This window comes from Flammeovirga sp. EKP202, assembly GCF_014534745.1.
GTDB lineage: Bacteria > Bacteroidota > Bacteroidia > Cytophagales > Flammeovirgaceae > Flammeovirga.
The window spans coordinates 57,672-115,342 of record NZ_JACVVP010000008.1 but is presented as its reverse complement, the minus strand read 5'-3'; the positions used below and the strand labels follow the sequence as shown (position 1 = coordinate 115,342).

Here is a 57,671-nt window from a genome sequence, read left to right as displayed (position 1 = left end):
TGTAGATTGGTGGACAATCAACCCATAGTCCTCTTCAACCTTAGAGGAAAAATCTTTGGCGTAAATCGCTTCCGGGAAATTTTTGATTACTTGACCTAATTCATTTTGAAACTCCTCTACATCTTCACCTGACAGTGCATGCCTTCTTTGAATAAACTCTGCTGAAGTATAAGCCAATGTCACTTCTTGAGTATCAGGCTCCGAATACAACAAAACTTTGAAGGGTAGGTCTACGCCAATTAATTGATCTCTTTGTAGTAATTGCGCATTAATTTTTTTATCTGAAAAAATGGTCACAACAGAGGGTGGTGTATAGACACCTGCATCTTTCGCTAATCGTGAATGATCGATTTGAGTAATACTATTAAAAGGATGAATAAAATTTTTTAATTGTTCTACTTTATCATCTACCTTCCGACGAACATCCAAGGCTGTATAATCTGTAAGTTTTTCATGGGAACAACTAAAAAAAATGGTTAGTAATGAGATATAAAAATAGGATTTCATTTTCATTGCAAACGGGTTGAGACAATAGCTAATTCGAAAGTACTTGTATTAATTTAGAACGAATAAAGAAAGATCTCAAAAAAAATAACGACACAATAATCGTTTATTAAAATTATCCTATGATATACATCTAATAATCTATTTGGGCATTAAACAAAAAAGTATTCCAATTATTGAATTAGAATACTTTGTATAAATCAAAAGTCTGATAGGTGATTTTTAATTTTCACCTTCTCATAACAACTTTAAAAATGATAATCTCTATGCTTTACTAAGTAGTGCAAAATACCGTCTTTTAAACCTACCCCTGGCACAATAATATTTTCAGCTCCTACGATTTCCATACAAGTCATGTATATATTAGAAGCAGGAATAATCACATCGGCCCTATCTTCATTCAACCTCAATTTACTTACCCTTTCTTCATAAGTGAACTCCTGCAACCAATTGTTGATTTTTTTCAACTCTGCCAAAAAAGTAGTTTTATCATCACTTTTCTTTTGCTTAGAGAGATTAAACAATTTATTGATATTACCACCTGTACCAATTGCCACAACCTCTTCGCCTTCTCTGATATAAGGAGAGGATTCTTGTTTGTACCAGTGTCTAATTTGATCAAACATTGCTTCCAAATCTTCTCCACTTAATCTTCTGACACTACCCATTCGGAAAGACCTAGAAGCTACTTTCGTTTTATGACGATAGATGTTCAATTCAGTACTTCCTCCCCCAACATCAATGTGTACTACATTGCCCATAGGAATATAAGGATCCAAAGTCAAAGCAATCATTTCTGCTTCTGTAGTTCCTCTTATGATATCGATTTTAAGACCTTCCTTGTAATATATTCTATCTACGATCTCCTTACCATTTTCTGCTTCTCGCATTGCAGAAGTGGCACATGCGATGTAGTCTTTGACGTCATACAAATCAAGCAAAGTAGAAAAAACCTTCATGAGTTTTACTAATTTCTCTTCGGTTGGTCGTAATATTTTTCCACTTTTAAATACATCCTTCCCAAGTCTAAGGGGAAAACGCATATATTCTATTTTCTTGAAAGCAACTTCATCTGCTTTATCAATGTGTGTTGTTACAATCTGGAATCGTATGGCGTTAGAGCCAATATCTATAGAAGCTAGTCTCAACGTATAAAAAATTAATGTGAACAGTAATCATCTCATGTACTTGGTACATAGATGTAAAAAAATATATAAGTATTGTTAGAAGTTAAAAATATAAAAAAAAGAGGTATTACATGACGCAATACCTCTTTTTCTTCCCTAAGGATATATTTTTTTATTACATAGAGTCGAAAGATTTCTCTCCGTGATATGACTCATCAAGTCCTTCTGACTCAGTATGAGCATCAATTCTACCACCTGCAGTCAGTAAAGTACTTAACTTGAAAAGGATTGCTGAAGCTACACCTGCAAATACAATAGTAACAACAACGGCTTTCAATTGAACTAAAACCTGACCAGGATTACCGTATAATAAACCTGCTGCTCCGTTTACTTCAGGATTTGCAAATACACCTGTTAAAACAGCACCAACAATACCCACTAAACCGTGAATACCAAATACGTCAAGCGTATCATCATATCCTAAAGCTTTCTTTAATTTCACTACACCATAAAAACCAACTACACCTGAAATCAAACCGATGGCTAAAGCACCTGATACATCTACAAAACCTGATGCTGGAGTAATACCCACTAAACCAGAAATCACACCTGATGCAGAACCTAATAACGTAGGCTTTCTTTCTTCAGTCATCCACTCGATTAATAACCAAGCCATACCGCCTGCTGCTGCTGCTACGTTTGTTACTAACATTGCATTAGCCGCCACAAAATCTGCTGCTAATTGGCTACCACCGTTGAAACCGAACCAACCGAACCATAATAAAGCACTACCTAGTACCATTAATTTGATAGATGAAGGTTTTTCTGATTGCTCTTCACCATGACCGATTCTGTTACCAAGCATTAAAGCTAAAACTAAACCTGAAATACCGGCGTTAATATGGATTACTGTACCCCCTGCAAAATCTAATTCACCATCGTTGCTTAGGAAACCACCGCCCCAAACCCAGTGGGCAATTGGAGAGTAAACTAATGCAACCCATAATGCTGAGAAGATCATCCAAGTAGAATATTTTACACGTTCAATGATTGATCCACTTACGAGTGCAACTGCAATGGCTGCAAATGTACCTTGGAACATAATAAATAAGATTCTTGGAATTGTTCCTGCCACGTCAGTGATTTTGACGTCGGCCAATAAGAAAGAAGTAAAATCACCAATGTAAGCGTTTCCTTCTCCGAATGCTAAACTATAGCCAATGATTACCCATACTAGCGTACCAGTACAGAATGCAGTGTAACTCATACCAATAGTATTCAATACTGTTTTGCGTTGAGCTAAACCACCGTAGAATAAAGTTAGACCTGCAGGAGTCATCAACATTACTAATGCTGTAGCGACAAGCATCCATGCCGTATCTCCTGAATTGATTGTTGCTTCCTGAGCAAATGTTAGTGAAGGCACTAAAAATGCGGACAGTAATAAACCTAGACCTTTAAGGCCTACCTTTTTAATAGAAATCATAATAAATATAGGTGAGTGTGAGTATTTTTTTATTTCCGATGGTGCAAATTTATATAATTCATAATGATTAATACAAATCTTTACGACATTTTTTATACAATTAAGCATTAAAATAACACCTAATTATCTGCTTTTAATCATATTTTTCACACACATAGATAAAATAAAACCCTTAAAACCTAAATAAAAACACATTTATCATTTATTTGGTTCATTTTTAAACTTAATGATTGATATTTTATGTTTTAGCAATAAAAAAGGCTTAACCACAACATGTGATTAAGCCTTTTTGAATTATTTATGAAGAAAAAACTAAGGTGCAAGTCTATTTCTACCCCAGTTTCCTTGATCATCTTTCAAATATTCGATTCTATCGTGCAATCTTGAAGGTCTTCCTTGCCAAAACTCTATTCTTGTTGGAGTAATAGCAAATCCACCCCAATGTGGTGGACGAGGAACTTTTGTGATAAATTTCGCTGCATATTTAGCAAATCGAGTAACTATTACATTTTTGGAAGAGATGACACTACTCTGTTCAGATGCCCAAGCACCTACTTTACTTTTATAAGGTCGGCTTTCAAAATAAGTATCAGAAGTTTCTTCACTCACTTTTTCTACAGTACCTTCTATACAAACCTGTCTTTCCAATTCAGGCCAGAAAAAGTTTAATGCTGCTCTTTTAGACGCTTGAAGAGATTGTCCTTTATTACTTTCGTAATTTGTATAGAAAACAAAGGCGTTCTCCTCCACTCCTTTTAATAAAACAATTCTTGAAGAAATTCGACCTTCCTTATTCACTGAAGCGACATTCATAGCCGTAGGCTCATGTACTTCAGCATTGATGGCCTCTTCTAACCAAATCTCAAATTGTTGGATTGGATTATCTAAAACGTCTTTTTCATCTAAATCTTTTTGGGAATAGTCCTTACGGATATCTGCAATTTTAGATTTCATCTATTTTTATTTTAATGATGCGTCTTTTACGCCACAATATAATTCTGCTATTCTATTGGCACATAGTTCTCCATCCATAGCTGCTGATGCAATACCTCCTGCATATCCTGCTCCTTCTCCACATGGGAAAAGTCTCTTTAATGCCACGTGCTCACATGATTCTTTCTCCCTTGGAATTCTCACCGGTGAAGAAGTTCTACTTTCCACCCCAACAATTTGGGCTTCGTTGGTCATATACCCCTTCATCTTTTTACCAAAATCTTTGAAACCAAATTTCAATCGGTGAGCAATCGCTTCCGGTAAGACTTCTTTCATGTCAACTGATAACAAACCAGGTTGGTAAGATGTTTCATTAAGGCTTGAAGAAATTTTACCATGTACAAAATCAGAAACACGTTGAGCCGGTGCAACTTGAGTACCTCCAGCTACCTCACAAGCTCTCTTTTCTACCGCTGCTTGAAATTCCATAGCTGCAAGGTTACCATATTTCTGAATGTAATCTGAGAAATCTTCATCATCTACACTTACTACAATGCCTGAATTCGAAAATTTAGAATCTCTTCGAGAAGGAGACATACCATTCACTACTACTTCACCCTCGGCTGTTGCAGAAGGTACAATAAAACCACCTGGACACATACAAAAAGAGAAAACTCCTTTCTTCTGTCCTTTATATCCAACTTGCGAAACCAATGAATACGCTGCCGCAGGCAAATATTCACCTCTATCTCGATCATTCAAGTGATATTGAATTTTATCGATTAAACCTTGTGGATGCTCAATTCGAACGCCTAAGGCAAAAGGCTTACGCTCAATTTCAATTTCCTTTTGATCTAGCAGTCTAAAAATATCACGAGCGGAATGACCCGTCGCTAATAATACTGCTTCACCCGTAATTTGATTCCCACTTTGTGTCACTACACCTTTGATTTCATCTCTTTCAAGGATAAAATCTTCCACACGAGTTTCAAAGTGTACTTCCCCTCCTGCATTCAAGATACTTTCTCTCATTTCTTGAATTACTTTCGGTAATTTATTTGTACCAATGTGCGGATGAGCATCTACAAGAATTTTTTCAGAAGCGGAGTGAGCGACAAAAATCTCGCAAATTCTCCTGAAATCTCCTCTTTTTTTAGAACGCGTATATAATTTACCATCAGAATAAGTACCTGCTCCACCTTCACCGAAACAGTAATTAGAATCAGCATTGACTATATTCTTCTTATTGATATTTGCCAGGTCCTTTCTGCGTTTCTGCACATCATTTCCTCTTTCAATGACAACTGGCTTGACCCCTAATTCAATCAATCGTAATGCTGCAAATAACCCAGCTGGTCCTGCTCCCACAATCACTACTCTTTTGGCATCTGCCACATTAGGGTATTCTTTTTTGTAAGTGATATTTAATGTAGGCTTCTCATCCACAAAAATTTCAGCCTCTACATTTACCTTCACCTTCTTTTTTCGAGCATCAATAGATCGTCTTGTCATCCGAACCACTACATTTTCTGCATCATTTAGTCCTTCTTTTTTGGTGATAAACGCCTTAAAATTCTCATCATCGAAAGCAACGTTCGGAGAGACAACATATTGAGATACTTTTTTCATTTAATGTCTGTTCTTTATTTTTAAGAAAAAGATTTCGCAAAATTAAGGAATGCAATCTTATGAAACAGCATGCACAACTTCATTAACAAAAAAAAGCAGGCAACTTTCGCTACCTGCTTTCTCTTATTATTTCTTTCAGTACTGAATTAGTCAATTTTCTCAGACAATTCTTGTACTTTATCATATGCATCCTTACGACCTGCCTCAAAAGATTTTTTATACAACTCTAATGCCTCAGCATAAGTTGCTTTCTTTTTCTTAGGAGCCAATTTTGTTCTTTTAGCAGCTTCTTCTAAAGCTTCAGCTTGAGCATAAAATGCATCAGCTTCAGTCTTTTTCGCTTGAACCATCAATTCTTGAATTCTATTTTCAAGTAAAGACAATTCTTCTTTTTTCTTTTGAATTTGAATCTCTTTATCAGAAAGCTCTTTTGCCTGAAGGTCAACTGTCTTAATTAACGCTTTATTTTCTGTTCTGTATTTATCAACCTGCTGTTTTAAATCAGAAATTTCTTGTGTTTTCTGATCTAATTGCTGTCTTAACTTTCTAATCGTATTCGCGTAAGCACTATTTTTAGTATTTGCTTTAGCTAAGCTCGCTTCCATTTGCTCCATACGATTTTCAGATTCTTTCATGTAAGCATCAATCGCACGAATTTTTTCTTCATATGTTTTACCAGAGATACCTCTTTCCATATCAACATACAAAAGGTTTCTTGACACATCAATAGAGTCAATCAATGCACCTACTTCGTCTAATGTCTGAGCTGCTGCTTCAGCTCTAGCCAAATCTTCCTGAAGTTTTGCATTTGTAGCTTTTAGTTGATCATTTTCTTCTTGCATGCCACAAGACACAAAAAACAATGCAATAGCACCGGAGAAAAAGAATGAAAATGATTTTGTAATGTTATTTGTCATTTTTACGATCTATTTTAAATAGCTAAAAAGCATTAAGTACCTCACCAAAAGTAATATCTCTATTTTCATACAATTTTCTATGAGGCATGCTAGTGTAAACTTACAAATAGTTTTCTCATCTTAAAAATTTACATTAATGCACACAAAAAATTCCCTCAATAAATAGAAATAGATTAACTTTGACCCAGTACTCGGCAAAAGTATATGCTTTTTGAAATGTATCAAAGCAAGATTGCACTTTTCATTTTTCTAAAACTAAAAAAGACAAGCTTTAATTCTTGATTTTCACATTTTTTGGAATTTTTATACATATATTTGTGCGATGATTATTAAAAGTTTAAAGTTTTCACTCTGTTTTATTAGGTAATCACCTACAACATTCCTAGAGTCCCATTTCTTTTTTTAACACTTTAAGTAGCTTATCTTTCATTTCATTGATGAAAAAAACAAAAATTCTTAGAATAATTGCTAGACTTAATGTCGGCGGCCCTGCGATTCACACTGTTTTACTCACTGATCAATTACAAAACGAAGAATTCGAATCGAAATTATATGCTGGCCCCGTACCTAGCAATGAAGGAGATATGTCTTACTTGGCTTCTGAAAGAGGAGTTGACGTAAATTACATACATGAATTGCAACGAGAATTATCGTTAAAAAATGATCTCAAGGCACTTTTCCAGATTTTAAAGGTCATGTTGAAGTACAAACCTGATATTGTACACACACATACCGCAAAAGCAGGATTTATAGGCAGAGGAGCTGCATTGCTATATAACATTATTTCCAATTCAAAAACCAAAACGGTTCATACATTTCATGGGCATGTTTTCCATGGATATTTTTCTCCTCTAAAGACAAAACTATTTCTTTTTATAGAACGAAGCCTTGCTAAGAGTACGGATAGAATTGTCACTATAACAAACAAGCAACAAGAGGAGATTTTAGGATTTGGAATAGGAAAAAAAGAACAACATAGTATGATTCCTTTAGGTCTTGACTTGAAGAAATTCTATGTTAATAAAAATAAAGATTTTTTACATGAAACTTATTCAATACCAAAAAACAAGAAACTTATTGGTATTGTTGCACGTTTTACACAAATAAAGAATCTCGAAATGTTCATTAGAGTCGCTTCATTAATCCATGAAAAAGACACTAATACTCACTTCTTTATGGTAGGCGACGGAGAGGACAGAACTCACCTCGAATCTTACTGTAAAGTGAATAATGCTTCAAATTTTATCACTTTCACCGGCTTTTTGAAGAATTTACCGGATATTTATGCGAGTTTGGATTTAGTTTTGCTAACTTCAAATAATGAAGGATCACCTGTTTCAATTATTGAAGCCATGACAAGTGGCACATCTGTTGTTTCAACTGCAGTCGGCGGAGTACCTGATTTATTTACAGATTTTGGTCAAAATTATCTTGTTCGCACTAACGATGATGAAGCGATGGCTTCAGCATCACTTGATATTTTACATTCCGAAGACAATAACCATCGTTTTGTTACAGAACATCAAGACAAAACTTACAAGAAGTATAGTTTTGATCGATTAGTACAAGACCTAACCGAAACGTACAAAGAGTTAACTTATGAATCAATTAACATTATTGCTTAGCCTAGTATTAGGTGCAGTTATATCTTTTTTAATCACTAGGGCGCTTATTAAACAAGCTGTAAAGTTTAATATAGTTGATAAACCTAGAGCTGATCGTTTCCACACCAAGACTACTGCTTTAATGGGAGGCATAGGCATTATGATCTCCTTTATTATTGTCTCTACTATTATAGAGATCTTACCAATATGGTGGTCAGCACCTGTTACAATTGGTATTCTTTTAAGCGTTAGTTTTCTATTCAGAGACAAAATCAAAATTTCATATGTATCTAGTACACTTACCGTTATTACAGCTATAGGTAGTATTTTTTACATGTATGGAATGGAGGCTTTTGAACAAAAAGCCTTGTGGTTATATTCAGGTTCTTTGATTATCTTCTTTACAGGAGCTTATGATGATAAATCAAAAGCTATGGAACCAAAAGTGAAATTATTTTTCCAATTATTAGCATCTTCGATCGCTATCTTCATTGTTGGATCAGTATCTTTCTTACCACCTGTAGTGAGTCACCTATTCACTTTCTTTTGGATTATTGGCGTAATCAATGCCTTGAACCTCGTAGATAACATGAATGGCTTATCCCCAGGATCAGCTGCCATCGCTGCACTATCATTTGGTGTATTATCAATTATCTATTTCCACAACGAAGAAGTAGCGTTAATCAGTTTAGTGTTAGCCGCTGTATTGTTCGGGTTCTTACCCAATAATTACCCTAATGCTAAGATTTTCATGGGAGATTCAGGAAGTATGTTTTTAGGGTATATGCTTTCTATGATCGGAGTGATGCAATCTTGGACTGCTACTACCACTATTGATATTAGTATCATAACTCCTATTTTACTTTTGGCTTACCCTATTTTTGATGTCACATTTGTAACAATAAATAGAATTAGATCTGGGAGACCTATTTATGTAGGTGGAAAAGACCACTCTTCGCATTTACTTGTGAAATTTGGTTTATCACCAGCAAAAGCAGTACTCTTTTTCTACTGCCTATCAATTATCACTGCAGTAATCTCTTATTATATTAACACCTTAGACTTAGGTTATGCAGGATCAGCTTGTGCAATCATACTTTCAACATTCTGTTTATTAGGATATACCTTAACAAAGTTACATGACAAAGAGTATATGCCTTCAACTAAAAATGGAGAACAAGAAGATACAAATGATAATGTGGAAGTAATCACTGTTCCATCTCAACGCAAACCTTACAAGAAAGCGAGATAGATCACAAAAAATATTCAAATAGATAAAGTGGCTGAGATTCTGTGTAATCTCAGCCTCTTTTTTTATAAAAAATAGCGACAAACAACACTTAACAAAGTACAATACATTATCATTAAATTATGCTTCTCAAATAACAAAAAAAAGGGGACACCTATGATAGGTATCCCCTTAATTTATTTCACAAAAAGCCCTAATTACTTAGCAGCTTCTTCGTTTCTCTTTGTCAAGAACTCTTCGAATTGTTTCAAGTCTACTTCTTCAGCAGTTAAAGCAACTTTTTCTTTTAGTGCTCCAAATACTTTCTCGTTGTAAACTTGCTCATAAGTTTGCTCGAAATACTTACCGTTTTCAGCTTGTAAGTAGTTTTGAACGAATCCAGCCATTTGCTCTTCGTCCTCACCCATGAAGCTACCAAACTGAGCTTTGATTGCAGTTAAAGCAGCAGCTTCAACATCCTCTTTCTCAACTTTGATATCGTTATCAGTGAATACTTTATCAGAAATTGCTCTCCACTTTACAGCTTCTTCGAATTTCGGAAGGCTCTCACCTAACTCTTCTTCTTTTGCTTGAGGATTGTTCTGTAAGTAAACTTTCTTCACTAATTCTGCAGGCAATGAGATTGAAGTTCCTTCAACAACTGCATTTCTTACGTTGTCGTTAGTTACGTTGTCAATTGCTTGAGTATTTACTTCAGCAATAGTATTCTTCAATTCAGCTCTGAATTCTTCTTCGTTTGATACTTTATCTGGACCGATTACCATATCAAAGAATTCTTGATTTAATTCAGGCTCCTCAGAACGAGTGATTTTAGTGATTTCGATTGTGAAGTCACCTTTATAAGCTTCCGCTTCATCTTTATCTCCACCTAAGAATAAACGAAGACGGTTGTTATCTTCATACATTGTCTCAATGTCTAAAGTCACAACGTCACCTACTTTCTTTCCAGAGAATTTTCTTACGTTACCTGTGATTAATTTGTCGTCAAGATCAAATGCTGCACCTTCTTTTTCGAAATCACCTTCTACTGATTTGAAAGTTGCAGTAATCAAGTCACCTTTTAAAGCTTTCTCTACGTCTACTTTCTTAGGGTAAGACTCTTTTAACTTAGCGATTGTGTTTTCAACATCTGCATCAGTTACAGTTAAGTTGAAAGTTTCAGCTTTTAAAGCCTCTAAGTTTAAATCAAACTCAGGAAGTAATAATTCGAATTCAACAGTTTGTTCTGCTCCAAGTTGCTCAGGAGTAATAAAATCTCCTTTGTACATTGGTTGGAAAAGAGGTTTGATACCATTGTCATTCAAGTAAGTGTCAACAGCTTTTCCTACAGACTCGTTGAAAGTCTCCATTTTCAACTGCTTACCGTACATCTTTTGTACCATTGACATTGGCACTTTACCCTTACGGAAACCTTTCATATTTGCATTTTTAGCATATTGCTTCAATCTGCTCTTATATTCTGGCATGTAATCCGCTTCAGCAACAACTACTGAAAGTAAACCGTATGAGTTCTCTTGTTTATCTAATTTGAATTCCAAAGTTCTATGATTTTTGGTGTAACAAAACTCTAAATAAAAATAATTTCTTGTGTAGAAATCATATAATTTGTGTGTTGAACTAAAAAATCATTGATTATAAATTCAACAACCTCCTACCCTCCACAAGACTAGATTTCAAGACAAGCAAAATCACTAAAACACTGAAAAACAAAATGTAAAATAGCAATTTAGCTCTCTCCATCTACTTAAAATGAATCATAAAAACACATATCCTCATTTTAAGCGATGCAAAGGTAATCAACTCATTATTAAAATCATCGCACTTTGCCTAAAAAAATGCAAACAACTGTTATAAACAAACCTATTAATAGTAAGGAAATTGAGTGAAAAACAAGCAGTAAAATTCCTGTTTTTTAAAAGGAAAACACCTCCAAAATTACCCTATATTTATCCTAGTTTTAAAACAGTATTAACTAAAATAACCATAGCACCAATTTTTAGGATTCTTGGAGATTAGTTCTTAAAAACAAGGGAAGAAAAGCACTTTCTTAGTATTATGTAGGTATTATTGCTTTTTTTTTGCAACTTAAATTTTCAAGTAAAAATAGTACTATACTATTATTACTTACAACTGAGATTGAATCTAAAAATTGTTGGGAGACTTGAAGATGAATATCGATCTAGAAAAGGAAAGAAGGGAACTATTATCAATGTACGCAAATCTTTTGCGCAAGGCACGTCCTTTCTTGAACGATAGTGACGATGTAAAAAACATTAAGAAAGCATTTTTGTTTGCTACAGACGCTCATAAGGAAATGAGAAGAAAGTCTGGCGAACCTTTTATATATCACCCTGTTGCAGTAGCTACTATTGCTACTGAAGAAATTGGTTTAGGGACTACTTCCATTATGGCAGCACTACTACATGATGTAGTGGAAGATACCGATCATACCATAGAAGAAATTGACGAACATTTTGGGCCTAAAGTAGCACTAATTGTCAATGGCTTAACAAAAATTTCAGGAGCAGGTAAAAAAGGAGGCTCGTTACAAGCAGAGAACTTCAGAAAGATGTTATTGACAATTTCTGAAGATGTAAGAGTGGTATTAATTAAAATTGCCGACCGATTGCACAACATGAGAACGCTCATGTCAATGCCTAAGGACAAGCAATTGAAGGTAAAAGCCGAAACTGAATATATCTATGCCCCTTTAGCACACAGATTAGGCCTTTATAATATCAAATCTGAATTAGAGGATCTTAGTTTAAAGTATTCTGACGGACCTTTATATGATGAAATCACGAAAAAACTGAAGGAATCAGAATCGGCAAGGGTTCATTTTACAGATGAATTCAAGACCCCTCTTACAGAAACTTTAGACAAACAAGGTTATAAGTATACGATTAAGTCAAGAACCAAATCAATCACCTCTATTGCTAATAAAATGAAAAAGCAAAAGGTGCCATTTGAAGAAGTTTTTGATTTATTTGCCATCCGTATCATTTTTGAAAGTCCAAGAGAAACTGAAAAATCTACTTGTTGGCACATTTACTCCATTGTTACCGACTATTACACACCAAATGTTAGTCGATTAAGGGATTGGATCAGTATGCCGAAGTCCAATGGTTATGAATCATTACATACCACTGTAATGGGACATAATGGCCATTGGGTTGAAGTTCAGGTTCGCTCTAAAAGGATGGATGAAATTGCCGAAAAAGGATACGCTGCACACTGGAAATATAAAGAGCAAGGCCAAGCCAGTTCAGAAAAAGGTATTGAACAATGGCTAAATGAGGTGCGTTCTTTGATGGAAAATGACAAGGTGAACGCTGTTGAATTCCTCGATGATTTCAGAACAAACCTTTTCAATAAAGAAGTTTTTGTGTTTACACCAAATGGAGATTTAAAGGTTTTCCCTTTTGGTGCGACTGTACTAGACTTTGCATTTGATATACACACTGAAGTTGGAGCCAAATGCCTTGGAGCAAAAATCAACGGAAAACTTGTTCCATTGAGCTATCAACTGAACAATGGTGACCAAATAGAAATTCTAACTGCAAATCAATCAAAAGCCAATGAAGGTTGGTTAAAAATTGTTAGAACTTCAAGAGCTAGAGCAAAAATAAAATCTCACTTAAAAGATGATCGAAAACGAATCGGTATGATTGGTCGTGAGATTATTGATAGAAAGTTCAAGCAACTGAAAATAAAATATGATGATAGAGTAGCACAACAACTCAGAGACTTCTTTAATCTAAGCAGTGAAAGTGATCTTTATTATCAAGTGGGTGAAGGAATTATCCAACACAAGGAAATCAAGAAGTTCAAAGAGCATCTTGACCACACCAACAGTGTAAAGAAGAAGAAAATTGTTCCTGATTCTGCCAAAGAATTTAAAACCAAAATCAAGGAAGTTCGCAAGAGCAATGATGATGATGAATTGGTGATTGGTGAAGACATGGACAATGTACACTATTCTATTGCCAACTGTTGTAATCCAATTCAAGGTGATGACATCTTTGGTTTCATTACTATTAATAATGGTATTAAGATCCACCGAACAAGCTGTCCTAACTCCGTGGCTATGATGGCTAACTACGGTTACAGGATCATCAAAGCACGTTGGGCAAGTGAAAAAGAGGCTTCATTTATCTCAAAAATCGCAATAGAAGGCACTGACCGTATAGGATTAGTGAATGATGTTACGAGAATTATTACCAGTAGAATGAAAGTTAATATTCGCTCTATTTCTATTGAATCAAATGACGGCATCTTCAGAGGAAACATAGAGATTTCAGTGAAAAACTTGAATGAATTTGAAAAAGTAATTAAGGAAATATCTGATATTGACGGTATTATAAAAGTTACTAGAAAGGACGATTAAATTCCTTTTTGCATAAAAATATTCAACAAATCATCTTAGCGATAGTATCATCAGGTACTATCGCTTTTCATTTTATAACGTTAATAAACTGTACCTAAAGGTGAAAAATTAGTACTTTGGAGATAAATTTATTAAATTTAAGCCGGTGTAATACAGTTACATTCAATTTGTTGCCCACTTCAATTAGAAGCTCGAACAATTGTCTACACTAGAAACTTTTTGAGGTTACCTTATTTTTTCATTTGTCTATGAAAACAGGATATTTAGATCAAGCATTAACAATATACCAAGACCTTTCTAAAGAACTCACTTTAAGCGGGTTATGCAGAAAAGTAATTGAATTAACCAAGTCCAAGACTATAGCAGAGAAAGTTTGCATCATTATCAATGATGATGATAATTTCATATTGAAAGCTAGTGGTTTAAGAAGTAATGACGAAGTATCATTTATTGAAAGTGATCACTACGCCTATGCTGATCAATTGCCATTGACGGTATTAAAACAGTTAATTTCTAGCAAAAACCCTGTTGCAGTAGACCTTAGCAAAGTTGGAGAGAAGGTAAAAGAAGATCCATATCTTAAAAAAGCTTCTCCATCTTTCTTAGATTTCATTCCTTTAAGAATAGATGAAAAACTCATTGGTTTCTTAATGCTTGAGCAGACGCAAGAAGTAAACGTTACGGCAGAAAGCCTTAAGTTTATTCAGGTTATTGCACCTCAAATTGCCATTTTGATCCAAAATTTAGCTCAAAATGTACCTTCTAAACCTGTTTCTAGCACACCAAGCAAAAACAACACTTCTAACAAAGACGGAATTCTTTCGAAGGATGACCTTATCACTCTAGGTGAAATTGGACAAGTGATTGCAACTACCTCTTCTATTGAAGAAATGGTGGAAACGGTTTACAATAAAATCAACACCATCGTTGATGCCCAATTTCTTGATATTGGGGTTTTAAATGAAAAAGAACAAAGATTAGAATTCCCTGGCTCGTTTGAAGATGGAGAAAGATTACCTTTCAACTTCTGTAGTTTAAAGGAAGAAAATAGATTAGCTACCCTTTGTTACAATACACGAAGAACAGTATTTATTAATGACTTTGACAAAGAGATAAAGGATTACATCCCTAACTATGTCAATACCGCACCAAGAATTGGTAAGAAGGTAAAGTCAATCATCTATGCTCCTATTATGGATGAAAAAAATGTAATAGGAGTAATGACTGTTCAAAGTTCGAAAAGCAATGCTTATACAGAATCAGATGTTTATCTGATTAGAAGTTTAAGTTCATACCTTGCTATTGCAATTGACAATTTACAATTATCAAAGCAATCTAAAGTAAAGGATGAAACACACCTTATCACTACTAAAAAGCAAGAAGAACAACTTTCAAAAGCCTATACAACTTTAAAGAGTTTAGGTGAGATTGGTCAGGATATTACCTCCAACTTATCCATTGAAAGAATTGCCTATACAGCCTACGAAAGTTTAAATAACTTGATCGATGCTCCGCTATTCTCTATCGGTATTTATAATAAAGATAGAGCCGTAATGGACATCATTGCTAACATTGAAAATGGTGAAAAACTACCACCAAAAGCGATCTCTTTAAATGATGACAATAAGTTATCAATCTTATGTTTTAAAACATTAAAGGAGATTGTAATCAATGATATCATTTCAGAATACACAACACACTTACCAAACGCAAAACTTAATACAGACAACTCTGAATCACTACCAAAATCAGTGATTTACTTGCCACTGATCGGTAAAGAGGGAACTTTAGGTTTTATCACTGTACAAAACTACAGACTGAATGCTTTTGCAGATACAGACCTTAACGTATTAAGAAACATTGCGATCTATATTGGTATTGCCCTTGATAACGCCCTTACTTATGAAGGACTAGAGGAAGTTGTATCTGAAAGAACCGCAGAACTTCAACAACAAAAAAATGAGTTGGAGGAGAACAAAGATAAAATTGAACAATCTTATAAGAACGTACAATTGTTATCTGATATTGGTCTTACACTTTCATCAAGTTTAAGTACTGATAACGTAATTGAAACAGTTTACGAAAATGTGAATAACCTAATGGACGCCACTACTTTTGGTATTGGTATTTATTCGCATAGAAAACAACATATTGAATTTATTGGTGCCATTGAAAAAGGAAAAAGACTCCCTGAGTTTATCCACCAAATGAACGATGACACCAAACTATCTTCTTTATGTTTGAGAGATAATAAGGAAATCGTAATTTCTGATATCACTACAGATGTTTACGATTACATCGATACGCAAGAAGAAATAGTAACAGTAGGTGAAATGCCTTACTCTATTATTTATCTTCCATTGAGAACAAAAGAGAAATTAATTGGTGTAATTACCGTACAAAGTTTTAAGAAAAATTCTTACTCGGATTTACAAGTAAACCTACTTCGAAATATCGCCGTATTATCTGCGATTGCGATTGACAATGCGGTACAATACGAGAAAATTGAGAGACAAAAAGAAGAACTTCAATCTACTTCTCAGAAAATCACTCAATCTATCAAATATGCGAAGCAGATTCAAGGTGCTATTCTTCCTAACCGTACTTACATCAAGAATATACTTCCAAACTCTTTCATCTTCCATAAACCTAAAGATATTGTATCAGGCGATTTCTTCTGGTTCCATGAAAGTAACCAAAGAGTGTTTATTGCAACAGTAGACTGTAATTCAAATGGTGTACCTGGTGCAATGATGAGTATCATTGGCACCTCTTTATTCAGAGAAATTGTAGAAGTAAGAAACATTACTTCTCCTGATGAAGTACTTGATGCAATGAATGAAAGAATTACAATTCATCTGAATCAAAAAATCAATGACAACCAAGATTCACTAGACATCTCTCTTTGTGTAATTGATAGAAAAAATAACACATTAGAATTTGCCGGAGCCAATACTTCTATGGCTAGAATTAAGGATGGTAAATTCTTCATTATCAAAGGTACTCCTTCTTCTATTGGAGGTAATGGAGACGAAGAAACTTTCTTTAACAAGCATACCTTTAATTTAGATGATGATGCTGAATACTTCTTATTCACGGACGGTTATCATAAACAAATTGGAGGGGAACATAAACAAGCTTTCGGCAACGAACGTTTCTTGAAAATGCTATTTGATAATAATTCGGTAGATATGTCTAAAAAGAGAACTGCTGTACGTAGAGCCTTTAACGATTGGATGGATGACGAATTAGTTCAAACTGATGACGTGCTTGTTTTAGGTTTCAAAGCCAATGAGTAAAAATCATTTTTAGTAATATGAAAAAGCTTCAGAATTTTGAAATTCTGAAGCTTTTTTTGTTTTCGGAAAATCTGTTCAAACTATTGCAGTTCTGATGATTTATGATCTACCGCTTTTTTTAATTCTTCCAAAGCTGCTTTATATTGTTGACTCACTTGAGCTTCATAATCAGCCACAAAAGCTATCACTCTTGTCACTAATTGAAAACCGAAATCTCCCTTCTCTTCCCAAGTAACAACTGTACCTTTTTCACTATCTTCTAAGATAAATACCATTTCAGAGATAAATGTCCCTTCGTTTGTTGACATCTGAAGTTGTACTTTATCATAAGGCTCTGAAGACAATACTCTCAGCTCGGCACTTGATCCATCGTAAGACTTCCATGTATGAGTAGCCCCCACTCCTTCATCAGGACCAAGATATTCTGGACTTAACCTACTTCCCTCTTCTTCCAACTTAAACGCCCAATCATTCCACTTTCTTAAATTTTCGATGTAAGGAAAAATATCTTTGGCAGGAGCATCGATATACACATGTTCTTTCACTGTATATTCGGAAGGCAATAACATTGCACCCCCTGCAAATAATAATAAAACGGACAATACCCCTAAAGAAAAATATCTAATCATTATAAAATCAAGATCGAACCCTATTAATCAATTAAAATAACTACAAGAAAAAGTAATTGGAATGAGTAAAAGACTTCGAAAATGAAAGACACTACCTACCACTTAATGAGGTACTTTCATCAATTTCTCTTTACACTAATAATCCAGATTACATTTATCTTATGATTAACTTTCTACAAAGTTAAGAATGCACATTAATATTCGAATATAAATTTATTAAATTGCATTACTGTTTTTATTTAAAGTTACTCAATGAGGCAATACCGCCACCTTTTAATAGTTTTATTCATAACTTTTAATCTTTCAAAACTATTTACTATTGAAGTAAATGCTCAAGTACAAGATTCTACTTTACAAAAGGTAAAAGTGAAAGCTTATGTCCCTATTGTATTGGGTGATTCCGTCTATAAATTTACACATGACACCACCTTATTCTTACCTCCTGACCTCATCAATCAAGATTCTGCAGCAATACTGCAAACGGAAGAATTTTATAACAAACTACATAAAGTACTAGGCAAAAACAGACTTACAAAAGAGCTTTCCAATCTTCTTTTAGTAAAACAGAGACAAGAGGAAGACTCTGTAGATATGGCCCCTGAAATATTGAGTACAGGAATGTGTTTTGAAGGAAAAATTGTCAGGAGTATTACTTATGTTCGGTTACCTCCTTTTGGCGCTGAGGTCAAAAAACCGTATCCTATCATTACCACAAGGGTCACAAGGGCTGCTAACAACCTACATGCAAAAACACGAGAAAGAGTAATTGATAAAAACATTGTTTTCAATGTTGGTGATGCGATAAATGACGACGACTTTTATGACTCTGAACGTTTACTTCGTGCATTGAGGTTTATCAAAGACGCCAACATTTACGCCTGTAAAGTAGATGATTCTTATATAGACGTATACATTGTCACGCAAGACCAATGGACTATTGGTGTCAATGGTAGCTATCAAAGTATTAATGATTTTGAAGTGGGCTTATTCAATAACAACTTTGCAGGAACAGGTCAATACGCTTATATCGGAGCTGTTGTAAAAAGTGATGAACCAGAACCATTAGGCTATAACTTTGAATATCGTTTTCAAAACATTAACGGTAGCTTTATTGACCTTGATATCATTTCCTACAACAACTACTTGGAATCTACTTGGGGTGTAAGTGCTTATAAAGATTTCATTACTTCAAACACCAAAACAGCTGGTGGCTTTGAAGTCGAAAACTTTAATAGATTATACGGTTATACCACTTCCGATAGTGCTTTTATACCTATGGATAGTACTGACCGATTTTGGGAACCTTTAGAATATACTTACACAGGCGCTTGGTTTGGGCGTTCATTTCACCTGAATCAATCGAGAAATGAAAATGTTACTTTTAGTGCAGGAGTCGACAAAGTCTACCTATTTAAAAGACCTGAAGAGGTAAGTAAAGATACCTTATATCAATTCCACAATAAGGAACATTACGCATTTAGTATCAAGATTAACCAACGAAACTATCGAAAAATGAGTTATCTGCAAGGATTCGGTAGAACGGAGGACGTTCCTTACGGATGGTTGGTCACACTCACAAGCGGCTGGGAAAACAATGAATTTTTAGGAAGGCGACCTTACCTTGGAATGGCAATAGACGCAGGACAGTTTACCCCTTATGGCTTTTTCAAATTAAGAGGTGAAATTGGCTCCTTTATAGACAATGAATACAGACAGGAAGTTTTTCATATCAACTTCAGTTACTTCTCCAATCTCCTTGCCATTAGGGATAATTTCTTCCGCTTATTACTCGACATTGATATGATGGGAGGAGAAGATCGAATACCTGGAGATTTTTTATACTTTATTGATAATGATGTCTTTTCTAACTTTCAAATTAATAGGTTTTCAAAAAAAGGCGTAAAAAGATTACAGCTTAAGCAAGAAAATATATGGTTCACTCCTTTATTTCTCTATGGCTTTAAGTTCGCCGTATACCAAAGTTTCCAAGTTGGGCTATTGTCTGACCCTCAAAAAATATCTATTTCGAAAGATGACATCTTCACTTCATTTGGGGCAGGTATAAGAACTAGAAATGAAAATCTTGTATTCAATACTCTGACATTAGACCTAAAATACTTCCCTAATGCAAATTTCGACAACAGCGCATTTCAAATTTCTCTTACAACGGTCATTGATTTACCACTTCGAGACTTCAAACCTTCAAAACCTAGATTTTTGAAATTTGAGTAAACTAAAATGCTCCACTTTGCATTATAACTTCACATAAATGATTTTTTGAATGTATATTCACCATAAATAAACTGGAAAGTAATGGCTATTGATATCATACAAAAATATACAGATGAACAATCTAACTTCATGGAGTTAGAAGGCATGAAAGTTCATTATAAAGTAGAAGGAGAAGGTTTTCCTATTGTACTTCTACATGGCACTTTTTCATCATTACACACTTGGGACAAATGGACTGAAATTCTGAAAGAAAACTATAAAGTCATACGTCTTGATCTTCCTGGATTTGGACTCACGGGCCCAAGACCTGATAGAACCTACTCCATTGATATCTATATTAACTTCATCAATAATTTTCTAAAAAAACTTGAAGTCAAAAAGTTCTATCTCGCTGGTTCTTCATTGGGAGGTTGGATTGCTTGGGAATATTCTCATCGATTCAAGGAACAAGTCAGAAGACTAATTCTTCTTAATGCAGCAGGTTTTAATGATAAAGATTCGATTCCTTTACTTTTTAAACTAGTTCAAAACCCGATTATTAAAGAATTCAAAATGTTTCATGGGTTTGCGGAGTATTTGAAAGCCCCAAAAAGTTTTATAGAATTCTTCCTGAAAAACGCTTATGGTAATGCTAAAAGAGTGGATAAAGCAACGACCACAAGATACCATGAGATATTTTCGAGAAAGGGAAATAAAGAAGCTTTTTTAAACATTGCCAATAGTTCTATTGAAGACCACTCTGATCTCATCAAACAACTTGACACTCCAACATTAATCATTTGGGGTGAAAAAGACAGATGGATTCCACTCGCCAATGCTTATAAATTTCAATTTAGTCTACCGAATTCTCAACTGATCATTTATGAAGGTGTTGGCCATGTACCTATGGAAGAAATTCCGGAGAAATCTGCGAAAGACACTTTATCATTTTTAGAAAATACCACTTTTGACAGTGGGGTAAAAATAGAAACAAGCTACTTATGTGATCAATTCAGAAAGAAAGTAAAAGTTGCTTCTGGCAAGTTTGAAAGAATTGGAAAAAAAGTAGCCTTTCATGGCCAAGTAGTTTGTCTCAAAACCAACAATCCTGAATTGGTTTTAGAGCGTGTAGGTGAAGAAAATGGCAAAGGAAAAGTATTAGTAGTCGAATGGCAAAGTGAACAATTAGACGCGCTTATTGATGAGGAGATTGCTTATGCACTTTTACATAAAGAATGGGAAGGGCTTATCACCAATGCCAATTATAGACATACAAATGCTCTCAATAAAATGAGAATTGGAATTTTGGCCAATACCTGCTACCCCATGAAAGCTTTAAAAAATGATGAACCTGTTGAGATCTATCTTCACGCTAACATCGGTGGAATAGAGTTAGTAGATGGGAATTACATTTATGTAGACGAAGACGGGTTAGTCAGCAGTGATTACAATTTAGTGGACTGGGAACAATAAAAATAAGGGAAGAAGTGTCGTAAACTTCTTCCCTTATTTTTTAATGTTGCCCTACATAAAACTCGATCGTTTTCATCGATTCATTTCCGAGGTTATCATAAGCAATCACTTTTATTTCATAATGCTGATCTTTTTTCAAATGTTCTTTTTCAGAGATATCTAAATTGGAACCACTTGAATAGAGATTCATAGGACCACCATTGATAGAATACTTAATTTCTTTTGTACCTACATGCGTATCTGTAGCTCCTAAGTATACTTTGGTAAATGCCGGATAAATATCAAATTCTCCATGTTTACCAATTGGTTCAATACTCATGTTGGCGTGTACCTCCGGTCCTTCATTATCCACGAAAAATTTCACCTCATTTTCAGATTCTTCATTATTGACATTATCTATAGCATGGAATGTTAAAGTCTGATCTCCTTCTTCGTTAACGGTAAAAGCTCCACTATAAGTTTTATCAGCTTCTCCATTTACAGCAAAAAAAGTATCTTTCACTTTAGAATGAGAGTCTAACGATGTCAATTTCACTTGTGTCTTTGAGGTAATAAATAACGTATCTCGATGCTCAAATTGCTCTCCAATAAACTCATAAGAAGAGGAAGGAGGCACATTATCCATAAATAATATTTCCGTTCCTTCAATAGTTTTAACGGCTGTCATATTATTGACATTATCTGAAGCCTTATAACTAATATGATGCTCCCCTAACTCATTTTTTAAAGTAAAAGCTGTCCCAGTATAAGGGGTATAATTCGCTCCTCCGTTTGGACTATATAAAACTTGCTTTACTCCTGCTTTATTATCAGAAGACGCTATACTGAAAGTAGTTCTTGGGGAGATATATCGAATATTCTCATTCATATACTGATCTCCAATAATTGCATGTGAGATTTCAGGAGCAATTTTATCAACATAAAAAATCAATGTTTTCTCGACTTCTTCATTATCTACTAAATCAAATCCTTTGTAATGGATTTCATGTTCTCCATCTTTTAGGTCTTTCAAAGCAATGGGCTGATAAGTATATTCTTGGAAAGCACTATTATCATAACTGAACTCAATATGATCTACTCCCGACATTTCATCTTCACTTTGTAACCTCACAGTGGCATAAGGCGAAACTATATTTTCATTATAAACCAAGCCTTTCCAATGAGCCATGGAAGTAGGAGATGTCAAATCAATTTTGAAAGTAGAGGTACGCACCTCCTCAGGATTACCTACATTATCGGCAGAATAGTAGTAAATAATATGTTGTCCTTCTTCTGTCAACGCTACAGAATATTCATATTCGTGAAAGTTCTCACCATCCAATGAATAATAGATATTCTTCACGCCTGAATACGTATCATCAGCTACTAGATGCATCATTAAATTTCTTCCATAAAATGCTTCAACACCATTATCATACAATCGTGTTCCATCAAAAGAAATTTTGGAAACAGGAGCTTTGCTATCTGCGATTACTTCATATTTCACTTCTCTCTTAGGTAAGATATACTCTTTGGTTTCTGGATCCACTGCCCATTTTGAACGAATGTAGTTCGGTCCTTCTGTATCTAAATAAAGTGCTTCATTAGGTTTTACTTCTTCTGACTCATTTAATTGATAATGTTCAGCACTCTCATCTTTAGAAATTGAAAAACTTAAAAATAATGGTAAGGATTTATTGACATAAGTACCTGAATGATCAACATACACACTTTTTTGATGGTCTAATCGTTGGGGTGTTGTATTTGATGCCATCAATTCAGGCGTATCTTCTTCAACTTTAATTTCTTCATTAATATTTAACGAGGTAGGAGTTTGAGGGTATATAAATTGGATTGATAATAACAGTATCAAGATGTAGAGTAAAAGAATCTTATTTTTCATTATTTCGGTAAATTAGGTTTTTGTAATGTTAGTTAATATTACTTAATAAAAAAGCAAAAGGTTACATATAAGACCTTATCCTTAGGATATACTTTACATCTACAAAAACCTAAAACCTATTCTAATGCATTAAAAAATGGCTTTTTTACTCTTAAAAACTCAATTACAAGCAAAAATCTTACATCGATATTTTTTTCATCTTTTTTTACATTTACATAAAAAAATGAGATGATCTTTATAAATCAGACCATCTCATTTTTTCATTATACTAATATAAGTGTGAGCAAATTAGCATACACTATATAGGATATACTCTATTCTTTACCATCTACATAATCTTGTAAATAAGAGAACTTCTCTGTCAACTTTTTATCATGAGTAATTGTTGCACCTGCTACTACCCCTTGTTGAGTTGCAAAAAGATCTTCTAATACATTATCAATCATCTGACGACCAAAAGCTTCAGAAGCATCTCTTGGCAATTCATTTGGTAAATTATCAACTGCCATCACAGTAATATTGTCTAAGCTTGTGAATGCAGCCTCGTCGCTTCCTGTTGATGGGTTATAATCATAAATTGGATCAGCGATCGTAGATGGCCTTTTTGTACTAGGAATTGATCCCTCAATATCACAAGTTACATCTGCAATTACTTCAATTTTAAAATCGTCCTTTTGAGCATCTTCTTTTGTAAATAAAACAGGAGCATCAGGGTGCCAGAAAGCACCTGCAACCAACATATTTGATACAGGAATAAACTCTCCAAAAGTTGATTTATAATCTGATGGGTTGGCGAAGAAATCTTTAATTTCAAAAGCACTTCCATCCTTTTTCTCATGATAATCTTTTGATCTCAACTGTACAAAAACAGGTCCTTCAAAAGATTCATTCAAGTAATCTTGTCTACTTACTTTTTTAACACCTGCTGCCAATAAAGTTTCAACGGCACCATTTGACACACGACCACTTCCCGTTAAGGCAATCTTGAAATCATTCGGTAGTTTTACTTTTTTAGATTCAATCCACATTTCATTCAAATCGTGGCATAAATGCGCAGGTTTAAGATCATAAATATTATGGCGTTTACCATAAGCCAACAAACCATTATAGGCACCAACAAGGCCTGCAAAGCGACCAAATGCGATGACTCTAGATCCATCTTCTCTTACTAAAACCTCATAATCTACAATATCGATATTGTTGTTAAGGATCGCTCTCAACAATTCTCTATTATAAGGTTGCTTTTTGATGGTGTGAGAGAAAAAGAAATATTTTTTATTCGGAACCAATTCTGGAATAGGAACCTCTTTAATACCTAAAAGAATATCGCAGTCGTCTACATTATCTACTACAGCAATTCCCATCTCTTCGTATTCTTGGTCCGTATAGCATCTGATGGGGCTTTTCTGCACGTAAATCTCTACGTCAGGATATTTTTCTAAAACTTCCTCACATTGGGCTGGAGTTAGTGCCACTCTTTTGTCCTCAGGCACTTTTCCTTCTTTAATGATTCCTACTTTCATGCTATTTTTTTAGATCTATGTATTAAATTTTGGCTGTATGTAAATAATTTGTTTCTAAGGGATTATTACAACAAGTACAGAGATGGTCTACACCTCAAATTGTCACTTTGAGTACTTTTGCACTCATTTTTGCGAAGATGAGAAAAAAATTATGATGAACAAAAAGTAAAATGGATTACAATTCAGGAATAAATTTATCGACATACCCCTGCAATCCTATTTTTGTACCATAGCCAGTAGGAACAAAATGCCAGCCATCATCTTCCCTTTTCAACCTTGCAAACTCTACTTCGGTATCATCTCCAAAATCTGCATCGAGGTCATAATGTAATACTTCTACTTGGGTTTCTAAATTTAAAACTCGAATATACGCTTCATCTAAATTACCGAAATTATGCCTTCTACTTTTAGCATCATAAATACTTACAATAAAAACTAACTCCTTAACTACAGGCGAAATATAGGGTAAATTCAATAAAATCTCCTCATCATCACCAAGGCTATCCCCTGTTCTATTATCACCTCTATGCCTTACCATTCCATCAGGTGATTCCAGGTTATTATAAAACACAAAATACTCGTCACTAGGAAGTTTCCCATCCTCTCCTAACATAAATACTGACGCATCTAAATCCAGCTGTCCTCCTTTTCTAACTTCCCAACCTAAACCAATTTTAATTTTACTGAGTTTTTTCTCTGCTACATCTTTCAGGCGAATTCCCTTCCCCTTTTTTACAATTTTTGTTGCCATTTGTTGATTCCTGTTATTTGAAAGTAAGTATAAAGACGAAATTAACTGATTACAAATTCTGATTCCTGTTTTGTGGAGAACTGCACTGTAAATGAAGTTTTTTTAAATAAAAACTAAGGAAAGAGGTTCTCCCTTTTTTGACTTAGCACTTAGTTTTATAATTTGTACATAAGAAATACTTTAAACTTCATACTCGAGAATATTTCAATCAAAATAACCAATTCTCACAAAGACAACAAACACATGATTAGCTATTGGGAAAAAGAAAGTTTTGTAAACTATGACTTTATTGTGGTAGGTAGTGGTATTGTCGGACTAACCGCTGCAATTGAGTACAAAGAAGCACATCCAAAAGAAAAAGTTCTGATTATCGAAAAAGGCATTCTTCCTTCGGGTGCTAGTACAAAAAATGCTGGTATTGCCTGTTTTGGAAGCTTAACCGAAATATGTGATGATTTAGAAAATATACCTTCCTCAAAAGTATTAGAAACGATTGAAAACCGATACAGAGGACTTCAAAAACTCAGAAACAGACTAGGCGATAAAAATTTTGACTTTCAACAATTAGGCGGTTATGAATTGATCACCGATCAACAAAAGGATTACTTAGATAGAACTTCGGAAATCAACAAAATGCTGTATCCGATATTCAATGATAATGTTTTCTCAACTGCTAACGAAAAAATTGGTTCTTTTGGTTTTCGTCATCAAACAGTAAAACACCTGCTTTTTAATCAGTTCGAAGGACAGATTCATACCGGAAAAATGATGAAAGGTTTGATCGATTTAGCGAGATCAATTGATATTGAAATCATTACTGGAACAGAAGTGATCGATTTTATTGATGATGGAGACAGAGTAATTATCAATTGTAAAAACCAATTCCAGAAGGTAGATTTTTATGCTGAAAAAATTTCAATTTGTGTGAATGCCTATGCTAAAAAATTATTACCCCAACTTGAGGTATCGCCAGGAAGAGGACAAGTTTTAATGACCAATCCCATCAAAAACTTACCGATCAAAGGGACATTCCACATGGACAGAGGATATTATTATTTCAGAAATGTTGGAAATAGAATTTTACTTGGAGGTGGTAGAAATTTAGATTACGAAGGGGAAACGACGACAACTATTAAGACTTCTCCTCACATTATTAACCACCTAAAACTGCTTTTAAAGGAAGTTATCTTACCCAATACTCCACATCAAATAAATATGACTTGGGCTGGTATAATGGCCTTTGGAGATCAAAAAGTCCCTATTGTGAAATTACTTTCAGATAGAATTGCCATAGGTGTAAGAATGGGTGGTATGGGAGTTGCGATAGGTTCAGAGGTTGGAAAAGAAATCAACTCTCTTTTAGATTGATTCAAAAACAAAAGGTTTCAATCCCTGTTATTAAAGCATTAAAAATAATGTATTTAAGCAAAACAGTGATATTCGTCATCAAAAATGAAAGCATATTTCAAAAATTAGATGCATATTGCGTCGCATTAAAATTATAGGTTACTAAACTTCAAAAAACATATCATAAATCATGAATTTACTTCTTACGCACAGAATAATCGTATCCCTATTCTTATTAATTTATCTTGTTAAGGCCGTATTGATGTTCTTAGGAAAAGATAAGTTTGAAAAGTTTGCTAAAGCCGTAAAAGTTCCTGAAATGATTATTTCATTCTTATTCTTAGCTACAGGTGGATATTTATTATATGTTATTCCATTATATACTAAGGCTTTAACGATTAAATTTGCTTTAGTTGTCGCTTCTATTCCTTTAGCAGTTATCGCTACCAAAAAATTCAATAAGATTTTGATGGTACTTTCGTTATTCTGTTTAGTCATGGCCTATGGTATGGCTGAAATGCACAGAGCTTCAGCGAAGAAACAATTGACTGGAGGTACAACGACAATTCAAACAGCTGACGGTAATGTTTTATCAGGCAAGGACTTATTCACTAAGAAATGTTCACAATGTCATGGTATTGACGGAGACGCTCAAAGAAGTAATGCTCCAAAATTGTCAGAAAGTAAGCTTAATGATGCTGAAATTGAGCATCTTGTAAGAAATGGAAAAGGAATTATGTTCTCATTTAGTGAAAAAGACATCTCAAATGAGGAGCTTAAGGCCATCACGAAATACGCGAAGTCATTAAGAAAATAGAAATTCTATTGCAATTTAATTTCGATTAAGTATCTTTGTGACAACATCACGAAAAAGCATCTAGAAGGGAGCGAATTTAGCTCCCTTTTTTGTTTGCTTTTTTTTAGATGACCTTTAGAATTTTATTTATATTGAGCTGGATTTTAACGCTTTAGTGAATAGTTAATTCTATATTAAAAAGTTGAAGATTATATTAATATTCTTGAGCTGAACTAAATTTTAAAATTTTATACAGTAAAGTTGTATGGATTTAAGTGGACAAATCAAAGAGATCGTTGAAGCACATTTAGAGGATGATTCTTTATATGTTGTTAAAGTGGAAGTGAAAGCTGGCCGCCGTATGAAAGTTTTAATTATCTTGGACGGCGATGAGGGAGTAACGATTGAAGCTGTAACTAAAATTTCAAGAAGTGTAGGTCATGAAATTGACGAGAGAGATCTCATCAAAGATGAATACAATTTTGAAGTAACATCAGCAGGTGTTGGCGAACCTTTAGAACTGCATAGACAGTACAACAAAAATGTAGGTAGAAAAGTAACAATCACCAGAGGAAACGAAACAAAGTTTACAGGTGAACTAAAAGCTGTTACTGATGAAGAGGTCACTATTGATGCTGAGATTAAAGAAAAAGGAAAAAAGAAAGTTGAAATTAAAGAGATGACCATTCCTTTCAGCGATATCAAAAATACAGTTGTAGAAGTATCATTTTAATAATTAATATCAACCATAATAGAAAAAAATAAACAGTTGCAGATATGAATAGCATGGAACTAATCGAATCGTTTAAGGAGTTTGCCAAAATGAAAGGCATTGACCGTCCTACAATGATCAAAATCTTGGAAGACGTATTCAAAACAATGATTCGTAAGCAATATGGTGATGACGCTACATTTGATGTAATTATCAACGTAGATGCAGGTGATTTGGAAATTTGGCGTTACCGTCAAATCGTTGCTGATGATGCAGACGAATTTGATCCACAAACTCAAATTCACTTGACGGATGCTAAGAAAATCGAGGAAGACTTTGAGGTAGATGAGGAAGTAGCAGAAGCGGTTGAGATTGATTTCTTTGGTAGAAGAATGGTACAAACTGCTCGTCAAACATTAATTCAGAAAGTAAAAGACCTTGAGAAGAAGGTTCTTTTTGATCAATATAAAGAGCGTGTTGGTGAACTAATCATGGGTGAAGTTTACCAAACATTGGGTAGAGAATTAATCATCATTGACCAAGACAACAATGAGCTTTCTTTACCAAGAAACGAGATGATTTCTAAAGATCGTTACAGAAAAGGAGATCACGTTCGTGCAGTAATCGACAGAGTGGAAATGAACAACAACAACCCTAAGATTGTTCTTTCACGTACTTCACCTTTATTCTTACGTCTTTTATTCGAACAAGAAGTTCCTGAAATTTTTGACGGATTGATCGCGATCAGAAACATTGTTCGTGAGCCAGGTGAAAGAGCTAAAGTTTCTGTTGAATCATTTGACGACCGTATTGATCCAGTAGGTGCATGTGTTGGTATGAGAGGTTCTCGTATTCATTCTATCGTACGTGAATTACAAAATGAGAACATTGACGTAATCAACTACACTGACAACTTAGACTTATTGATTAGACGTTCATTAAGCCCTGCACATATCAATACTGTCAAAGTAAACGAGGAAGAGAAGCGTGTTGAGGTAGTTTTACCAAAAGATCAAGTTTCTTTAGCAATTGGTAAAGGTGGTCAAAATATCAAATTAGCTTCAATGTTGGTTGGATATGAGATCGACGTATTTAGAGAATTACAAGAGCACGAAGTAGAAGACTTCGATATTGATTTGATGGAATTCAATGATGTATTTGATGATTGGATGCTTCTTGAACTTAAAAATATTGGATTGGATACTGCCAAAGCGGTATTGGATCATGAAGTGGATGAATTAGTAAGAAGAACTGACTTGGAAGAGGAAATGATTCTTGCGATCATGCATACACTAAGAAAAGAGTTTGAAGATGATCAACAACAACAGGTTCCTCAAAATCAACCAAACAACGAAATGGTAGATGATGAGGATGACTTTGAAGTTGATTACAGTGATGATGTTTTAGACGAAGACATCGCAGAGGTAACAAACACTGCAGTTCAAAACAAAGCAGCTTCAAGTGAAAGCCCAAGTTTAGATGAGTTCAAAAATGACATCGAAGAATGGATCATTGATGAATTCAAAAAAGTAGGTCTTATTACAAAAGAAGACGTAATGTCACTTCCAAAAGAGGCTGTAATTGAAAAAACAGACTTAGAGGAAGAAACTGTTGATGAAGTTATTGCAGCAATTTCTAAATAATTTCAATTCCTATTTTAGGATCTTTGTTTAGAGTATAAAAAGAGGAGCTTAAAATTCTGTAGGCTCCTCTTTGTTATGTCTATTGTTTTTTATCTCTACAAATAATTGTGAACATCACTCTGTTTTTGGGGCTTTTTGGAATGAAATCCAATAATAAGTGCAAAAAGGTAGTACTCACATGCAATTTAATTTAAGATTTAAAAAACAAACTTATATCTTTGCACTTTAGGAGTATTCATGTATTTCGGGTTGTCATTGAAATCACTCCTTTGATTTAAACTTTTAAGTTTAAGGAAATAAAGCTTCGGCTTTAAATTGAATTGCTGTGAAGCAATAATTTGAATTAGTATTACGAAAAGGAATATATGGCAGATCAAAAGATGATCAGAATCGGCCAGGCGGCCAAGAAATTAAACGTTGGGCACTCAACGATAATCGAGCAGCTGAAGAAGAAGAACATTGAAATTGATTCTCCTTCTCCAAATGGGAAGATTACGCTTGAGCAATTTGAAATGCTTAAGAAAATGAATGCAAAGTCAATGCAGGAAAAAGAAGAAGCATCTCAAATTTCTATATCGTCACAGGTAGGAAATACTGTTATTGAGTCTAAAAAGAAAAAAGGACCAAAAACAGAAGAGAAAGAAGACGATCATCTGATCATCAAGAATTCTGCTACATCCGAAAATACGAAAAGTGAGAAAGAAGGTCAACCTAAAAAGGCTGAACCAGAAACATATAGTGGTCGTCCAGGTCTCAAAGTAGTTGGGAAAATTGATCTCAACGAAAACAAAAAGAAAGCTGAGGCACCAAAACCAAAACAAGAAACTCCAAAGCCTGTTCAGAAACAGCAAGAGACTCCTAAAAAGGAAACTCCTGCTCCTGCTCCAAAGGCTGAGGAAAAGAAAGTAGTAGCCAGCACTCCTACTCCTCCAAAAGCTGAAAAGCCTAAAGAAGAGAAAAAGGAAGCAAAACCGGAGGTTAAACAACCCGTGGTGAAAAGCGAGCCTAAACAGGAAGCCTCAAAAGAAGCAAATAAAGCTCCAGAGAAGAAATCTGAGCAACCAACGCAAGAAGTGAAGAAAAAAGAACAAAATCCTACGCAGACTCAAAAGGTTGAGAAAGCGAATACGCCTGCAACGGCAAGCGAAAATCAAGATCAATCATCTGATAGTAAAACTGATTCTACTATCAATGCCAAAGCCGACGAACTAAAAGGACTTACAGTAGTCGGAAAAGTAGATCTTTCATCCTTTGAAAACCGTCGTAAGAAAAAGCCAAAACCAGTTGCTTCGTCTGACGATAAAGGTGCTCCACAGAAAAAGCGTAAAAGAAAACGCGTTCCTGTAGGAAACTCTGAAAACCCACAAGGTAGACAACAAGGTCAAGGCCAAGGTGGTAACAGACAAGGCGGACAAGGTGGCAACAGAAACCAAGGTCAAGGCCAAGGCGGTAACAGACAAGGGGGACAAGGTGGTAACAGAAACCAAGGAGGCCAAGGCGGTAACAGACAAGGCGGACAAGGTGGTAACAGAAACCAAGGAGGCCAAGGCGGTAACAGACAAGGCGGACAAGGTGGTAATAGAAACCAAGGAGGCCAAGGCGGTAACAGACAAGGCGGACAAGGTGGCAACAGAAACCAAGGTCAAGGCCAAGGTGGTAACAAGCCAGGAGAAAAGACATTCCGTAATGCAGATGCTACTTCACAAAGAGGACAAAGCGGAAAAGGAGGAAACAAGAAGAAAAAAGGTAAATTAAGCGAGAAGGACATCCAATCTGGAATGAAGAAAGCTAACCAACAGCTTAATCAGTCTGGATTCAAATCTACTCGTGGTAAACATAAACAAGCCAAAAAGAATAAGCGTGAAGCGGAAAACGAAGCACGTTTACAAAGAGAGGCTGCAGAATCGCATATCATTACAGTTACTGAGTTCATTTCTACAAGTGAGCTAGCGACAATGATGGATATCCCAGTAAGTGATATCATCATGACATGTATGAATAATGGTATGTTCATCTCAATCAACCAACGTCTTGACAAAGAGACCATCGAGTTGATTACTACTGAATATAACTTCGAGGCTAAATTCGCTTCAGCAGAAGAGGAAGTTGATGCTCCTCTTGAAAAAGAAGATAAGCCAGAAGATTTACAAGAAAGAGCGCCAATCGTTACAATCATGGGTCACGTTGACCACGGTAAAACTTCATTACTTGACTACATCCGTGATGCAAACGTAGCTGATGGTGAAGCCGGTGGTATCACACAGCACATTGGTGCATATGATGTGACTACTAAAGCAGGTAAGAAAATCGCCTTCCTTGATACACCAGGTCACGAAGCCTTTACAGCCATGCGTGCTCGTGGTGCTAAAGTTACTGACGTTGCTATTATCGTAGTAGCAGCCGACGATCAGGTGATGCCTCAAACAAAAGAAGCAATCAACCACGCATTGTCAGCTGAAGTGCCGATCGTAATCGCGATCAACAAGGTAGATAAGCCAAATGCGAACGTAGATAATATTAAAACTCAACTTTCAGCATTGAATATCCTTGTTGAAGACTGGGGTGGTAAATACCAAGCTTTCGAAATTTCTGCGAAATTCGGTCAAGGTATTGACGAATTATTAGAAGGTGTACTTCTTGAAGCAGAAGTATTAGAATTAAAAGCTAATCCTAACAAAAACGCAGTAGGTACTGTAGTTGAAGCATCTCTTGATAAAGGACGTGGTTACTTAGCTACAGTTCTAGTTCAAGCAGGTACAATGAAAGTAGGTGATGTAATGCTTGCTGGTGGTTACTATGGTAAAGTGAAAGCAATGCTTGATCATAGAGGTCACAGAGTGAAAGAAGCAGGTCCTTCTACTCCAGTTCAAGTATTAGGTCTTTCAGGAGCTCCTCAAGCAGGTGACAAACTGAATGTACTAGATACAGAACGTGAAGCGAGAGAGATTGCTAACAAGCGTGAGCAATTATCACGTGAGCAAAGTTTAAGAGCTTCTCAACGTCCTAACCTAGATCTATTCAAGCGTCTTGCTCAAGGTGAGTTACAACAATTGAACTTGATCATCAAAGGTGACGTGGATGGTTCAGTGGAAGCATTATCAGATTCATTACTGAAACTTTCTAACGATGAAGTAGAAGTAAGAATTATCCACAAAGGTGTGGGTGCACTTACTGAATCGGATATCCTATTAGCAGCTGCTGACAAGGAGAACCCTACAATGATCATCGGTTTCCAAGTTCGTCCTACGCCAAACGCAAGAAAGCTTGCTGAAAACGAAGGTATCGAAGTTCGTCATTACTCTGTAATCTATAACGCTATCGACGATGTGAAAGCGGCTATGGAAGGTCTTCTTGAGCCAGATATGGAAGAGAAAATCGTGGGTAACGTTGAAGTTCGTGAAGTATTCAAAATCTCTAAAGTGGGTACAGTTGCCGGTTGTTACGTTACAGATGGTTACATCAAGCGTAACTCTAAAATCCGCTTGATCCGTGAAGGTGTTGTAATCTACGGTGGTACTGAAGGTGGAGAAATTGGAGCACTGAAACGTTTCAAAGACGATGTAAACGAAGTGAAATTCGGTTACGAATGTGGTTTAAGTATTGCCAACTACAACGATATCAAAGTGGGTGACGTTGTTGAAGCATTCGAAATCACTGAGACTAAACGTACGTTGAAATCATAGTTTAAGCAATTAAACTTCTAAATATTGAGAGGCTGATTTATTCATTTAAATCAGCCTCTTTCATTTTATTCATTTCCAGTATTCCCTATCCTCTATTTCAAATTCATTAATTCATACTACTTATATATACCTTAGAGTAAAGCTTTCTAGAAAAGCTAATTTCTAAGAAATAGTACACTATTTAATATGAACGATATATAACTATTATAATAACAATCTTACTCCATCAAGTCCATATATTAAACTTAATTATTGATAATAAATAAGTCAAAAGTTGTAAATAACTCATTTCCCTCGTTATGATATTAAATGAAACAAAGTATTTATTGTACTATTCAACGAAATAGATAAAGTGTAATATATTATTTTTTTTAGTCTTAAATACTTGTATAATTTTGATATCAGGAACAAACTTTTTTTTTAAACTATAAATAAATTAAAGCAATGAAAAAATTAATTGCAGCACTATTACTTGGTACATTACTGACTTCATGTTACAACACAAGACTTCTTGTTGGAGATGTAAAAACTTCTAACTTGAAAACTCAAGAGAAAGTATGGACTCACCATGTAATCTTTGGATTAGTTCCATTGAGCAACGCTCGTCAAAACCCTGCTGATCACCTTCCTGAAGGTCAAGAAAACTACGTAGTGAAAACGAGTACTAGCTTTGTAAATGCACTTGTAACAGGTGTTACAGCTGGTATTTATACACCTACTACAACTACTTACTACGTTCCTAAGAAGTAATTAGTACTGAGCTATTACAGCAAAGGGATTGTTATACTATTTAGCTATAACAGTCCCTTTTTTTATTGAATATTACATGAAAAGCCATTAAATAAGGAATTCTCCCAAAAAAAATTAAATTATTAAAACCATCTAATTGAACATACACTTTCCTTATCAAGTACTAACGTACTTAATGTTTCACACCTTATCAAAAAACAATATGGCAAAACCCAACCTACTACTGATCAATAAACTGAGAGAAGCTGCTTCTAATATTGCATCAGGTAAAGATTATAATTGGGGACATGTAGGAAAATGTAATTGTGGGCATTTGGTCCAGGCGATTACTCCTATGAATTCCAAAGATATTTATTCAACTGCTCAAAGGCAAAAACTGGACGAATGGAGTGAATTTGCACATGATTATTGCCCAGCAAGTGGTATGCCAGTAGACAATATGATTGACACACTTCTTGATGCAGGTCTTGAAGTACAAGATATACCACATTTAGAGTACCTTTCAAACACCAAAGTGTTAAGTGCCCTTCCAGGAGGCTTTAGGTATCTTCAAAAAGGAAACAAGGAAGATGCTGTCACTTACATGAAAGCTTGGGCCAGTGTACTCGAGAAAGAGCTAGTGTAAAGGCTTATAAACTACTAACAGGTTCTCAAATTTCATTATGTCCTACTATCATTAGTTTATTTAGAGCTTTGTAAATTAGCTAACATTCAAAATAGTATATAAATAAATGGGTCGAAGTATTTCTACTTCGACCCTAATTTTAATATGACATCTAAACGATTTAAAACAAGTACATCAAGCTTAGTTTTTTGATACTTCTTGTGTCAACACCTCTTTTTTCTGATAAACACGCACATAATCTACGATTAATTGTTGAGGCCATATATTTTCATCAATTCCCTCAATAGCACCCCATGAACCTCCAACCGCTAAGTTCATCAAAATGTAAAAGTGCTCATCAAAAGGCCATTCTTTGTAGGTTTTCTGTTCATTTCTAAAGTGAAAATACTTTTCATTATCTACATAAATAGAATAACCTTCCGGACTCCATTCCAACTTATAATCATGAAATGCTTCTTCAGCATCTGACAGATAAATTCCTACCATTTTTTCAGTTCCCTTTGCATGATTATAAGCTTCTGTATGTGCAGAACCGTAAACAAAGTCCTTTTCATGCCCAACATGCTCCATAATATTAATTGAACCTTTCTTGGGCCAATCACCAAATTTAGAAACAGAGGGCAACATCCAAATTGCCGGCCATGTCCCCTTTCCAGAGGGAAGCTTTGCTCTAATTACAAATTTGCCATACTTCCAATCTCCTTTTCCTTTCGAGCTTAAACGTGCTGAGGTATAATCAAAAGTCTCATTACTAACGGAATCCATATATCCCTCTTTAATAGCAGTTATATACAATTTCCCATCCTTTACAACAGTATTTTCAAGACGACTTGATGTGTAAGATTGTAATTCCTGATTTCCCCACTTTTTTTTATTTCCATCTACCTCATAACTCCATTTCTCAGTATCAGGCAACCCTTCGTATTCAAACTCATCTGACCATACTAATTGATAATCTAATTCGCCTTCCAATTTTGTTGGTTTCTCTTGTTTAACTTCGCACGAAATCAAAAAAGAGAGAAACAATATTGTTAGTATTTTATCACGTTCCCTAGAATTGTTGACGAGTATGCTTGTAAATATGCTATTCATTTTCAAATGTATTAAGAAGAAAGATTTAAGTAATAATGTCAAAAAATTTTTGATTTAATACACAGAATACAAAAAGGGAGTTCAACGAATCAAACTCCCTTCCACCTATTCATCTATTGTCTAATTTTCGAAGTGAATCTTCTCAAATTCAACAGTCTTTGATACGTTTAATGAAACTGATTGATCTCCAATCATGATTTTGAACTCTCCAGCTTCAACAGTCCATTTTAGATTTTCTGCTACAAAAGCTAAATCTTTACCATTTAAAGTAAACTCAATCACTTTTGATTCACCAGGTTTTAAGTTGACTTTCTCAAATCTTCTTAAACGCTTATTGTCTGGCGTGATTGAAGCATAAAGGTCTTTTGTATACAATTGAACTACTTCTTTACCTTCTACATCTCCAGAGTTCTTCACCGTTACTGAAACTTTAAAGTCACCATAAGGAGTGATTTCATTCTTAGAAATCTTAAGATCAGAATAGTCAAAAGTTGTATAACTTAGGCCAAATCCGAATGGATATTGGAAAGGTAATGAAGAGTTATAATCATACATACCTTCCATTTTTTCAGAGGCTTCTGATGGTTTATGATCATAAGTACCTAATGCATTTGGGTACATTGGGTAAGAGTAAGGTAATTTACCACTTGGGTTCACCTCTCCTACTAATACATCTGCTAATGCATCACCACCAAAGTTACCTGGCAAGTAAGTATGTACCACTGCAGTCATTTCCTCTTCAAATTGAGAAATTAAACGTGGACGACCTTCATTTAAAATTAAAACTACTGGTTTCCCTGTTTTTGCAAGTGCCTCCGCTAATTTTCTTTGATTTTGTGAAATGTATAAATCATGTAAATTACCTGGTGTCTCTGTATAGGTATTTTCACCTAAGCATAATAAAATCACGTCAGCTCCTTCTGAAGCTTTTACAGCGGCGTCAATATCAATATTCTTCTCTTCATAATATTGCCCTTCATGATCGTACTCAACACCAGAAGCGAATGTTACATTCTCTTTTCCTAATTTGTTTTGTACAGCCTCAAGAATAGTATTATAGTCTTGAGCAAATTCTTCTACTTTCTCACCCTGCCAAGAGTACGTCCAACCACCGTTCAATGTACGCATAGAGTTCGCATTAGGACCTGCTACAAATACTTTTGATCCTTTTTTCAAAGGAAGAACATTGTCGTTGTTTTTTAATAAAGTAATTGATTCAGAAGCTGCATTATAGGCAATTTGCTCGTGTTCTTTACTTCCGAATTTAGGATAATCACCTTTAGAAGGGTATGGTATTTCGAATAATCCTAACTCCATTTTCACCTTTAAGATTCTACGTACTGCATCATCAATTCTTGACATTGGCACCTCCCCTTCATTGACTAACTCAACAAGCATTTCAGCAAACTTGAAGTTATAAGGAACCATTGACATGTCGATACCCGCATTGATAGATTTCTTAACGGCCTCCTTGTGCGTATCCGCTACTTTATCTCTGTTGTGTAAGTTTTCAATATCTGCCCAGTCAGTCACTACAAGTCCTTTGAACCCTAGCTCTTCTTTCAACAATTTGGTCAAATACTTATAACTTGCGTGAACAGGAGTACCGTTGATGATACCAGAATTGATCATAATTGTATGTGCTCCAGCATCAATTGCAGCCTTATATGACGGTAAATAATGTTCTCTTAATTCAATTTCTGGAAGATAAGAAGGTGTTCTGTCTTTTCCTGAACGCTCACTACCATAACCTAAGAAGTGCTTGATACAAGACGCTACTTTTGTTTTGTCAGATAGGTCGTTATTTTCTCCTTCATAACCATCAACGGCAGCAATACCCATCTGAGAAGTAAGATAAACATCTTCACCGTATGTTTCCCAGATACGTGGCCATGCAGGATTACGTCCCATATCTAATACTGGAGAAAAATCCCAAGGAATAGAACTAGCTCTAGTTTCATAAGCTGTTACTGCAGCACCCTGACGGTTCAATTCCGTATTCCAAGTGGCAGCCATTCCAATTTGTTGAGGGAAAAATGTAGCACCAGCAGTATAAGTGGTACCATGTATTGCATCTACTCCATACAATACTGGGACACCAATTTCTTTCATTGCAACCTTTTGGATCTGAGAAATAACCTCATTCCATTTATCCGTAGTTCTTGCTCTATTATTCGCTGTGTTAAGTACTGAACCAATTTTGTACTTCACGATAGCCTCTTCGAGCAGTTTTTTATCTAGTTTGAGTGGTTCGTCACTTACAAACACATTTTCTCCTTTAGTAATAACATCTAGAGTAATTTGTGTCATCTGTCCGACTTTCTCTTCCAGTGATAGTTGGTGAAGAATCTTTTCTACTTTCTCGTCGATAGTTAGGTTACTATTTACAATCATTTCAATTTCTGCTGTATTCTTTTCAGGAGTTGAAATGTCTGGGGTATTAAAACCATAAAGTACAGCACACAAAGCTAGAGATGCGATCCCCTTCGTCCAATTATATTTCATTTTCTTAAATAAATTTAGATAGTTAAAGTGATAGAATAAGTAATTTTCATTTATAATTTTTAGCTGATCAAAGATAGAATTTTCTTTATTTTCATTATTTAATTTTTCAATTATTAATTAATTCACTAAAAAAACTAAAAAGAAATGTCAATCTAATCACCTCACTAACAATACATTTTGTAGAAGGGAGCCTAAAAAGGCTCCCTGATATTTATTAAGTAACCTAAAGTACTTTTGTTGTATTATTGAAGTATAAAATCTGAAAGGTAGAAAGTACCAGGTCTAGTGTGCCCTTCTCCACCAATTTGAATGATTACTTTATCGTAGAATGTCACTTCAGTTGCCGGTACTGAATAAGATCCATCTTTGTTCGCATCCGTCATTACAGTTGTGAAATCAAAAGTAACTTCTATCCAAGTTCCGATTTCATCTTCACCCAAAGTATACAACGATTCTGCTCTAGATCTCCATGCCTCACCATCAGTACTGTTTTCTAATCTTAAGGCAATTGTTGGAGTCATAGCTACTTCACCTAACCAAGCTGGCGTTTCATCAGCTGAACTAGGAGTTGTAAAATCATTTGAAGCATCAAAGTATACTTTCATTTTGAAGACATTTCTTTCTGAAAGGTCAATTCTATAAGGAAGTTCAGCTTGGTAGTTTTGCCACCATCCTTGATCTCCTGTAGCATTTGTTCTTTCATACTTACCTACTAACCAGCTCGGAGAGTTTTCATTTAATCTGAATTCATAAGACTCTTCAAATACTAATGCAGCATCTGTCTCGAAATTTAATTTATCTGATTTTTGACCAGAGAAATTATCAAATAGATCATGAGCTTCTAACTCTTTTACTGGATCAGTTTCCTCATCGGCATCCGCAATATCTTTCGGGGCAAAAATATAATACCAAGCATTACCGTCTATACCAATTGTTCTTAAGTGCAATTTCTCTTCCGTCAATTCTAAAATTAAGAAACTCTTACTTTCACCAACATACCAACTGAAGAAACCTCCATTTACAATGTTTAAATATCTATCATCTCCATCAGAGGTCATTTCCCATTGCCAATCTTCTGTATTTAAATCAACATCAACTCTTAGACCATCTTCTCCACCATCAATACCTACAGTTCCTCCGTAATTTGAGAAGAATGATTCTTTAGCAGCAGGTAATACATGTGAATCACCATTGTTATTCAATGTATATTTAAATCCATCCATTGAGAATGTTAACTCATCATCATAGTGACCCAAAGTTGGTTTTTGATTCTTTGATGCAGCCCACCATTCTGGGAAGAAGTTTGATGTAGGCCCTAAACCATTATGTCCTACTTCAAACCTTTGGAATTTCCATACTTTACCCTCTAAGTTATCAGGGCCACCTGTTAAGAATCTAAATTCTTCTGTATCTAAAAGAGAAGCATCTGTATTTTCAATTGTAACAACTTCTGATTTCGATGCTTGACCACCCTCAAAGAAAGCCATCAGTGAAATTCTATAATTTCCTGCTTCTGCAAAAGCCACCTCAACAGAATCTCCATTTGCCGAACCAAATGCCTTGTAATAAGTAGAATCATTTTCTACAACCTCTCTTTCATAAGTCCAACTTGACATGAAACTTTCAGAAGTATTTGCTAACTCTAAGATATTAGGCGTTTTTGCTGACTCTTGTATTGTAAAAGTTACTGAACTGGGTGCGATACCACCTAACTCTGCGTCGTCTTTGGTACAGCTTGCCATCCCCATAAGGATGACAAAGCTTAAGAATGAATATATATATTTTTTCATGGTATGATTTCTTTAATTGTGATTATCTATAACCTTCATTTTGTATCAAAGTTGGATGTAAATCCACTTCTACTTGTGGAATTGGTAAGAAACCTCTTTTAGTCTTATCAAAAGTCACATTAAAAGTTTCAGCAGTACCAATATCACCTGTCATATTATTCCCGTTATCATCAACATATATCTCATCTGTATCAGATGGAGGAGTTAGAGTATACCCTGATACATTGATTTCATCTGCCGCTTCATCCAAACCTCTTCTTAACACATCGAAATAACGATGTCCTTCTAATGCTAACTCTACTCTTCTTTCTTGTTGGATATCTTCAAGTGAAATTGATGACTTATTACTCAAACCAGCTCTTTGACGCACACGGTTTAAATACTCTAATGCTTTGCCTGCATTAGTATCTAAATTCAACTCAGCAGCCATCAATAAAACATCTGCAAATCGGATGTAGTGATAATTCTGTCCCCAGTTTAATGGTGTTTCTGATTCTGCTTCATTCCATGCATGGGTAGTATATTTATTCGTATGCATAGAAGTGAAATTGTAATGAGCTTGATAAACTTCACCTTTTGAATCAATCAAATCTTTTGAATAGATAATTGTCGATGCTTTTCTAAGATCTCCATCTTCAAAAGCGCTTTCTAGTTCTCTTGAAGGTGACATGAAGCCCCAACCTGATTTAAGAATATCGCCACTGTGACCACGTGGTCCAGACATTTGACATAAAATAGAACCGTATGAGTAATCACCCCAATCACCTGAACCTGTATTTGCAAAAGCAATTTCGAAGATGGCTTCCTTGTTGTAGTCTCCATTTTCATTGAACAAATCAGCATAGTTTGTTGCTAGTTCTGCACCTGAATTAGTTATAACATCATTTGCAAAATCAACCATATGCGTCTTATTAAGAGAAGTGACTGCACTTTCGCCTTCAACAATTACAACACCGTCTTTTACTGGTAATTCACTCTTTCCGTAATACCCTGTATAAAATAAGAATACTTTTAAAAGCTCAGCTTCTGCTGCATATTTATCTAAACGACCTTCATCACCTTCAGGAGCACTTTCTGCCATTAAGCTTATAGCTTCTGCCATATCTTTAGCAATTTGGGCATACAACTCATCTGGTGTTGCTTGTTGAACCCCTTTCCAAGCGTCCCCAGCTAATGGTTCTGTTATTACAGGAACGTTTTCAAACAATCGAGCTAACTCAAAATAGTAATGCCCTCTTAAGAATAAAGCCTCACCTTTAAAGTTATTTTTTAAATCTTCTTCAGCTGTTGTGAAATCAATTTGATCATAATTAACCAATAAAGTATTTGCTCTTTGAATACCTCCATAACACTTATCCCATGCTGCTTTACCTGCAGCATTGTTAGTTTGAGATCTAAACTTACTTAGATCTTGGAAGTAAGGCATATCTGTTCCTGTTGGATCTCCACCTACATAAGCATCATCCCCCATAGCCATATCAAACATTCTTACTTCATTGGGGTTTGCACCATTATAATCTGAACGAAGCTTTTCATAAATACCTACTAAAGCTTGTTTTGCTTCAACAGACGTTCTAAAGAATGTTTCAGAAGTTTGAGCATCTGTCGGTTTTAATTCTAAGAAGTCTGAACATGAAGTAATTGACATTGTTCCAATAACAATACTTCCTGCAACTAATATATCTTTAATTTTCATTTTGATTTTCTTATTAGAATGTAACATTTAACCCCATTAAGTAAGCTCTAGCTTGTGGGTATGATCCGTTATCAAATCCGAACCAAGCACCTCCGTGTCCTACTTCTGGATCCATACCAGTGTAATCAGTAAATGTTAGAAGGTTATTACCAGAAACATAAACTCTCAATTTGCTAATACCTGCTTTTTTACTAATCTTTTGAGGAAGAGTGTAACCAATTTGTAAGTTTTTCAATCTTAAATAAGATGCATCCTCAATATGAACCATGTCGTTCAAGTAGTCATAGTTATGACTGTTAGTGTCATCGTAAGTAAATCTTGGGAAAGAGTTAGTTGAACCTTCTCCTGTCCAACGATTTAACCAACGAGTTGGGTAATTTTGTCCTTCTCTTAAATCAGTACGTAATGTTCCGTTAACCATTTTTGCTCCCGCTTGACCTTGCCAGAACATAGAGAAGTCAAAACCTTTATAATCCATTCTTACATTCAGGCCATACATCCATGAGTGGATTGGCGAACCGATATTTGTTCTGTCGTCATTATCAATTTTTCCGTCACCATTGATATCTACATAGCGAATATCACCTGGTTGAGAATTTGGTTGGATAGGCTCACCATCTTTTGCATGTGCATTTACCTCATTTTGGTTTTGGAAAATACCGTCTGTTTTGAATCCATAGAAGTATGGTAATGCATAACCTTCTTCCATTAATAATTGACCTTGAGTATTGAATAAGCCGGGTCCGTAAATTTTACCATCTCCATTTGCTACTTCTATCACCTTGTTATCATTATAAGATGCATTTGCTGTGATATCAAAATGGAAGTCTCCATCTCTTTTAGAATATGTTACAGCCATCTCAATACCTTGGTTTCTTACTGTACCTAAGTTATAGTTAGGACCTGTAACACCCGTGAATCCTGGTACTGGAAGAGTACCTAATAAATCTTGACGTTCTCTTGAGTAAACATCAATAGTAGCAGTAATTTTATCATCAAAGAAACCTGCATCAATACCTAAGTCAATTTCTGAGGCTGCTTCCCATTTTAAATCTGGATTAGCCATTCTCGTAATACCATAACCTGGCACCATATTCTTGTCTGTACCAAAAGGATAAGATGGTGTTGCTCCAAACAACTCTAAGTAACCAAATGCTCCGATATTCTCGTTTCCTACTTTACCCCATGAAGCTCTTAACTTTAAGAAGTTTACAACATCATTTGTTTTTAAGAACTCCTCTTGTGTAAGTATCCAACCTGCTTGTACTGATGGGAAGAAACCAAATTTATTATTCGGTCCGAAGTTAGATGAACCATCGTAACGAGCTGTTGCTGAGATAAGGTACTTCTCTTTGTAGTTGTAACCTACCTTACCAAAGAATGACACTAAGCGATGTTGCCATTCTAATTGACCTGTACCCTTCTGAGTATCATTATCAGCTCCATTGTTTACATATGCATAATCCCAACCTGGAATTTGTAAATTATTTCTTGAAGAACCTAATTGAATACCACTACCATCTCTCATTGTAGTACCAATTAATGCATCGAAAGAGTGGTCACCGAATTTCTTATTGTATGACAATACATTTTCCCATTGATAAACTACATATGAACCTGCAGCTTGATTTATAGAAGATGCATTAACTTGGTTATCAACATTATAGTATGCTTCAGGGTTGTAATTTCTGTTTCCCCAATTACCAATATCAACACCAAAGTCAGTTCTAAATTTTAGTCCTTTAATTCCTGGTGTAGCCTCAATAAATACATTACCTAAGAATTTGTTACTAGCATCTTCACTATAAGTATTATTGATTCTAGCCATTGGGTTAACGATCTCTCTTAAACCTTGTTCTGAAATACCATAGTAACGACCGTCTTTATTGGCAGGCTTTAAATCATAAGTATCAAATTCTTGTATCTTTTCTGGTCTATCCTCCCATACTGTTGTTAAAGGATCATGTAAAAGTGCATTTTGTAAAACACCACCAAATTGGTTTTGCTCATTAATACCTTGTTTCTCTTCTCTTGAGAAAGTAACATTAGCTCCTGATTTAAAATACTCTGAAATTTTATGAGTAGAATTTAAACGTATTGTATAACGATCAAAATTTGACTTTTCGGGTGCTACAATACCTTGTTGACCAAAGTAACCAACTGATGCCATAAATGTAGATTTTTCTGTACCACCTGACATTTGTATGTTATGGCTTTGGATTGGAGCTTGTTGGAACATCTCTCCTTGCCAATCTGTATCTGTTGTGTTGTTATCGATTTCACTTTGGGTAAATCTTGGTACTCTATCCGCTCTTACAGCTCCTTCATTATGGAACATCATATACTCATTAGCATTCATAAGTGGAGTCTTTCTCCAAGCCTCCTGAATACCATAGTATCCATCGTAAGATACAATCGTTCTTCCTGATTTACCTTTCTTTGTAGAGACTAAAACTACACCGTTTGCACCTCTTGAACCGTAGATAGCTGCAGAAGCTGCATCCTTTAATACTTCAATAGACTCAATATCATTTGGGTTTAGGAAATTGATGTTATCCATTTGAACACCGTCAACTACATATAATGGAGTGTTGTTTCCATTTGAACCAGTACCACGTACTCTAATATCAATACCTGCACCTGGCTGACCAGAAACTGGCGTAACTAATACACCTGGCGTTCTACCCTGTAATGATTGAGCTGCATTTTGAACAGGTGTTTGTGTGATATCTTCAGATTTAACTGAAGCAATTGCACCTGTAACAACTGATTTTTTTTGAACTTGGTAACCAACTACAACTACTTCTTCTAATTGCTCTACATCCTCTTCTAAAGCAATATTGATTGTAGTTTGCGTACCTATCACAACCGATTGCTGAGAATAACCAATAAAAGAAAATATTAATTCTTCTGCCCCCTCTGGCACTGATAACTTGTAGTTACCATCAAAATCTGTAATTGTACCTGTAGAAGATCCTTTTACTTTTACATTAACACCAGGTAAAAAACTGCCATCCTGAGCAGATGTTACCTGTCCCGTGATCATTCGATCTTGCGCATTTGAAACGTATGCTGATAACATTAAGCATACGCAAACAAGTAACGAAAGAACATTTTTAGTTTGTAAAAAATTTTTCATTCCATTAAGATTTACGATAGAATAAATTAAGAGTCAAATAATAATTCAGTGTCTTTTTTAAAATAACTAAACTCTTATAGTATAATGAACAGTTGAACTTGCGCTTTTTGTTTTTCTGTCAATTCAAACATACTAGGTAGATGTATATAAATGCAAATTCAATATTTGTTAATATTTTACAAATTATAACTTAAATAAAAATATAATAAACACTGATTATCAAATAATTAAAGAATAAGTGTATCAAATACATTCATTATATTAATCAATTAAAAAAAATGGAATTTAACATAAAATTTTAATAAAATAGAATAGAATATCACTAGAAAAAAAGACGAATTACGTAACAATTAATTCATATTGACATAATCAATATGATCAACTACGATTATACAAGTGTAATTTCTACTTATTATTTACTCTCGAAACAACTTATACATCAATAACATAATTAAACACAGCAAAGCTCAATAATGTTAATTAGAGATAAATAATCCTTTTCTTAATCACATCTAAGTTTACACCGAGACTTTAAAAGAAAATGTAAGTGGTTAAGGGTTTCTATTTAAGAAAATTATTGATTTTGAAGAATTGGTAAAGGGTTATTCTAGTAATCAAAATTGAATTATTAGAAGAGATGCTCATATACTAATATGAATTGACCTAATACCTGCATCACTATAATCTATCATTGTATTGATTACACATTCCATTGACCTTCTCATAAATGATTATTATACGTTTTCTTATATGCAAAAAGGCCATCACTTTCGTGACAGCCTTTTAAACTCTGTTATTATGATTTTATCCTAGTACTTATACTTTTTCAGATACCTTAGGAGCTCCTTCTAAAATCGATGGATCTTCCAACCCTTCTTCAAACTGCTTGAAGTTCTCTACAAACTTAGCAGCAAGCTTCATTGCAACAGCATCATAGTTCTTGAAGCCATTGGCTTTCCAAGAAGCTTTTGCATCAAGTGCTTCGTTTGGCACTCCCTCTACCTCTTTTGGTACTTGCACTCCAAATACTGGGTGTTTAACAAATTCAACATGATCTAACTGTCCTTCCAAAGCTGCGGTGATCATTGCACGAGTATATTTCAACTTCGTACGACCTACTCTATCTGAAGGACCATTTGACCAACCTGTATTGATCAACCAAATATTCGTTTTATATGTTGTCATTTTTTCACCTAACATCATAGCATATACTGAAGGGTGCAGTGGCATAAATGGAGCACCGAAGCAAGCTGAGAAAGTTGGTGTTGGTTCTGTTACTCCTGCTTCTGTTCCTGCTACCTTAGCGGTATACCCAGACATGAAGTGATACATTGCTTGTTCCTTTGTCAACTTAGAAATGGCAGGCAAAACGCCGTACGCATCACAAGTAAGGAAAAATATATTTTTAGGGTGTGTTTCTGATACTGATGGAATCTTAGCATTGTCAATATGATCAATAGGATAAGAAACTCGCGTATTTTCAGTAACAGTTACATTTGTATAATCAACTACTGATGTTCCTGGGAAAAAACGAGTATTTTCCAACGTTGCACCAAACTTAATCGCATCCCATATCTCAGGTTCATTTTCTCTCGTTAGGTCTATCGTCTTTGCGTAGCAACCTCCTTCAAAATTGTAAATACCTTTATCAGACCACCCGTGCTCATCATCTCCAATAAGATTTCGATTAGGATCAGCCGATAACGTTGTTTTACCTGTTCCTGAAAGCCCAAAGAAAACGGCAGAATCACCTTTCACACCTTCATTTGCTGAACAGTGCATAGGTAATACATTTTCATCAATCAAGAGGGCGTTTAATACAGAGAAAATACCTTTTTTAATTTCACCTGTATAACGTGAACCTCCTACTAGAGCCGTCTTTTCTCCAAAATTTAAAATTGAGAAATTACCTTGACGAGTACCATCAAGCTGAGGGTTTGCATAAAAGTCAGGCGCTTGTAATACAACATAATCAGGCTCACCGAATGATCTCAACTCTTCATCACTTGGCACGATGAACATGTTGTTTACAAAGTGTGAAACAGAAGCGAGAGGAGTTACAACTCTTACCTTAATACGAAATGCTGGATCAGCTCCTGCATAAACGTTATTGACATACAACTTTTGGTTGTTTAAAAGGTAATCCACCATTTTACTGGCTAAACCTTCAAATTTGTCTTGTGGAAAGGGCTTGTTGATACTTCCCCACCAAACACGGTCTTTGGTATAATCATCTTCCACGATAAAACGATCTTGAGGAGATCGACCAGTATATTTTCCGGTATCGCACATGATTGCACCTGTGGAGCTGAGAGCACCTTCTCCATTTCTAATTGCTTCTGCGACCAATTGGGCTATAGACAGATCGCGATTTACTTGTTTAGACTCTGCTAAAAGTTTACTGGCTAATTTGTGTGTTGCTGTCATATTGGTAGGTTTTAATTCGTAATAAAATATTATAATAGTACAATTAATAAAATGTACCTAATGGGTTGATTTCAGCGTTATGATAGTAAGTAATTTGAGTAATGTGTTGTTGCTTGTGTTTAAAGTTTACTATACAATACTACAATCTATATTATCATATTCTAGTGACCTACATCAACATTTATTAGGAATTTTATCACTATCCTAGGCAAATATTATTACTACATACCTTAATAAACTGATTAACAGAATATTAACAAATAGTTAAATTTTAAACCTTTGAATTATTTGTAAAAAATAAGTTTATTTTTCAACGGAAATAATTCTCTAATAATTGAATTACTCATCAAATGTATATATTACGTTTAATATAACAAAAGAAAAGAAAGCATAATTCAGTCTTTTTCTTTAAAATATTCAATTTTAGGACATAATCACTAATATTCATCATCGTTTACACATGATTTTAATACGTAAATTATACATTTAAAATTAAAGCGTATTTTGTTTGATTGAATTAATAGATTAACGCATATTTGACCCTTTCACATACATTATCATAATAGCGACATGCATACTAACCAAGACATTCATGTGAGTTCAGAAGTAGGAACTTTACGAAGATTAATGATACACAGCCCAGATGAGGGCATTGGCAAAGTAATTCCTACAAAAGCACAAGATTGGCTTTTTGAAGACATTATTCATTTAGAGACAATGAGGAAGAAGGAATATGATCTTTATTTAAAAATTCTCCTTTACTTTCTAGACTATCAAAACATTCATCCTCGTATTCATTCTATTGATCTACCAGAAGCACAAAGACATTTTTACAAGCCTGACAAAAAGGATTACTTCAACAGTGATAAAGTCATTGAACCACAGGCATTACTTGCACACATTTTAGAAAAAAATGACATTAGAAGCAGAATGATCGCCTCTGTATGTGCACACGAAGGGACTTCATATTCTCTTCAAGACGAATTGATGGAGTTGGAATCTACTATTCTTGCCAGAACAATGATTTCAGGGATACTTCCTGACAAAAGAATGATTTTCCCTCCTATTCCTAACTTTATCTTTACAAGAGACCTTGGCATTACTGTCAATGACCATATTTTACTAAATAAGCCAAAGAAAAAAGCTAGAACTAGGGAATCGATTATCATGAAGTATATCTTCTTTAATCACCCAATGTTTGCAGAATACACTGACAAGGTTATTGAGATTACTGATCCTGAAGATTTCTTTTTACTTGACGATGAAGAACAAGAACAAAAGATCGTAACAATTGAGGGCGGTGATGTGATGATGGTTGCTCCTAATCACCTTTTGGTGGGAGTCAGTGAAAGAACTTCTATTCATGCCGCTAGTAAAGTGGTACATGAAATGCACGGAAGAAATATTGTTGATAAAGTTACCGTTGTGAAGATTCCTGCAAAAAGAGCTTATATGCATATTGACACGACTTTCACTCAAGTAAAACGTAACCTTTGGGTAATGTTTGGTTCTTTCTCTAAGGAAGGTCTGAAAAAAGAACAAGGTGATTTTATTCCTTCATTAGGCAATTCTAAAAGCGAAAATGAATTAGAAATCCTTCAATATGTAAAAGGAAAAAGCTATGATCATCCTATTCGATTTGATTATCTGGAAGACTTACTCAATGATATTAGCTTGAATGACCTTCACTCCACAGAACCCACTCAGTTTATCTATTCTGGTAATAATAAATTCCCTCACGGAAGAAGAGAGCAATGGACAGACTCTTGTAATGTTCTTGCACTCAAAGAAGGAGTTGTTATTGGTTATGATCGAAATGACAAAACTTCAGAAGGTTTTGAAAAACATGGTATGAAAGTCGTAAAGGCTGCTGACTTGATTCAAGATTTTGCTCAAGAGAAAATTTTACCTGAAGACGTTAAGGATACATTAATCTTACTGCCTTCAGCAGAACTTTCAAGAGCTAGAGGTGGATCACATTGTATGTCTATGCCTCTGAAAAGAGACTTCATTTACTAATTGAGTACATTGTAAACTTAAGTTTACGTTATTTATATTGTTTAGAAATCAGGAGATTTCTGATGATCTAAAGGACACGAATGACGCTGACGCTTAACATTCGCGCCATTGAGTTTTCTACCATTTTAGTTTGGTAGCTTTCCACCTGGCATTAAAGGGAAAAGCGTTAAGAATTTCATGAATTGAGCCGTGAAAAATGATTTTCTTGTTTGAGCAAAGCGAGTTTAAAATCATTTAGGCGAGAGGAATGGAATTTAGCTTTTGACTTCTAAGCCTAGATTTTTTGCTTCGTTTTTCATCAATGGAAAAATGAAGAAGAAGGAAGTTTGAAAGTTGACGATAATTTAGTTTACAATGTATTGAGTACTAAAAGACAAAAAATTAATCCATCATTGCTGTGTCTATTGCAAAATAAAACATCAATGATGGATTTTTTATAACCTTATCTTACTCAATATCATGCAGAAAAAATCATTCACTAAGAATTCCCTATTTTTCCCCGTTATATCTCAATAACTTTTTTAATAATGGTTAATTTTTATCGACATGTCCATAACACTGCCTATCTTCCTTATGTTTATTTTTTATCCTTTATAAGATAGAATATATTTATAGTGGCAATAAAACCATTTGTGATTACAATTGGCCAAGCACTTAACATTATACCATAAACCACAAATACAATACATCCTACAGAATTTACCATACGAAGGAGTTTAACGTTTTTGAGGGAAAATGATATCATTAATAATAGTGAGGCCAAGTAACCTACATATTCAGGTGAAAATTCCATATTTACGAACGAAATTTAAATTTAAGATGAAAAAAAGTGTAGCAATCTTATTTATTACATTATTCACTCTTGTAAGTAATTTAGCCTTCAGTCAGGAAGAAAACTATGATCCTAATGCAAATGCGATTGCTGATGTAAAAGCTGCTATTCATTTAGCGAAAAAAACAAATAAACACGTTTTCGTAAAAGTAGGAGGAAATTGGTGTAGTTGGTGTAAACTTTATGCAAAATTTACACATGATAACGAAGATATAGCAAATATCATGGATGACAACTACGTAAAAGTGCTTGTCAATTGGAGTAAAGAAAATAAAAACCCCGCAGCAATGGAATACCTGAAATTCCCTCAACGATTTGGTTACCCTGTATTTGTGATCATTGATGGAAATGGTGAAATTATCCATACTCAAAATTCTGCATATTTGGAACAAGGGAGCGGGTATGATAAACACAAAATAATTCAATTCTTAAAAGGATGGACACCTAAAGCTGTTGATCCTGATACTTATAAAAACTAAACATGAAACCAATTTTATTTCTTATTGCCTATTTACCACTTTTCTTATTCGTCCATTCTTGTAAACCAGTGACAGTCTACCCGCTCAAAAAAGGAGAAGTTGCTTTTGATTGGAGTAATAGCACTGCTTTAACTGCAAAAGTTCTTGTACTGGATCGTTATCCAATGGAACCTCCTGTTTATGGAAGAACCAGAGTATTTACCAGAGCAAGTGACACCGTGAAAGTCAGTATACAGTCTTTCGAATACAGAGGCTCCTGTACTGTTGAACCTTATGAAAACCAAGAAAATTTCCCTTACGCCTCTGTAAAATATAGCGTAAGTGTAAGTCAATCAAGCACTAAAGAAGCTCAATTATGGGATATCAATGTTGATAATACTACAGCTTCCAATGAAGGTCTCCCAACCATAAATCACTAAAACCGACTGAATAATAACATAAACTTTTAAAAAAGTTCACCCCTGCTTAACTTTTAATTGCTTATATTTTATAATTTTTGTTAATAGTAATTTTCATCATTTTGTTTTTTCAGCAAAAGCATCTTATTTATACCCTGAAAAATAAACTATCATAAGTTAAATGTAACTTCACGTGTCTACTAAATATTTTTACGCTATTGTATTAGCGGCTATTTGTTTGATAAGCGCTCCCAATGAATTATTTGCTGAAGAAGGCGGTAAGAAGAAAAAAGGAAAAACTGGAGACGAACATGATAAAACCTTGGTAGAAGGGGAACATCATGAAAATCACTTTGAACTAGAATTATCATTTAACAATGGTAATCAACTAGAATTCACAAGTTCGGTTTACTTTGCCCACCTCACTAAATTTCAGGGAACTGTTGAATTAACTGGTCATCACTTTGCAGGATGCTTTGTGAGAGAAATTCCTATTGGTCATTCTAAATGGGGTACTTTTGTAGGACTTGGTTCTACTTTTGGATTCGAACATTTACATGAAGAAACCGACAATGGAAGTCACCCACCTCATTCTAAGGAAAGTACAAACCACAAAGATTGGAGCGGTAATGTTATTGTACAATCAGGATTGGCTTATTCTTTAGATAAGCATTGGAGTACTGGTTTCACACTTTCTCCGGGTATTGATGTAGAAACTCGTCAGCCTAATTTTGGCATGACACTCGACTTAGTATTTGGTTTCTAATCAACTTGATGACAACATTCCTTAATTAAGATACATTAATTGTTTAATCATAAACATAAGTGATAATATTGCGTTTAAAATCACATCTACACTCTGTTATTAAAAGTGTAGGAGTGATGACCTAATAGACTCATTAATATTATCAACTATCTTTATGTTTTACAATAATTTCTTATTTCGCATTGTTTCATCGGCTATATGTATAGTTGGTTTAAGTTTTTCCTCTTTTGCACAAACAAAACCGGAAAAGTATGAATATACTGAGAACAGTGAAGAAGATTACACTTCTTTCCCTAAACATTCAGCTCACCCTGAGACAACTCTAGAAAAAGAGTTAGAACATCATCATGAGGAGCACCATAACCGTTATGAATTAGAAATTTCTTACAATAATGGTGGTAAGTATGAACTTACTGGATCAATCTACTTTGCCCATTTGACGAAATTTCAAGGTACAGTGGAATTTACAGGTAAACACTATGCAGCCGTTGTCGTACGAGAAATTCCGATAGGTCACTCCAGATGGGGTACTTTCGTAGGTGTGGGTGGTACATTTGGCTTCCATGATCATGAAGTTCCTTCAGATCATGATGAGCATTATTTGGATGTTGAGCTACATGACGCACCTCATCCTGATGATTACAGTACCTCTGATACTGAGACGCATAGAGAATGGAATGGAGCCGTAATTGTTCAAACCGGATTGGCTTATTCTATCAACCGTCATTGGAGTACAGGGTTTACCCTTTCTCCAGGCATGGATGTACAAACAGGTGAACCTACATTTGGTGCAACGATTGACCTTGTTTTTGGTTTTTAATCCAATACAGCACAATCTTATCAATCAAGAAGAAATAAAAATGGGATAGAAATCATTGCTATGAATTCTATCCCATTTTTCGTTTTTGAGAAGTTTATTTACATTCTAAAACTGTAAAGTCATTGATTTGATCATAGAATTCAAATTCCATCAATTGATTTAAATCCTCTTCTATCCAATCATTATCACAACCCTTCCTGATCATTTTATAATGCAGTACATAATCTTGCTTATCATCAGGATTAATCTTCGCTGCTTTTGAATAATCTCCTTTAGCAAACTCATTTCTTGAGTTTCTTAATTCAAACTTTCCATCAGCAAAAAGCTTGATTTCATTCTTAAAATCCTGATCAAGGTTTGTTCTTTGGTAAACTTGAGCATGAGGCTGGGCAGGTGCTATTTCATTGTCATTTGAACATGAGAAAAGAGCTAAAACTGCCACTAAAAAAATAGAAAGAAGTGATTTTGTATTCATCTTATTATAAAGTTTTGATTCAACCTTAAAAGGGAAAACAAATACCGAAACCCCTATCTCTTTCTACATTTTTTTATACAGCTCTAAATTTTAGACTTCAATTCTTTAACCACATGAAATACAACAGGGCATGTTAAGGTATTTCGTGCATGCAATGCAGGTCTTTGATTGAAACCTTGATTTTGAGTTAAGGGATAATCTCTACACGCTTTGGGTCTTGCCTCATAAATGGAACAGTAGTTATCAGCACCAAGAAAAGGACAAGGTTGTTGGTTCATCACATAATCACCATCACTATCCACACGCATGTACTCAGAAATCACCTCTGTTTCTTTCATTCTGAAGTGTTTTGCTATTCTTTTCACGTCTGTAGCAGTGACTACAGGACTAATCGTCTTACAGCAATTCGCACACGTTAAACAATCAAATTTTTGAAATGCATCTTCATCTGCATCATTGACAATTTGATCAATCTGTTTTCCTTTCTTGACCTTTTTAAGGCGTTTCAAAAAAGTTTGATTTTCTTTATATTTTGATTTGGCATTTTTTTGCCAATCTGCATACAAGTCCATTTTTATAATTGATAAGCGTACATCATTTTTTGTTTAAAGCAGAATACTCTCTGTGTTGCATGGTCATACAATGCAAATTCTACTTTTTTTAAGGGAAGCTTGATGTAGCGGGTTTCTAAACTGTAAAGTGCTTTAAAGTGCAACTCATCTTTTTCTAACCAATACACTTCATCTGAGGTTAATCCAATGGCTTTTGCTTTTTTGACCGTATAAGGTTCTGATAGAATATTCCCTAAAAGGTCAAATGTGAAAATACCTCTGTATTGATCCAAAACATAAAGGTTATTTTGATGCTCTCTCATCCAAATCGGTTCCCATGAGGTACTATTGATCAGTTGCTCTAAAGGCACATCAATAGAAATATTTTTCACATTAGGAAAATACTTTTTCAGGCGAAAACTGCCTTGATCATATAACCAAATTCCTCCATCACTTGCATTAGTTGCTACTGAAGCGTACTCTACAAGACCTGGATCAAAAATATATTCAGATTGCTCAGTAAGCTGTTGCCCCAAAATCCGAATACCCTGCCAATCCTCAGAGAATAAAACCGTATTGAGCATTGCCCAAGCATCAATCTGAACCGCTGCTGGAGAAGATGGAGAATACCATCTTTTCTTTTCACCATCAATCCACTGACTCAAGTTCCCCTGTTCATCTGCAACATAAATATATCCTTTCCGATCAATATCTACCGAAACCACCTCTCCTACTTCAATCTCATAAAGTAATTGCTGTGCTTCTGTAAGCGTTGTAGTAAAGGATAATAAAAACAGTAGACTACTCCTTATAAGTAAGTAGTTCCACTTTTTCTCCATCAAATGTTGCATATGTATCATAAGAGAGCCATTCACCTGTGTTAATATATTTTCCTCCTTGATCTAAATCCAGCTCAAGTGGCAAGTGTCTATGACCAAAGATATAATAATCTCTGTATTTTTTAGCTTGCTCCTCCTGACAATACACCCAAATAAATTCTTTCTCCTTACTGATAAAGCCATGTTCTTTCTTGGCTCCAGAGGCTCTGCTATGTCTTGACCATGTTGATGCGATACCAATTCCAATAGTCGGGTGTAAAAATCCGAACAACCATTGACAAAGCTTGTTGGCAAAGACTTTTTTCAAAAACTTATAACTGTAATCTCCAGGACCTAATCCATCTCCATGACCAATGTGAAACTTCTTGCCATAGATTTCTACATCAATAGGCTCTCTGATGATCTTGATTCCAAACTCTTTCTCAAAGTAATCAAACATCCACATATCATGATTACCTGTAAAAATAGAAATCTTGACCCCTTTGTCGACCAATTCTGCTAGCTTCCCTTGGAATCTTAAAAAACCCTTAGGTATAGCGAATCGGTATTCAAACCAGAAATCAAATAAATCCCCTATTAAATAGATATGATCAGCATCTTTGGCCGCCATATCTAACCATCGGCATATCTTTTTTTCTCTTTTTTGACTTTCTTCTAATGATGGTGTTCCCAAATGGAAATCAGAAGCGAAATATACTTTACCCATGCTTCAAAGTTAAGAATTAAGGAGGAAGTAGGAAGAATGATTAAACCTTAAAATATCATTTTCTAAATAAAAAAACCGACTTCCTGATATAGAAAGTCGGTCTTTGTATTTCTTTGGTAAAAAGCCAAGATAAAAGATTAGAATCTTTTTTCTCTAACTTTAGCAGCCTTACCATAACGACCACGTAAGTAGAATAATCTTGCTCTTCTTACTTTACCTTTTCTCAACACTTCGATTTTATCGATAGATGGAGAGTTTAATGGGAAGATACGCTCAACACCAATTCCGCTTGAGATTTTACGTACAGTAAAAGTTTCTCCCAAACTACCTTTATTACGGCGTTGGATTACAGTACCTTGGAACTTCTGAACACGCTCCTTGTTACCTTCTTTAATTTTTACGTATACTTCGATTGTATCTCCTGCGCCGAAAGCGGGATGTCTCTCCATGTTAGATGAGAAATCCTTTTCAACTTTTTTAATTAAATCCATTGTAAATAAGATTTATCGTACAAAAATTTTCGAGTTGCAAAGGTAAAAAGAATATTCTTATAAAGAAACTATCCCTCTCTTTTTTCTTAAGTATAGTTTTAGGTTTAGTTATATTGACAAAAGTTGTAAAGAATAAAGCTTCATTCACCCAAAAAACGTAAGATAGATGTACACAATGTTAATTTTATTGAGTTTTATTTACAAAAACACATAAATACTTACATCACAAGTAGTTAGTTGCATAATTTCTGTAAATTATAGTACTATTCATTTATCATTGACTTACCAACCAAGTAAAACAATACAGTAAATAGTCTACAAAATAATTACAAACTGAACGAGCCGAACCCTTTATACTATGGAAAATGACCTACTAAAGCTATACGATGATTTTACATTAGGTGTAGCCGCCTATCAAAGAATTTCGCCCAATACATACAAAATCTACTATATCAATAAAGTAGGTGTATTGTTGGATCGTTTTAATCTAAATCATTTGGGTAAATACCTACATGAAGTTTACCCTGAAATCGTTTCTTTTGGATTCATTGATCAACTTGAAGAAGTTTTTGACAGTGACAAAGAAATGACCATTCCTTTTCACGCTTATGAAAAGCCTAACGGAGAAATACTCTATAGGGCAAATAAGTTAAAGAAAATTGGGAGTGATCTTATTCTGAACATCTATAATGATGAATCAGAAACTTACTCGTATATCCGAGATATGAAAGATAACAATCAAAGGCTGAATAAGGCTTTGGATTTAATATCACATGATATTCGTGGTGAAGTGACCACTTCCCTTGGGCTCATTGAATTACTCAAACAAGAATTTGATGAGACAAATGACGTGGAAGCCTCTTTGCAGATCATACAGAGAAATATGGAAAATATTGATTTTAAGATCCATGCATTGGTACATCTACTTTTCGAAAAATCAGATCAGATGAACAATATGAGAAATTGGGAAAATAACTCTTCTCCATATCGTTAATCCTGTTTTTATAAAAGAAAAAAACACCCTTTTACTTACACATTGGTAAAAGGGTGTTTCTTAATATATGGAATTCTTTCCAAAATAGCTAAAATGCCACTACAACTTACTTAAGTCAGGTTAAAGCAAAGAACGGTAATGTCATCCTCTTGCTCTTTGGCAAAATTTTCTGTAATGTATTTATCAAAACTTTCTTTCCAAGACTCATGATATCCATTATAAAAACCTTTGATTAACCCTTCCAGCGTATCATGGCCTACAACTTTCCCTTTTTTGGTTTTATGATTTACAAAGCCATCCGTAGATAAAATAATCACATCATCAGAAGAAATATCGTATTCATAATCTTTATAAGGGATCGATGCTTTAGTATTGACTGTTTTACCAATCGACCTATCAGAACTTTTCAGAGGTAGGGTACCATTTTCATTGACGATGTAACCAATTCCACTGGCACCGGAGTAAATAATATGATGGTCTTCAATGTACACA

General features: G+C 34.8%; 41 protein-coding genes and 1 pseudogene (2 of these 42 cut by a window edge). 19 read left to right on the top strand and 23 right to left on the bottom strand.

Translation table 11 applies throughout. The features are described from left to right. The 6 genes from IC221_RS06900 to IC221_RS06875 form a co-directional block, all read right to left on the bottom strand. A protein-coding gene (locus tag IC221_RS06900) for a DUF302 domain-containing protein (RefSeq protein ID WP_188168259.1) crosses the window boundary here: on the bottom strand, positions 1-507 show its 5' portion. 363 nt of this gene lie to the left of the window's left edge; only the first 507 of its 870 coding nucleotides appear in the window; it begins with the start codon at positions 505-507; its stop codon lies beyond the left edge, outside the window. A 245-nt stretch (positions 508-752) separates the two neighbouring features. Further along, the gene (locus IC221_RS06895; RefSeq protein ID WP_188168258.1) at positions 753-1,652 is read right to left on the bottom strand and encodes a phosphatase; all 900 of its coding nucleotides are present in this window, start codon (positions 1,650-1,652) and stop codon (positions 753-755) included. 154 nt (positions 1,653-1,806) lie between these two features. Continuing rightward, a complete protein-coding gene (locus tag IC221_RS06890) occupies positions 1,807-3,117 on the bottom strand; it encodes an ammonium transporter (protein ID WP_188168257.1) in 1,311 nt (436 codons plus the stop codon). A gap of 312 nt (positions 3,118-3,429) precedes the next feature. Continuing rightward, complete coding sequence (gene pdxH, locus IC221_RS06885) at positions 3,430-4,071, bottom strand: pyridoxamine 5'-phosphate oxidase (protein ID WP_188168256.1); 642 nt, start codon at positions 4,069-4,071, stop codon at positions 3,430-3,432. A 6-nt stretch (positions 4,072-4,077) separates the two neighbouring features. After that, complete coding sequence (locus tag IC221_RS06880; RefSeq protein ID WP_188168255.1) at positions 4,078-5,679, bottom strand: NAD(P)/FAD-dependent oxidoreductase; 1,602 nt, start codon at positions 5,677-5,679, stop codon at positions 4,078-4,080. Positions 5,680-5,825: 146 nt separating this feature from the next. Continuing rightward, positions 5,826-6,596, bottom strand: coding sequence for a hypothetical protein (locus IC221_RS06875; RefSeq protein ID WP_156152265.1), 771 nt, complete (start codon positions 6,594-6,596; stop codon positions 5,826-5,828). Positions 6,597-7,033: 437 nt separating this feature from the next. Here IC221_RS06875 and IC221_RS06870 point away from each other — a divergent pair, with 437 nt between their 5' ends. Together IC221_RS06870 and IC221_RS06865 are read left to right on the top strand one after the other, a co-directional pair. Continuing rightward, positions 7,034-8,221, top strand: a complete 1,188-nt coding sequence (locus IC221_RS06870; protein ID WP_223241319.1) for a glycosyltransferase — start codon at positions 7,034-7,036, stop codon at positions 8,219-8,221. Continuing rightward, positions 8,196-9,452 carry a glycosyltransferase family 4 protein gene (locus IC221_RS06865; protein WP_188168253.1) on the top strand — a complete coding sequence of 419 codons (1,257 nt, stop codon included), beginning with the start codon at positions 8,196-8,198 and terminating at the stop codon, positions 9,450-9,452. Before IC221_RS06870 ends, IC221_RS06865 begins: the two co-directional genes overlap by 26 nt. A 194-nt stretch (positions 9,453-9,646) precedes the next feature. Here the strand turns inward: IC221_RS06865 and tig are convergent, their stop codons facing one another. Further along, complete coding sequence (gene tig / locus IC221_RS06860) at positions 9,647-10,987, bottom strand: trigger factor (RefSeq protein WP_188168252.1); 1,341 nt, start codon at positions 10,985-10,987, stop codon at positions 9,647-9,649. A gap of 629 nt (positions 10,988-11,616) precedes the next feature. Between tig and IC221_RS06855 the strand changes: the two genes are divergently transcribed. Continuing rightward, entirely contained in the window at positions 11,617-13,836 is a 2,220-nt protein-coding gene (locus tag IC221_RS06855) for a bifunctional (p)ppGpp synthetase/guanosine-3',5'-bis(diphosphate) 3'-pyrophosphohydrolase (RefSeq protein ID WP_188168251.1), read from the top strand. A 248-nt stretch (positions 13,837-14,084) separates the two neighbouring features. Further along, complete coding sequence (locus tag IC221_RS06850; RefSeq protein WP_188168250.1) at positions 14,085-17,135, top strand: GAF domain-containing protein; 3,051 nt, start codon at positions 14,085-14,087, stop codon at positions 17,133-17,135. Positions 17,136-17,215: 80 nt separating this feature from the next. Here IC221_RS06850 and IC221_RS06845 read toward each other — a convergent pair whose 3' ends face one another. Further along, positions 17,216-17,764 carry an SRPBCC family protein gene (locus tag IC221_RS06845; protein WP_188168249.1) on the bottom strand — a complete coding sequence of 183 codons (549 nt, stop codon included), beginning with the start codon at positions 17,762-17,764 and terminating at the stop codon, positions 17,216-17,218. Between the two features lie 252 nt (positions 17,765-18,016). Between IC221_RS06845 and IC221_RS06840 the strand changes: the two genes are divergently transcribed. Then, positions 18,017-19,996, top strand: a complete 1,980-nt coding sequence (locus IC221_RS06840) for a hypothetical protein (RefSeq protein WP_188168248.1) — start codon at positions 18,017-18,019, stop codon at positions 19,994-19,996. An 81-nt stretch (positions 19,997-20,077) separates the two neighbouring features. Further along, positions 20,078-21,448, top strand: a complete 1,371-nt coding sequence (locus tag IC221_RS06835) for an alpha/beta fold hydrolase (RefSeq protein WP_188168247.1) — start codon at positions 20,078-20,080, stop codon at positions 21,446-21,448. Between the two features lie 40 nt (positions 21,449-21,488). Here the strand turns inward: IC221_RS06835 and IC221_RS06830 are convergent, their stop codons facing one another. From IC221_RS06830 to IC221_RS06820, 3 genes are all read right to left on the bottom strand, one after another. Continuing rightward, positions 21,489-23,330 (bottom strand): hypothetical protein, encoded by a 1,842-nt coding sequence (locus tag IC221_RS06830; protein WP_188168246.1) that lies wholly within the window; start codon positions 23,328-23,330, stop codon positions 21,489-21,491. Positions 23,331-23,644: 314 nt separating this feature from the next. Continuing rightward, a complete protein-coding gene (locus IC221_RS06825) occupies positions 23,645-24,853 on the bottom strand; it encodes an NAD(P)-dependent oxidoreductase (RefSeq protein ID WP_188168245.1) in 1,209 nt (402 codons plus the stop codon). 175 nt (positions 24,854-25,028) lie between these two features. After that, a complete protein-coding gene (locus IC221_RS06820; protein WP_188168244.1) occupies positions 25,029-25,604 on the bottom strand; it encodes a TerD family protein in 576 nt (191 codons plus the stop codon). 243 nt (positions 25,605-25,847) lie between these two features. Between IC221_RS06820 and IC221_RS06815 the strand changes: the two genes are divergently transcribed. The 7 genes and pseudogenes from IC221_RS06815 to IC221_RS06785 all read left to right on the top strand — a co-directional run bounded on the left by IC221_RS06815 (position 25,848) and on the right by IC221_RS06785 (position 35,160). Then, complete coding sequence (locus tag IC221_RS06815) at positions 25,848-26,972, top strand: FAD-binding oxidoreductase (RefSeq protein ID WP_188168243.1); 1,125 nt, start codon at positions 25,848-25,850, stop codon at positions 26,970-26,972. 169 nt (positions 26,973-27,141) lie between these two features. Continuing rightward, positions 27,142-27,768: a cytochrome c gene (locus tag IC221_RS06810; RefSeq protein WP_188168242.1), complete on the top strand. Its 627-nt coding sequence runs from the start codon at positions 27,142-27,144 to the stop codon at positions 27,766-27,768. A 244-nt stretch (positions 27,769-28,012) separates the two neighbouring features. Continuing rightward, entirely contained in the window at positions 28,013-28,480 is a 468-nt protein-coding gene (rimP, locus tag IC221_RS06805; protein WP_188168241.1) for a ribosome maturation factor RimP, read from the top strand. Positions 28,481-28,524: 44 nt separating this feature from the next. After that, positions 28,525-29,769 (top strand): annotated as a pseudogene (gene nusA, locus IC221_RS06800) (transcription termination factor NusA); the annotation flags it as partial. 698 nt (positions 29,770-30,467) lie between these two features. Next, a complete protein-coding gene (gene infB / locus IC221_RS06795) occupies positions 30,468-33,785 on the top strand; it encodes a translation initiation factor IF-2 (protein WP_188168239.1) in 3,318 nt (1,105 codons plus the stop codon). Between the two features lie 444 nt (positions 33,786-34,229). Next, complete coding sequence (locus IC221_RS06790; RefSeq protein ID WP_188168238.1) at positions 34,230-34,535, top strand: hypothetical protein; 306 nt, start codon at positions 34,230-34,232, stop codon at positions 34,533-34,535. Between the two features lie 202 nt (positions 34,536-34,737). After that, the gene (locus IC221_RS06785) at positions 34,738-35,160 is read left to right on the top strand and encodes a hypothetical protein (RefSeq protein ID WP_188168237.1); all 423 of its coding nucleotides are present in this window, start codon (positions 34,738-34,740) and stop codon (positions 35,158-35,160) included. Between the two features lie 180 nt (positions 35,161-35,340). Here the strand turns inward: IC221_RS06785 and IC221_RS06780 are convergent, their stop codons facing one another. The 6 genes from IC221_RS06780 to pckA all read right to left on the bottom strand — a co-directional run bounded on the left by IC221_RS06780 (position 35,341) and on the right by pckA (position 47,809). Then, the gene (locus IC221_RS06780) at positions 35,341-36,132 is read right to left on the bottom strand and encodes a family 16 glycosylhydrolase (RefSeq protein WP_223241313.1); all 792 of its coding nucleotides are present in this window, start codon (positions 36,130-36,132) and stop codon (positions 35,341-35,343) included. A gap of 240 nt (positions 36,133-36,372) precedes the next feature. Further along, positions 36,373-38,757, bottom strand: a complete 2,385-nt coding sequence (locus IC221_RS06775; RefSeq protein ID WP_188168235.1) for a glycoside hydrolase family 3 N-terminal domain-containing protein — start codon at positions 38,755-38,757, stop codon at positions 36,373-36,375. Between the two features lie 242 nt (positions 38,758-38,999). Beyond that, complete coding sequence (locus IC221_RS06770; RefSeq protein ID WP_188168234.1) at positions 39,000-40,547, bottom strand: hypothetical protein; 1,548 nt, start codon at positions 40,545-40,547, stop codon at positions 39,000-39,002. Positions 40,548-40,569: 22 nt separating this feature from the next. Then, a complete protein-coding gene (locus IC221_RS06765) occupies positions 40,570-42,243 on the bottom strand; it encodes a RagB/SusD family nutrient uptake outer membrane protein (RefSeq protein WP_188168233.1) in 1,674 nt (557 codons plus the stop codon). A 13-nt stretch (positions 42,244-42,256) separates the two neighbouring features. Beyond that, a complete protein-coding gene (locus tag IC221_RS06760; RefSeq protein ID WP_188168232.1) occupies positions 42,257-45,325 on the bottom strand; it encodes a TonB-dependent receptor in 3,069 nt (1,022 codons plus the stop codon). A gap of 873 nt (positions 45,326-46,198) precedes the next feature. Further along, a complete protein-coding gene (gene pckA / locus IC221_RS06755) occupies positions 46,199-47,809 on the bottom strand; it encodes a phosphoenolpyruvate carboxykinase (ATP) (protein WP_188168231.1) in 1,611 nt (536 codons plus the stop codon). Positions 47,810-48,379: 570 nt separating this feature from the next. On the opposite strand from pckA, the gene IC221_RS06750 reads away from it, so the two are divergent. The 5 genes from IC221_RS06750 to IC221_RS06725 all read left to right on the top strand — a co-directional run bounded on the left by IC221_RS06750 (position 48,380) and on the right by IC221_RS06725 (position 53,123). Further along, positions 48,380-49,828, top strand: a complete 1,449-nt coding sequence (locus IC221_RS06750; protein WP_188168230.1) for an arginine deiminase family protein — start codon at positions 48,380-48,382, stop codon at positions 49,826-49,828. Positions 49,829-50,647: 819 nt separating this feature from the next. After that, on the top strand, positions 50,648-51,139 hold the full coding sequence (locus tag IC221_RS06740; protein WP_188168228.1) for a thioredoxin family protein: 492 nt from the start codon (positions 50,648-50,650) through the stop codon (positions 51,137-51,139). 2 nt (positions 51,140-51,141) lie between these two features. Continuing rightward, the gene (locus IC221_RS06735) at positions 51,142-51,558 is read left to right on the top strand and encodes a hypothetical protein (protein WP_188168227.1); all 417 of its coding nucleotides are present in this window, start codon (positions 51,142-51,144) and stop codon (positions 51,556-51,558) included. A gap of 172 nt (positions 51,559-51,730) precedes the next feature. Then, a complete protein-coding gene (locus IC221_RS06730) occupies positions 51,731-52,303 on the top strand; it encodes a hypothetical protein (RefSeq protein WP_188168226.1) in 573 nt (190 codons plus the stop codon). Positions 52,304-52,457: 154 nt separating this feature from the next. After that, a complete protein-coding gene (locus IC221_RS06725; protein ID WP_188168225.1) occupies positions 52,458-53,123 on the top strand; it encodes a hypothetical protein in 666 nt (221 codons plus the stop codon). Between the two features lie 94 nt (positions 53,124-53,217). Here the strand turns inward: IC221_RS06725 and IC221_RS06720 are convergent, their stop codons facing one another. The 5 genes from IC221_RS06720 to rplS form a co-directional block, all read right to left on the bottom strand. Then, on the bottom strand, positions 53,218-53,598 hold the full coding sequence (locus tag IC221_RS06720) for a hypothetical protein (RefSeq protein WP_188168224.1): 381 nt from the start codon (positions 53,596-53,598) through the stop codon (positions 53,218-53,220). An 83-nt stretch (positions 53,599-53,681) separates the two neighbouring features. Then, a complete protein-coding gene (locus IC221_RS06715; RefSeq protein ID WP_188168223.1) occupies positions 53,682-54,170 on the bottom strand; it encodes a YkgJ family cysteine cluster protein in 489 nt (162 codons plus the stop codon). Positions 54,171-54,172: 2 nt separating this feature from the next. Next, positions 54,173-55,009 (bottom strand): hypothetical protein, encoded by an 837-nt coding sequence (locus IC221_RS06710; protein WP_188168222.1) that lies wholly within the window; start codon positions 55,007-55,009, stop codon positions 54,173-54,175. Beyond that, positions 54,951-55,694: a UDP-2,3-diacylglucosamine diphosphatase gene (locus tag IC221_RS06705; RefSeq protein ID WP_188168221.1), complete on the bottom strand. Its 744-nt coding sequence runs from the start codon at positions 55,692-55,694 to the stop codon at positions 54,951-54,953. Before IC221_RS06705 ends, IC221_RS06710 begins: the two co-directional genes overlap by 59 nt. Before the next feature lie 137 nt (positions 55,695-55,831). Next, positions 55,832-56,185, bottom strand: a complete 354-nt coding sequence (gene rplS / locus IC221_RS06700; RefSeq protein WP_188168220.1) for a 50S ribosomal protein L19 — start codon at positions 56,183-56,185, stop codon at positions 55,832-55,834. A 358-nt stretch (positions 56,186-56,543) separates the two neighbouring features. On the opposite strand from rplS, the gene IC221_RS06695 reads away from it, so the two are divergent. Continuing rightward, positions 56,544-57,179: a hypothetical protein gene (locus IC221_RS06695; RefSeq protein WP_188168219.1), complete on the top strand. Its 636-nt coding sequence runs from the start codon at positions 56,544-56,546 to the stop codon at positions 57,177-57,179. Between the two features lie 110 nt (positions 57,180-57,289). Here the strand turns inward: IC221_RS06695 and IC221_RS06690 are convergent, their stop codons facing one another. After that, on the bottom strand, positions 57,290-57,671 hold the end of the coding sequence (locus IC221_RS06690; protein WP_188168218.1) for a SpoIIE family protein phosphatase. 1,025 nt of this gene lie beyond the right edge of the window; the window shows 382 of its 1,407 coding nt (coding positions 1,026-1,407); its start codon lies beyond the right edge, outside the window; the stop codon is at positions 57,290-57,292.

Excerpts from the sequence above, each read along its gene's own strand:
- IC221_RS06890 (WP_188168257.1), bottom strand. The coding sequence starts at position 3,117 with ATGATTTCTATTAAAAAGGTAGGCCTTAAAGGTCTAGGTTTATTACTG.
- pdxH (WP_188168256.1), bottom strand. The coding sequence starts at position 4,071 with ATGAAATCTAAAATTGCAGATATCCGTAAGGACTATTCCCAAAAAGAT.
- IC221_RS06880 (WP_188168255.1), bottom strand. The coding sequence starts at position 5,679 with ATGAAAAAAGTATCTCAATATGTTGTCTCTCCGAACGTTGCTTTCGAT.
- IC221_RS06875 (WP_156152265.1), bottom strand. The coding sequence starts at position 6,596 with ATGACAAATAACATTACAAAATCATTTTCATTCTTTTTCTCCGGTGCT.
- IC221_RS06870 (WP_223241319.1), top strand. The coding sequence starts at position 7,034 with ATGAAAAAAACAAAAATTCTTAGAATAATTGCTAGACTTAATGTCGGC.
- IC221_RS06865 (WP_188168253.1), top strand. The coding sequence starts at position 8,196 with ATGAATCAATTAACATTATTGCTTAGCCTAGTATTAGGTGCAGTTATA.
- IC221_RS06855 (WP_188168251.1), top strand. The coding sequence starts at position 11,617 with ATGAATATCGATCTAGAAAAGGAAAGAAGGGAACTATTATCAATGTAC.
- IC221_RS06850 (WP_188168250.1), top strand. The coding sequence starts at position 14,085 with ATGAAAACAGGATATTTAGATCAAGCATTAACAATATACCAAGACCTT.
- IC221_RS06845 (WP_188168249.1), bottom strand. The coding sequence starts at position 17,764 with ATGATTAGATATTTTTCTTTAGGGGTATTGTCCGTTTTATTATTATTT.
- IC221_RS06840 (WP_188168248.1), top strand. The coding sequence starts at position 18,017 with ATGAGGCAATACCGCCACCTTTTAATAGTTTTATTCATAACTTTTAAT.
- IC221_RS06835 (WP_188168247.1), top strand. The coding sequence starts at position 20,078 with ATGGCTATTGATATCATACAAAAATATACAGATGAACAATCTAACTTC.
- IC221_RS06830 (WP_188168246.1), bottom strand. The coding sequence starts at position 23,330 with ATGAAAAATAAGATTCTTTTACTCTACATCTTGATACTGTTATTATCA.
- IC221_RS06825 (WP_188168245.1), bottom strand. The coding sequence starts at position 24,853 with ATGAAAGTAGGAATCATTAAAGAAGGAAAAGTGCCTGAGGACAAAAGA.
- IC221_RS06820 (WP_188168244.1), bottom strand. The coding sequence starts at position 25,604 with ATGGCAACAAAAATTGTAAAAAAGGGGAAGGGAATTCGCCTGAAAGAT.
- IC221_RS06815 (WP_188168243.1), top strand. The coding sequence starts at position 25,848 with ATGATTAGCTATTGGGAAAAAGAAAGTTTTGTAAACTATGACTTTATT.
- IC221_RS06810 (WP_188168242.1), top strand. The coding sequence starts at position 27,142 with ATGAATTTACTTCTTACGCACAGAATAATCGTATCCCTATTCTTATTA.
- rimP (WP_188168241.1), top strand. The coding sequence starts at position 28,013 with ATGGATTTAAGTGGACAAATCAAAGAGATCGTTGAAGCACATTTAGAG.
- infB (WP_188168239.1), top strand. The coding sequence starts at position 30,468 with ATGGCAGATCAAAAGATGATCAGAATCGGCCAGGCGGCCAAGAAATTA.
- IC221_RS06790 (WP_188168238.1), top strand. The coding sequence starts at position 34,230 with ATGAAAAAATTAATTGCAGCACTATTACTTGGTACATTACTGACTTCA.
- IC221_RS06785 (WP_188168237.1), top strand. The coding sequence starts at position 34,738 with ATGGCAAAACCCAACCTACTACTGATCAATAAACTGAGAGAAGCTGCT.
- IC221_RS06775 (WP_188168235.1), bottom strand. The coding sequence starts at position 38,757 with ATGAAATATAATTGGACGAAGGGGATCGCATCTCTAGCTTTGTGTGCT.
- IC221_RS06770 (WP_188168234.1), bottom strand. The coding sequence starts at position 40,547 with ATGAAAAAATATATATATTCATTCTTAAGCTTTGTCATCCTTATGGGG.
- IC221_RS06765 (WP_188168233.1), bottom strand. The coding sequence starts at position 42,243 with ATGAAAATTAAAGATATATTAGTTGCAGGAAGTATTGTTATTGGAACA.
- IC221_RS06760 (WP_188168232.1), bottom strand. The coding sequence starts at position 45,325 with ATGTTATCAGCATACGTTTCAAATGCGCAAGATCGAATGATCACGGGA.
- pckA (WP_188168231.1), bottom strand. The coding sequence starts at position 47,809 with ATGACAGCAACACACAAATTAGCCAGTAAACTTTTAGCAGAGTCTAAA.
- IC221_RS06750 (WP_188168230.1), top strand. The coding sequence starts at position 48,380 with ATGCATACTAACCAAGACATTCATGTGAGTTCAGAAGTAGGAACTTTA.
- IC221_RS06740 (WP_188168228.1), top strand. The coding sequence starts at position 50,648 with ATGAAAAAAAGTGTAGCAATCTTATTTATTACATTATTCACTCTTGTA.
- IC221_RS06735 (WP_188168227.1), top strand. The coding sequence starts at position 51,142 with ATGAAACCAATTTTATTTCTTATTGCCTATTTACCACTTTTCTTATTC.
- IC221_RS06725 (WP_188168225.1), top strand. The coding sequence starts at position 52,458 with ATGTTTTACAATAATTTCTTATTTCGCATTGTTTCATCGGCTATATGT.
- IC221_RS06720 (WP_188168224.1), bottom strand. The coding sequence starts at position 53,598 with ATGAATACAAAATCACTTCTTTCTATTTTTTTAGTGGCAGTTTTAGCT.
- IC221_RS06715 (WP_188168223.1), bottom strand. The coding sequence starts at position 54,170 with ATGGACTTGTATGCAGATTGGCAAAAAAATGCCAAATCAAAATATAAA.
- IC221_RS06710 (WP_188168222.1), bottom strand. The coding sequence starts at position 55,009 with ATGATACATATGCAACATTTGATGGAGAAAAAGTGGAACTACTTACTT.
- IC221_RS06705 (WP_188168221.1), bottom strand. The coding sequence starts at position 55,694 with ATGGGTAAAGTATATTTCGCTTCTGATTTCCATTTGGGAACACCATCA.
- rplS (WP_188168220.1), bottom strand. The coding sequence starts at position 56,185 with ATGGATTTAATTAAAAAAGTTGAAAAGGATTTCTCATCTAACATGGAG.
- IC221_RS06695 (WP_188168219.1), top strand. The coding sequence starts at position 56,544 with ATGGAAAATGACCTACTAAAGCTATACGATGATTTTACATTAGGTGTA.